The organism is Pseudobdellovibrionaceae bacterium, from assembly GCA_023954155.1.
Classification (GTDB): domain Bacteria; phylum Bdellovibrionota; class Bdellovibrionia; order Bdellovibrionales; family UBA1609; genus JAMLIO01.
Window position 1 is genome coordinate 1 of sequence record JAMLIO010000012.1, and the last position, 40599, is coordinate 40599.

General features: G+C 42.0%; 40 protein-coding genes and 2 pseudogenes. 21 read left to right on the forward strand and 21 right to left on the reverse strand.

Translation table 11 applies throughout. The features are described from left to right. Nucleotides 1–59: 59 nt before the first annotated feature. From M9899_10855 to pheS, 5 genes are all read right to left on the reverse strand, one after another. The gene (locus M9899_10855; GenBank protein ID MCO5114656.1) at nt 60–884 is read right to left on the reverse strand and encodes a mechanosensitive ion channel; all 825 of its coding nucleotides are present in this window, start codon (nt 882–884) and stop codon (nt 60–62) included. A 101-nt stretch (nt 885–985) separates the two neighbouring features. Next, the gene (locus M9899_10860) at nt 986–1489 is read right to left on the reverse strand and encodes a MerR family transcriptional regulator (protein MCO5114657.1); all 504 of its coding nucleotides are present in this window, start codon (nt 1487–1489) and stop codon (nt 986–988) included. A gap of 33 nt (nt 1490–1522) precedes the next feature. Further along, on the reverse strand, nt 1523–1849 hold the full coding sequence (locus M9899_10865; protein ID MCO5114658.1) for an integration host factor subunit alpha: 327 nt from the start codon (nt 1847–1849) through the stop codon (nt 1523–1525). Nucleotides 1850–1870: 21 nt separating this feature from the next. After that, entirely contained in the window at nt 1871–4426 is a 2556-nt protein-coding gene (gene pheT, locus M9899_10870; GenBank protein ID MCO5114659.1) for a phenylalanine--tRNA ligase subunit beta, read from the reverse strand. Beyond that, entirely contained in the window at nt 4426–5490 is a 1065-nt protein-coding gene (pheS, locus tag M9899_10875; protein MCO5114660.1) for a phenylalanine--tRNA ligase subunit alpha, read from the reverse strand. Before pheS ends, pheT begins: the two co-directional genes overlap by 1 nt. Nucleotides 5491–5648: 158 nt before the next feature. On the opposite strand from pheS, the gene rsmG reads away from it, so the two are divergent. The 3 genes from rsmG (at nt 5649) to M9899_10890 (ending at nt 7812) form a co-directional block, all read left to right on the forward strand. After that, the gene (rsmG, locus tag M9899_10880; GenBank protein ID MCO5114661.1) at nt 5649–6362 is read left to right on the forward strand and encodes a 16S rRNA (guanine(527)-N(7))-methyltransferase RsmG; all 714 of its coding nucleotides are present in this window, start codon (nt 5649–5651) and stop codon (nt 6360–6362) included. Beyond that, the gene (locus tag M9899_10885; GenBank protein ID MCO5114662.1) at nt 6349–7122 is read left to right on the forward strand and encodes a TrmH family RNA methyltransferase; all 774 of its coding nucleotides are present in this window, start codon (nt 6349–6351) and stop codon (nt 7120–7122) included. Before rsmG ends, M9899_10885 begins: the two co-directional genes overlap by 14 nt. Before the next feature lie 108 nt (nt 7123–7230). Further along, complete coding sequence (locus M9899_10890; GenBank protein ID MCO5114663.1) at nt 7231–7812, forward strand: hypothetical protein; 582 nt, start codon at nt 7231–7233, stop codon at nt 7810–7812. A 120-nt stretch (nt 7813–7932) separates the two neighbouring features. On the opposite strand, the gene M9899_10895 is transcribed toward M9899_10890, so the two are convergent. From M9899_10895 to rpmI, 7 genes are all read right to left on the reverse strand, one after another. Further along, nucleotides 7933–8823: a hypothetical protein gene (locus M9899_10895; GenBank protein MCO5114664.1), complete on the reverse strand. Its 891-nt coding sequence runs from the start codon at nt 8821–8823 to the stop codon at nt 7933–7935. A 16-nt stretch (nt 8824–8839) separates the two neighbouring features. After that, the gene (locus M9899_10900) at nt 8840–9787 is read right to left on the reverse strand and encodes a diphosphomevalonate decarboxylase (GenBank protein MCO5114665.1); all 948 of its coding nucleotides are present in this window, start codon (nt 9785–9787) and stop codon (nt 8840–8842) included. A 148-nt stretch (nt 9788–9935) separates the two neighbouring features. Beyond that, nucleotides 9936–10874 carry a hypothetical protein gene (locus M9899_10905; GenBank protein MCO5114666.1) on the reverse strand — a complete coding sequence of 313 codons (939 nt, stop codon included), beginning with the start codon at nt 10872–10874 and terminating at the stop codon, nt 9936–9938. Then, nucleotides 10852–12162 (reverse strand): hydroxymethylglutaryl-CoA reductase, degradative, encoded by a 1311-nt coding sequence (locus M9899_10910; protein MCO5114667.1) that lies wholly within the window; start codon nt 12160–12162, stop codon nt 10852–10854. The genes M9899_10905 and M9899_10910 overlap by 23 nt, the downstream gene beginning before the upstream one ends. Next, nucleotides 12150–13193 carry a type 2 isopentenyl-diphosphate Delta-isomerase gene (gene fni, locus M9899_10915; GenBank protein MCO5114668.1) on the reverse strand — a complete coding sequence of 348 codons (1044 nt, stop codon included), beginning with the start codon at nt 13191–13193 and terminating at the stop codon, nt 12150–12152. Before fni ends, M9899_10910 begins: the two co-directional genes overlap by 13 nt. Before the next feature lie 98 nt (nt 13194–13291). Continuing rightward, on the reverse strand, nt 13292–13639 hold the full coding sequence (gene rplT / locus M9899_10920; GenBank protein MCO5114669.1) for a 50S ribosomal protein L20: 348 nt from the start codon (nt 13637–13639) through the stop codon (nt 13292–13294). Between the two features lie 10 nt (nt 13640–13649). Beyond that, a complete protein-coding gene (rpmI, locus tag M9899_10925) occupies nt 13650–13847 on the reverse strand; it encodes a 50S ribosomal protein L35 (protein ID MCO5114670.1) in 198 nt (65 codons plus the stop codon). Between the two features lie 174 nt (nt 13848–14021). Between rpmI and M9899_10930 the strand changes: the two genes are divergently transcribed. From M9899_10930 to M9899_10955, 6 genes are all read left to right on the forward strand, one after another. Then, entirely contained in the window at nt 14022–14285 is a 264-nt protein-coding gene (locus tag M9899_10930) for a hypothetical protein (protein ID MCO5114671.1), read from the forward strand. A gap of 107 nt (nt 14286–14392) precedes the next feature. Next, the gene (locus M9899_10935) at nt 14393–15238 is read left to right on the forward strand and encodes a TIGR02147 family protein (protein ID MCO5114672.1); all 846 of its coding nucleotides are present in this window, start codon (nt 14393–14395) and stop codon (nt 15236–15238) included. Then, complete coding sequence (locus M9899_10940; protein MCO5114673.1) at nt 15213–16442, forward strand: hypothetical protein; 1230 nt, start codon at nt 15213–15215, stop codon at nt 16440–16442. Before M9899_10935 ends, M9899_10940 begins: the two co-directional genes overlap by 26 nt. After that, nucleotides 16432–17664, forward strand: coding sequence for a hypothetical protein (locus M9899_10945; protein ID MCO5114674.1), 1233 nt, complete (start codon nt 16432–16434; stop codon nt 17662–17664). Before M9899_10940 ends, M9899_10945 begins: the two co-directional genes overlap by 11 nt. Before the next feature lie 148 nt (nt 17665–17812). Further along, complete coding sequence (locus M9899_10950) at nt 17813–18673, forward strand: hypothetical protein (GenBank protein MCO5114675.1); 861 nt, start codon at nt 17813–17815, stop codon at nt 18671–18673. A gap of 44 nt (nt 18674–18717) precedes the next feature. Further along, on the forward strand, nt 18718–19971 hold the full coding sequence (locus tag M9899_10955) for a hypothetical protein (protein ID MCO5114676.1): 1254 nt from the start codon (nt 18718–18720) through the stop codon (nt 19969–19971). Nucleotides 19972–20038: 67 nt separating this feature from the next. Here the strand turns inward: M9899_10955 and M9899_10960 are convergent, their stop codons facing one another. Then, the gene (locus tag M9899_10960) at nt 20039–21334 is read right to left on the reverse strand and encodes a dicarboxylate/amino acid:cation symporter (GenBank protein MCO5114677.1); all 1296 of its coding nucleotides are present in this window, start codon (nt 21332–21334) and stop codon (nt 20039–20041) included. Between the two features lie 70 nt (nt 21335–21404). Beyond that, complete coding sequence (locus M9899_10965; protein MCO5114678.1) at nt 21405–22187, reverse strand: Crp/Fnr family transcriptional regulator; 783 nt, start codon at nt 22185–22187, stop codon at nt 21405–21407. A 47-nt stretch (nt 22188–22234) separates the two neighbouring features. Between M9899_10965 and M9899_10970 the strand changes: the two genes are divergently transcribed. The 6 genes from M9899_10970 to ccoG all read left to right on the forward strand — a co-directional run bounded on the left by M9899_10970 (nt 22235) and on the right by ccoG (nt 29021). Further along, nucleotides 22235–24376 carry a heavy metal translocating P-type ATPase gene (locus M9899_10970; GenBank protein MCO5114679.1) on the forward strand — a complete coding sequence of 714 codons (2142 nt, stop codon included), beginning with the start codon at nt 22235–22237 and terminating at the stop codon, nt 24374–24376. Then, nucleotides 24373–24582 (forward strand): cbb3-type cytochrome oxidase assembly protein CcoS, encoded by a 210-nt coding sequence (gene ccoS / locus M9899_10975; protein ID MCO5114680.1) that lies wholly within the window; start codon nt 24373–24375, stop codon nt 24580–24582. Before M9899_10970 ends, ccoS begins: the two co-directional genes overlap by 4 nt. A 147-nt stretch (nt 24583–24729) precedes the next feature. Next, nucleotides 24730–26880, forward strand: coding sequence for a cytochrome-c oxidase, cbb3-type subunit I (gene ccoN / locus M9899_10980; protein MCO5114681.1), 2151 nt, complete (start codon nt 24730–24732; stop codon nt 26878–26880). Further along, nucleotides 26877–27065 carry a hypothetical protein gene (locus tag M9899_10985; GenBank protein ID MCO5114682.1) on the forward strand — a complete coding sequence of 63 codons (189 nt, stop codon included), beginning with the start codon at nt 26877–26879 and terminating at the stop codon, nt 27063–27065. The genes ccoN and M9899_10985 overlap by 4 nt, the downstream gene beginning before the upstream one ends. Then, the gene (locus M9899_10990) at nt 27058–27639 is read left to right on the forward strand and encodes a c-type cytochrome (protein MCO5114683.1); all 582 of its coding nucleotides are present in this window, start codon (nt 27058–27060) and stop codon (nt 27637–27639) included. The genes M9899_10985 and M9899_10990 overlap by 8 nt, the downstream gene beginning before the upstream one ends. Next, on the forward strand, nt 27636–29021 hold the full coding sequence (gene ccoG / locus M9899_10995) for a cytochrome c oxidase accessory protein CcoG (protein ID MCO5114684.1): 1386 nt from the start codon (nt 27636–27638) through the stop codon (nt 29019–29021). The genes M9899_10990 and ccoG overlap by 4 nt, the downstream gene beginning before the upstream one ends. A gap of 185 nt (nt 29022–29206) precedes the next feature. On the opposite strand, the gene M9899_11000 is transcribed toward ccoG, so the two are convergent. Beyond that, nucleotides 29207–29962, reverse strand: a complete 756-nt coding sequence (locus M9899_11000; protein ID MCO5114685.1) for a hypothetical protein — start codon at nt 29960–29962, stop codon at nt 29207–29209. A 382-nt stretch (nt 29963–30344) separates the two neighbouring features. On the opposite strand from M9899_11000, the gene M9899_11005 reads away from it, so the two are divergent. The 3 genes and pseudogenes from M9899_11005 (at nt 30345) to M9899_11015 (ending at nt 32155) form a co-directional block, all read left to right on the forward strand. Next, entirely contained in the window at nt 30345–31649 is a 1305-nt protein-coding gene (locus M9899_11005; protein ID MCO5114686.1) for an ATP-binding protein, read from the forward strand. After that, nucleotides 31646–31918, forward strand: a pseudogene (locus tag M9899_11010) (response regulator). Before M9899_11005 ends, M9899_11010 begins: the two are co-directional and overlap by 4 nt. 141 nt (nt 31919–32059) lie before the next feature. Beyond that, nucleotides 32060–32155: pseudogene (locus tag M9899_11015) on the forward strand (transcriptional regulator). Between the two features lie 5 nt (nt 32156–32160). Here the strand turns inward: M9899_11015 and M9899_11020 are convergent. Then, nucleotides 32161–32997, reverse strand: a complete 837-nt coding sequence (locus tag M9899_11020) for a methyltransferase domain-containing protein (GenBank protein ID MCO5114687.1) — start codon at nt 32995–32997, stop codon at nt 32161–32163. Between the two features lie 250 nt (nt 32998–33247). On the opposite strand from M9899_11020, the gene M9899_11025 reads away from it, so the two are divergent. Both M9899_11025 and pssA read left to right on the forward strand, forming a co-directional pair. Next, complete coding sequence (locus tag M9899_11025; GenBank protein MCO5114688.1) at nt 33248–33922, forward strand: phosphatidylserine decarboxylase; 675 nt, start codon at nt 33248–33250, stop codon at nt 33920–33922. A 12-nt stretch (nt 33923–33934) separates the two neighbouring features. Continuing rightward, nucleotides 33935–34738 (forward strand): CDP-diacylglycerol--serine O-phosphatidyltransferase, encoded by an 804-nt coding sequence (pssA, locus tag M9899_11030; protein ID MCO5114689.1) that lies wholly within the window; start codon nt 33935–33937, stop codon nt 34736–34738. 135 nt (nt 34739–34873) lie between these two features. Here pssA and M9899_11035 read toward each other — a convergent pair whose 3' ends face one another. Then, nucleotides 34874–37042: a sulfatase-like hydrolase/transferase gene (locus M9899_11035; GenBank protein MCO5114690.1), complete on the reverse strand. Its 2169-nt coding sequence runs from the start codon at nt 37040–37042 to the stop codon at nt 34874–34876. Between the two features lie 117 nt (nt 37043–37159). Beyond that, entirely contained in the window at nt 37160–37336 is a 177-nt protein-coding gene (locus M9899_11040) for a hypothetical protein (GenBank protein MCO5114691.1), read from the reverse strand. A 244-nt stretch (nt 37337–37580) separates the two neighbouring features. On the opposite strand from M9899_11040, the gene M9899_11045 reads away from it, so the two are divergent. Further along, nucleotides 37581–38435, forward strand: a complete 855-nt coding sequence (locus M9899_11045) for a hypothetical protein (protein ID MCO5114692.1) — start codon at nt 37581–37583, stop codon at nt 38433–38435. Nucleotides 38436–38690: 255 nt separating this feature from the next. On the opposite strand, the gene M9899_11050 is transcribed toward M9899_11045, so the two are convergent. From M9899_11050 to M9899_11060, 3 genes are read right to left on the reverse strand one after another with little or no spacing between them, the layout of a single operon-like run. Continuing rightward, the gene (locus tag M9899_11050; protein MCO5114693.1) at nt 38691–39143 is read right to left on the reverse strand and encodes a transcriptional repressor; all 453 of its coding nucleotides are present in this window, start codon (nt 39141–39143) and stop codon (nt 38691–38693) included. Then, nucleotides 39124–39708 carry a hypothetical protein gene (locus M9899_11055; protein MCO5114694.1) on the reverse strand — a complete coding sequence of 195 codons (585 nt, stop codon included), beginning with the start codon at nt 39706–39708 and terminating at the stop codon, nt 39124–39126. Before M9899_11055 ends, M9899_11050 begins: the two co-directional genes overlap by 20 nt. Before the next feature lie 16 nt (nt 39709–39724). After that, nucleotides 39725–40342, reverse strand: coding sequence for a TonB family protein (locus tag M9899_11060; GenBank protein MCO5114695.1), 618 nt, complete (start codon nt 40340–40342; stop codon nt 39725–39727). Nucleotides 40343–40599: the final 257 nt, after the last annotated feature.

Below are 40599 nucleotides of genomic sequence, written 5' to 3' on the forward strand. Positions count from 1 at the left end.
CGAACTCGCATTTCGACCATACACAATGAAAAAATAAATTCCCAAACTAAATCTGTAAATTACGGACGAGCTTGGTGGACGACGCGTTGAGGGTATGGGATGTCTATGCCCTCTTTCTCAAAAGCAATCTTAATTTGTTCCATCATGGAGTAATAAGTAGACCAATAATCCACAGCACCGACCCATATACGGAAAACTAAGTCTACTGAGTTATCACCAAAGTTTTGGATACCTACAAATGGAGGAGCTGGCTTTAAAAGAACTCTTTGGTCAGCCAAGGCCAGATCTAACATGATTTTTTTTACTTTTTCGATGTCGCTGCCGTAGCCTACGCCGACTTTGATTTCGATGCGTCTGGCGTTTTCGGCAGTGACGTTGACGATCACCCCACCAGCAAGAGGACCATTGGGGATGACGACTCGTCGATTGTCAGCGGTGATCAGTACAGTGTTAAAAACGTTAATGTCTTTCACCTCACCTTCCTGACCTTGGGCAACGATGCTGTCCCCAACTTTATAAGGTTTAAACACCATCAAAAGCACACTGCCTGCAAAGTTGCTTAAGCTTCCTTGCAGAGCCAAACCAATTGCTAAACCTGCTGCACCAATCATGGCAACAAAAGAAGTCGTAGCAATACCAACCGTAGACGCCACTGTGATGATCAGAAGAATTTTTAATAGAATAGAAGCAATAGAGGTCAGAAAATTAGCCAGAGTGACTTCCACTCCTCTTCGGATCAACGCAAACTTAAAGGTCTTTAAGATAATGCGAATGACAAAAAGACCGACGGCAAATAAAATGATGGCAATCGGAATACGCGGTAAAAACAGAACTAGATCATGAATTAACTTTTCTATGTATTCAGGTTTGATATAACTGTCCATATTTTCACTCTAATATTTACATTCATTTTTCATATTGATCATTTTCTACAACTCTTAGCACACGTATCTATTCCGCTACAGTTCAAGTTGAAAATTTTTGTCTACAATCCCAATTGAAAAAACTTATGTACCAACTTGCCTTTTGTACTTCTGATTTTTGACAGCAGCATTTCCATTCGTATTTCTAACGCTTTTATGTCTTTTTCTGATGGGCCCTTAGCCACATCCATTACACCACTGGCCATCTTTTTGCGCGCTAACTTTATGGCTCGTCTCGCACCTGGAATGGAAAACTTATCAATATGTAAAAACTTTTTCACCATCAACACATTTTCCACATCTCGTCTGGAGTACATTCTTTGATTGTTCGTAGCTTTTTTAGGTTTTAAAATGTCAAACTCTTGCTCCCAGTACCTGAGCACATAGGGTTTCACATCGGCAAGCTCAGCCACATCACCAATCTTAAAAGCCATCTGATCTGGAATACGAGCAAACATCTTTTCTAAAAGTCGGCTTCCTTCTACATCAAAGACTACCGCTTGAACCAACTCGTTGGTCTCCATGCTTCCCGCTTCATCAACGGTCTGGTCGATTTCGATGTCCATCTTTCACCTCGTCTATTAGGTTAGAAATAAAACTTACGCTTCTGTCTCTTCAGAGATCGAACCCATCGGCATTTCACCGTTGATCATGTCCTTTAGAACTTGACTGGGTTTAAAACTTAAAACACGGCGGGCATCAATGATGATCTGATCTCCTGTTTGCGGATTACGCCCTACACGAGACTCTTTTTCTCTGACTTCAAAATTTCCAAAACCAGAAATTTTAACCTTTTGACCATCGTTAAGACTGTCCTTTAAAGTTCCAAAAACCAGTTCGACAAGTTCGGAAGCTTCTTTCTTGGAAAACCCAATCTTGCTGTACACTCTTTCTACGATATCTGCTTTGGTTAATGTTTTAGACATAAATCCCCCTGTCTAGTTTGGTTATTTTTTAAATTTTGTTTCTACCGCTTTAAAGACACTACTTTGAATCTTATCAAGTTCTGCATCTTCAATGCTTTTGTTCTCGTCTTGCAAGCTGAGACTCACAGTAATGGCGTGACGTCCCTGCCCTAAACGCTCACCCTTATAGATGTCTTTAAGTTCTGTGCGAATCAGTTTTTTGCCCACCGCTTTGGATAGAGTTTGTACCAAGTCGTCATAAGACACGACTTCTTCCAACTCAAAAGTCATATCCCGTTTAACAATGGGAAAGTAAACTAAGGGTTTTACTTTGCTGTATCGAGGATAACCTCTGAATAACAATTTAGGATCAATTTCAAAATACGCCATAGGCACACGCACCTTGTGCTCTTCTAAAAGCGCAGGATGGACACTGCCGATAATCCCCACGGTCTTTCCTTCTACAATCACTCGAGCCCACTGTTTGGGATGAAAGAAAGGTGTCGAACCGTGAGCTTGTTCAATATTTTGAAACTTGTAAGACGTAATGCCTAATTTTTTAAAGACAGATTCCAAAGTAGTGCGTAGTCCAAATACCGTTAAAGATGAAGTCGCTTGCTGGGGAGGTTTGCTCCAGTATTGCTCTTGATGACCCCAAGCAATGGCTGCCACTCGTCCCTCTTCTGTGTACTGACCTTCTGTGGTTTTATAGAAAATAGACCCCACTTCAAAAAGCTGTCCATACTCACGCCCATACTTCCAGTTATGAAGAGCATTGGCAAAAAGTTGCGGAGCCAAAGCACTTCTCATCGCATCTAAGTTCTCATTCAATGGATTTTTGACTTTGATCTTTGAGTTTAATTGAAGCAGTCGGCTAGACTCAAAATCATGCAGCCCGTCTAGATTAAAATTGGCCAAAGGATTTGCAGAAACTGCGGTTCCGTCTTCTTGCAGTTTCACAACCACGCTCTTAATCGGTGAAGCTTGCATATCAGGATTTAACCAGGCATCAATACTCCCCACCAACTTAGCTTCTTCGATACTGGAAGAGAAATTATAATTGTAAGCTTGGTTTAAACCCAGTTCGACTAAAATATCTGACATCACTTTGTTTTGAATGTACTGAGGGTCTTGGGCTGTAGGAAACACATCTAACTGTGGCAAGATCTCTGGAATCTGATCGTACCCTTCAAGACGTCCGTACTCTTCGACTAAATCTTCTTTACAGAAAAAATCATATCTAAAACTAGGTGGAGTCACAGTATAAGTGTCTCCTTGTTTTTTGAACTTACAAAACAGACGCTTTAACCAAGTCTCAAATTTCTGTGGCTCCGCTTCAAACCCTAAACGTTCCGTAATGTCAGACACCTTCACATCAATGTCTTTGACAGTGACAGGACGTGGGTAAACGTCACTGAGTTCTGACACCACCTCAGCTCCAGCAATCTCAACGAAAAGTTCTGTGGCACGAAGGGAAGCCATGTGCACCATGTCCACATCTGTGCCTCTAGAAAATCTGTAACCCGCATCAGTTTCAATACCAAAACGTCTAGAGGTCTTTCTAACTGAAGAAGGCATAAAATAAGCGCACTCTAAAAACACTTCTGTAGTGGTATCTTGAATTCCAGAGTCTTTTGAACCCACTACACCCGCAAGACCAATCACTTTTTTAGCATCACGAATACAAAGCTCTTCGCCTGTTAAAACATACTCAGACCCATCAAAGGAGGTGAACACTTCACCTGCATGAGAGTTTTCGACTAAAATCTTTTGGCCTTCAATAAAACGCGCATCGTAGGCGTGCATAGGTTGCCCAAGTTCGAGCATCACATAGTTGGTGATGTCCACCACATTGTTAATGGAGTTCATTCCACAGCTGCTCAATCTTTGTTTTAACCACGCAGGGCTTTCTGCAACTTTGACTTTTTTAAGCATACGCCCTGTAAAACGTGGGCAGGCTTCAGTGTTTTTAACTTCCGTTTCGATGACAATAGATGTTTTATTATCTGCCACCTTGGGAGACAATTCTTTAAGTGGACGTCCCAATAGGGCTGACACTTCTCTTGCAAGTCCCCAATGACTTAAACAGTCGGCACGGTTAGGAGTCACACTGATTTCTAAAATGCTGTCTCGTAAACCTAAATACGACGAAACATCCTCACCTAAAGGCGCATTCGCAGGCAAAATTTTAATACCTTCAGACGTGTCGGCTAAACCGAGTTCGGATTCAGAACACAGCATCCCACCACTTTCTTGCCCACGAATTTTAGATTTTTTGATTTTAAAATCCCCTGGCAAAATACAACCAGGTAACGCCGCACACACCACATCACCTTGCTTGTGATTGGTAGCCCCGCACACGATCTGTCGAATCTCACCATCACCCACATCCACCTGACATACGGTCAGCTTGTCGGCATCGGGATGTTTTTTAAGCTCAAGAATCTTTCCCACCTTCAGGTGATCAAAGTGTCCTCGTTTTTCTACCCCTTCTACTTCTAAACCTGCTGCGGTCAATTTATCCGCCAGCTTTTCGGGGGCATCCATATAATCTGTCACATCAATAAAATCATTTAACCAATTTAGCGAGATCTTCATTAGAACTGCTCCAAAAATCTTAGATCATTTTCATTAAATAAACGAATGTCAGAAATTCCATATCTGATCATGGCCATTCTCTCTACACCAAACCCAAAGGCAAAACCTTGCCACTGATCAGGATCAAGACCCGACAGTCGAAAGACATTGGGATTCACTAGCCCGCATCCGCCAATTTCAATCCAACCTGTGTCTTTACAAATTCGACATCCACTTCCAGAGCAGATGGGACAAGTACAATCCACTTCTGCCGAAGGTTCAGTGAATGGAAAAAAGCTAGGACGGAATCTCACTTGGGTTTTAGACCCAAAAAAAGATTTAGCAAAAAACGAAATCACTCCTTTTAAGTGAGCCATGGACACCACTTTATCTACCCACAGCCCTTCAACTTGATAAAAGTTGGGAGAATGGGTCACATCACTGTCACAACGAAACACCGAACCAGGGGCCAAGATTCTTAATGGTAGACTTTCCGTCTTTTTGATATCCCCCGCATGAGCACTTTGACTTTGTGATGTGGCCTCTAAGGTGCGAATCTGAATAGGACTAGTATGAGTTCTTAAAACATGATCTTCATCAATGTAAAAAGTGTCCTGCATGTCACGCGCAGGGTGATCTTTAGGAAAGTTCAAAGCTTCAAAATTGTAATGATCACTCTCCACCATAGGACCTGTTCTTACGCTAAATCCAAGGCGAGACAAAATTTCAATCATCTCTGTGATGGTCAAATAAATAGGATGTTTGTGACCTATAGCCTGACTTGGACCAGGTAAAGAAAGATCCAAACGCTCTGAAGCAATCTTTGCCGCCAGCTCGTGAGTGGCCAGAGCTTGGTCTTTGGTTTCATACAAAGCCTCAAGTCCTTGTTTTTTTTGGTTGATCAACTGGCCAAACGCGGGACGGTCTTCTTTAGGAAGCTCGACCAACTTTTTCATGAGTCCCGTAAGCTCGCCTTGTTTACCCATGTATTTGACTTTTTGATCATAAAGCTCGGCACGGGTTTTTGCTTCTTCAAAAGCTTTTACTGCATTATCATAGATTTCTTTGAGTTTTTCCTGTAACATACTAAAAATACTCGATGAAAAAGGATTTTCAGGCAAGGTATGAGGTGGCATCCCAGATATTTGCGCATAGCATAATTCAAAAGGGCTACCCGATAAAATTGCCATTTTTTTCATCAACTAGACTTTGATATTTAGAACACAGAACCATAAAAGAGATCATGAAAGACAAAAACAGAGAGCAAAGAACTAAAAAAGCTGCAGCAAAAGACAACAATAAGGACTTCAGCCTGCACGAAATTGATGAGCGCATCTACGATGTGTTTTGCAATCATGGCTTTGAGGACTTCCCCCATAACCAGCGCCAAGAGCTGTCCCGATTTTGTGAGCTGTTACTGAAGGCACAAAAAAGACTCAACCTCACCCGCCTTCTCAAACTTCACGAGGTGGCCTTAAAGCATTTTATTGATTGTCTGATTGTAGACCAACTGTGGGATTTGAAGTTTCCTTTAGCTGACCTTGGCACAGGACCTGGGTTCCCAGGCATTCCGCTTAAGGTGTTGTATCCCGATGAAAAGATCATTTTGGTTGAGAGCGTGCAAAAACGAGTCAGCTACTTGAAGGACATTCGTGAGCAGATGGGCTTTAAGAATCTAGACATTCTAGGCCGCAAGTTTGACCCAGATTATCTTTACCCTTGCGCAAGCTTCATCACCCGCGCCTTACAAATGCCTATCGAAGAGATTTTACTTTACGCCAAGCCTTCTCTTCCCTCAGGTGGCGAAGTGGTACTTATGAAAGGTCCAGCTGTGGACAATGAAAATCTTGAGGACATCGCCAGTGCCATTCATGATTTTCGTTTAAAAAAAGTCATCCCTTACACTTTACCCCAATCTAACCATCACAGACGTTTGGTGATTTATGAAAAAATTTGAAAGCATTGAAAGCCCACAAAATGCCAAATTTAAAACCTGGTGCAGCCTAAAGACCACCAAAGGGATTAAAAAGACAGGCAAAGCCCTTGTGGCGGGAAAAACTTTGGTCAGTGAAATGCACAAACACTTTTACGATCACCCCTTAGAAATCCTCTTTACTGAAAAAATGGGAATTCCTGTCAACCTTGGCCCTCACACCAAGGCTTACCAACTCAGTGAAACTCTGTTTAATGAACTAGACCCTTTGGGACTTCACTTTCCTTTATTGGTCGTCCCTACACCTGAGATCCCAACGCTTCCACTAAATCCCACTCCTCAAGGTCTTCAAGTTCTGCTTCCTTTAGGCGATCCTAAAAATTTAGGTGCTGCGATCAGAAACTGTTTAGCCTTTGGCGTAACAGACATCGTGCTCCTCAAAGAAGCCGCTCACCCTTACCACTTTGCCAGCATCAAAGCCTCTTCAGGCGCTGTGTTCAAAGTCCGTCTGCAAGCTGGACCTTCCATTCAAGAACTCACAAAATCAAATTCTCTATTTTGTTTGGATGGCCACGGTCAAAGCTTAGTGGACTTTGAGTGGCCTGGGAATCTTTACTTACTTGTCGGCGAAGAAGGACCAGGTGTTCCCGACAGTCTTAAGGATCATAAACAAACTTTAAGTATCCCGATTGATGAAAATATCGAATCACTCAATGCTCACCAAGCATTGGGAATTGCTCTGTATGATATGTGTAGCAAAAAACACAACTCCAAGACAAACTAGGTCTTAGTCGATTTAAAAATAAGCACTGGATTTTTAAAGGACAGATGGTAACCTGTTTATATGTGGGGACGTCTGTTAAAAGTTTTTTTATTACTGCAATTGACTTTTTTGTTTAAAGGTCCCTCTCTGGTTTCTTATGCTAAAAATACAAAGTCTCTGTCTTCAAGTCTTAGCACTTATGCTTCAGAGTTTTCGCTTCCTCCCTACAAAGCCCGCGTGCTTGTGTATGAAGGATCACGCGCCAGTAAAAATCCTTGTTATGCTAAAATAGAAACTTATGGCAAAGCCAACATCAAAGACTGGTACTTTTCTACAGGTGACGATCAGCTTAAATTAGGCTTTGAACCCGAGTACCGCGAGATCAAACCCAAGACTGTGAAAATTTCTGGTTCATTTCAAAGCTTTCGTATGGGCAGTATTTATCAAATCCCAAATATGTTAGCCTCAAGCCAAATCCGTTCTACCTACGCCATCAATTCTGAACTGGCCTTAGAAGAAGATGGTTCACCCAGAGCCTTCAGTCTTGTGGTTAAAAACAAAAACTTTATGCGAGAGTTTCCCGACAAAGACTTCATCTGTCATGATTTAAGACTGATGAAATACTGGCCCTGCTATCAAGCCACCGACGGTTTTGAACTTCGCAATGGCTGGTGCACAAGAACCGACCTCGAAGGCGACATCAATTTTTAGAGCCCCACTTCACCCACCTGACATTCACATCTTTTAACCTTTGCTTATGGGCCCAAGCTCAGGTTTGGGTTTGCGCACTCGAACCACGGAAATCGAAAAGCAAGATTTTTTATGATGGAATTAAAGACTTAAAGGTAAAAGCTGCTTTTGCAATTGCGGAGCGGGAGCCTCTTTCCATAACCCGATGAGATAGCCTCCTCCACCAGAGCCTGTCAGTTTGCATTGCTGGGCCCCACCTTCTGTCAAAAGTACTATGGCTTTGTCTACTTCTGGAGTCACTAGATCCCACTCCTCATAACACTGCTGTCCCAATCTTAGGCCCGCCTTTAAAACATCAAAGCCCTCTTGGGCGTCCATACAAAGCGCTCGTTCACACATGTCCACAGACTCTTTCATCTGAAAGTCCATGCGGGCAAAAAGATCAGGCTTTGTGGTTTGTAAGGCCTTCACCTTATTCACACACTCCAAAGTCACGCCTTTTTGGCCAGTGTAGTATAAATACAGTTGAGGACTCCACTTAGGAGTGAAAACCTCGACAGGTTTATGGCGGATGTATTTGATCGCACTTTCATAAAACGCAATGGCAATATCAGCCCCACTGCTCTCGCCATGGAACTGATCTTCTAAAGATCGGCAAAATTCAAAAAGCTGATCATCAGCAATCAAACCAAAATTGCGCAACAAACGCCCGACTCCTACAGAAATAGCTGCCGAAGCCCCTAGTCCTCCACCAAAAGGAAGATAGTTCACAAGCTCTAAGCGTCCCGTAAGGTCTCGTCTTGATTTCCCCAATTTTTGTAAAGCCACTTCTAACAGACCCCAAAATAAAAACTTAAGAGGTTCGCCATGAGGGCCAGACATGACCGCATCAAAATACTCTTCAGAGGGTTTAAAGTGCATGTCTATAGAATAAGATTTAATAGGAAATACTAAGGCAGGGGCTCCACGAAGCACCGCATGTTCGCCTGATAAAATACATTTTGCATAAAGTGATTTTTTAAATTCAACCAAACAGGAAGCCCTTATCTTAATATCTTAGGATTTGAATCTCTTTAGACCATTTTTCGCAAATGTTTTCCATCATTTCTTTTTGATTAGATCGAAATAAGAAATGAATATTAGGGCCCGCATCCATGGTCACAATAGGACCATCCCCAATCATCTTCCAGTAGTCGCGAATCCAATTTAAAACTTTAATCGTCTCAGGCACCATATATCCAAAACTAGGAACACTGGTTTCAAACAGAACGTGCATATCCCAAAACTCAGCCCAACAGATTTCATAAGCCTTTTGCCAGTCTTTATTTTGAAAGGCCTCTATCAAATGCAACATTCTGGTTTTAGCCCGATCAATGCGACCATCAAACAAAGAACTGCTCACCACTCGTTTATGGGCTTCACTGGAACTGACTTTTTTAACAGAACTGTTCACAACAAGCACCATGTGATGAAGGTCTTTGTAAGGCAGTTCAATCTCTTGAATGGCATCATGACTCCAAAAAGACCAAGGAGAAAAAAAGGAGCGGCAAGAAGAACCTGATCCCAAACGGCTGAGAGCTGCGATGTCTTTTTGTGGAGGTAAAGAGCGTTCTGTCAGCTCACAAATGGCTTTCACAGTCACTTTAGTCAGTGCCGCAAAGCTACTGGCAGAACTGGCCAAACCACAATCGTGAGGAAAATTATTGCCAGACTTTACAATAAAGTGTCCGTCATATTGAAAAGAATCTTTGATTTTTTTTAAGAAATTTAAAAAACGTGCCTCTTGTTGTCCAGACAAATTGATATTAGCACCAGGCAAAGGCTCAAAGTGATCTTGCCCATCAGGGCTAGGTGCTAACTGCACCTCCGTGGTCAAGTGATTAAGAGTGTAAGATAAAGTGGGATTGATAGTCTGATTGATGTCCCCTTCCACCTTGCCCATATACTTGATCAGAGCAATATTTGAAGGTGCTTTATCTATCCATACTTTATCCATACTTTGCCTCTTTGAGCCTCGAAAAGCTTCTGGAAACCTCGGCCTATTTAAAAAACCCAGCCTTAATTTCTTAAAACGGACCTCTTGCCAAAATCCTTTCTTAAAAGTCTCTTGCTCAGGGTCTTAGTTGTGGGTTCCTTTTAAAAAACTAATTTTTAAAAACTACGCCATCTTCATCTGTCACAAAACGCAGATCGTCCGCATACAATGTACCTATCTCGTTTAAGACCTGATTTTTATACTGCTTTTTACAAAAAACAGCAACAACGTCTGCGCCTAAAGCTCCGCATCCCTTAGCAAAACTGATATTCGGCACATCATAAAGACGTTTCACAATGTCGAGAGTTTCAGCACAAATAAGGTCAGATTCTTCTAATAAACCTCTAAACGTTGTCATCGCTTGAATAAAACCCTCTTGATCTTCTTGGGTGTATTGGAAGGACACCTTTTCACTTGCAGACAAAAGAGGTTTTAAAACATCTGAAGATAAACCAGAGACATGCTGATGAGTAAATACTTTTTTCTTGGTCTTAAATAACAGAAAACTAAGACGCGTAAAGGGCCACGGTTTCACCATAAGACGTAACTGACCTGATAAAACATGGATTACATTGAAGTTGGATTTAAGCTGAGTCACCAGATCGTAACCACTAGGAGGCAGAGCTTGCGTACCTGCGTGAGGAACAATCTCACGGTAAAGCTCCCATAATGTCTGTATGTCCATATCTAAACGCGACTTCAGCTTGTAGGCCACATACACAAATTCTGCTGTGGACCTGCCAAACCCTCCTGCTCCATGATGAGGGTCAAACATCTGACATGAGGACAGGGCCTTGACCTCCTCGGCTGGCAAATTCAACTTTGCACGCGTATGATCAATGAATTTTCCCGCAGGGCTTTCTGGATGGAAAGTAAAATCTTGGGACACTTCTTGCTGATCTAAAAGAATTTTTGCGTCAGAAAAAGCAAAGCAAGGTTCAGTGGCAACAAGGCCCGCACTGCCACCTTCAAGAGCGGCATACTCGCCCCATAAAAAGGTTTTGCTGGGAACATAAAAGATGTCGCTACTTGATTTTAGGCTCTTCATGCAAGTCTCTATTTCTTAAATCATTAAGAGCATCAATCGCCTGACTTAAAGAAATTCTTTTTGTTGCACGCAGGATCTCTTCTAATTTTTTTTGCACAAACGGGGTTTCTGACTCTTTAGCACCTGCACTTAAAGCCAAATTTTTAATATGTAACTTCATGTGCCCTTCAATAATCCCCACCGTAGATAAGGCTTTGATCGCACCTAAGTTTTGTACCAGCCCCACAGCCGCACAGATTCTTGAAAGGTCATCCGCAGATTCAATGTTCATCATCTTAAGGGCCATCGTTGCAAAAGGATGAAGTTTTGTAACTCCACCCACAACACCCACAGAAATCGGAGCAATCAATTGTCCAGTTAAAGTTTTGGCACTGGGGTTCGCCCACCACTTGGTCACAGAACGGTATTGGCCATCTTCTAGAGTGGCATAAGCGTGCATCCCCGCTTCCACCGCGCGCCAGTCGTTTCCTGTAGCCATCAAAATAGGATCAATCCCATTAAGTACACCTTTATTATTTGTAGCTGCGCGATAAGGGTCAAGTTGGGCAAAAAGCGAGGTCTCTTGGATCTTTATGGCTAAGTCAGGATCAATGTTGTTCATCACAACTTCGGCCTTCACCAAACGAGTGTCCGTGAGGTTACTTAAAATCTTCACATTCACTGTCTCGTCAGTAAGGTCTTCAATGGGACCAGCTAAAAACTCACACACTTGATTGATGATATTCGCACCCATGGCATCGCAGGTCGCAATCTCAGCATGAATGACCGCCATCGTGTAAGAGTCGGGACGAGTGATATAACGAAGTTTTAAATCTCTGACTCCACCACCTCGGTCCACTAAACCTTTGGCAGGAATTTGGTTCGCCAGTTCTATGAGATGTTTTTTAATATTCGCAAATCTGGTTTTAAATTCCTCAGGATTTTTAAGGATGGCAATTTGAATTTGTCCAATCCCTACATGGCCTAACATTTGGGTTTTAATATGCCCATTGCTTTTGACCCACTTAGCGGTTTTGCTTGCGGCTGCAATAATAGAAGTCTCTTCCACAGCCATAGGGATCAAAACAGGTTTGTCATCAATCACAAAATGCGTGGCCACACCTAAAGGCATTGGGAAATATCCCAAAGAGTTTTCAATAAATTTTTCTGCTAGGTCAGGCTCTAAAAAGTTACTCAACCTAAGCAGTCGCACGTCTTCTTTTGTCAGGTAGCCTAGATCTTGAAGGATCTTAAAGCGGTCTTTACGTTCTAACTTTGAGAATCCCTCAAAAGGATTTAGTTTTTCCATTCCCAAACTCCATTTTTCTGACACGAAACAGGGTCTCGATGTCCTGTGCAAAATAACCCGACTCTAGTTTCATACTCTAGGATCGCCATTAACTCTAGGACTTTTTCTGTTCCCTCAAGGGCAGCTCGCAAGAAGGGCTGCGCCACTCCCACCATTTCAGCACCCATGGTCAAACACGTCACAACGTCTAAGCCTGTCCTGATGCCTCCTGAAGCCCAACATCTTTTGTCCTGCATCTGTTCACGGTTGGCAAAAAAAGCGTTCAAACTTTCTGCGGTGGTGTGCCCCCAATAAGAATAGGTCTCAGATGCGCGTACATACATAGGGTTTTGACTTCGTCCCCCCTCTATACGTCCCCAATGCGTTCCACCCATACCCGCCACATCAATGGCATAAAGATTAGGAATCTTACAAAGTTCAATTAAAGACAGTAAAGAAAATCCACAACCCGTCTCTTTAACCAGAATCGGCACAGGAGAAGACTCTGCAAGGTTTCTAAGAGCCTCGACTCCTCCCTTAAAATTCGGAGTTCCTTCTTCTTGCATCACCTCTTGTAAAGCATTGAGATGAACCACAAAAGCTTGGGGCTCTAAATGATCAATGAGTTTTAAAACTTCTGTCGCCCCACTTTCAATCAGTTGGGGTAGACCAATATTTCCAAACACTTTCAGTGTGGGGTACTGCTGCTTACGGCTCTTCCATTCTTCTTTGGCTTTAGAGTCAAAAAGTTCACGACGTTGTGAGCCTACACCCATCAGCCAATTTTTTTCTACACAGGCTTCAAACAAAGCATGATTGATTTTAGGACTGTCGGAGTGACCCGCCGTCATAGAGCTGACAAAGATAGGGGCATTCACTTCGAGTTGACCAAAAACTTTAGTCTTTAAATTGACTTCTGAAAAGTTAAATTCAGGCAAAGCCTGATGAAAAAGTCGAACTTGGCTGGAGGGACTGAGCCCCACTTGATGTCTCACATCTAAAGACTGAACAATATGATCCTTTTTACGAGATTCAAATGTGGCATCATTCATAGTCGTCGACTTCCTAAAATAAAAAAGAGCATGAGGCTGCCCATGCTCTTTGAAGTTTTAATTAAAATCTCTTGTTCACCTTTAGCGGGCAACCACGTTTAGGCAGACTTCACTTGATCCGCTATAGCTTTAAATGCAGCCGCATCAAATACCGCTAAATCAGCTAAAGCTTTACGGTTAAGTTCAATGCCTGCTTTCTTAAGGCCACCGATAAATTGGCTGTAAGATAGACCGTTGATTCGTGCAGCAGCGTTGATTCTTTGAATCCAAAGACCTCTAAAATCACGCTTCTTCACTTTACGATCACGGTAAGCATAAACTAAGGCACGGTCGTTTCTTTCCTTAGCAATAGTAAATAAACGACTTCCTGCTGAGTAGTATCCACTAGCACGCTCTAAAACTTTTTTTCTACGTCTTCTGGCGACGATTCCTCTTTTTACTCTCATCTCTGACCTCTTAACCTAACAATAGTTCTCTCATGGTTTTTTCTTCACAAGGACCCACATGAGTCATGATTCCTAGGTGTCTTTTACGCTTTGACGATTTCTTAGAAAGAATATGTCTTAGACCTTGTTTTTTTCTTTTGATTTTGCCGCCTGGCTTTAGACGGAAACGCTTTTTCGCACCACTGTGCGACTTCAGCTTGTAGCTCATTTTTTCTCCATTCCCATAAAGGCGAAGCTTCTTAAATGAAGCTCACTTTGAGGCCCTTACTAGATATCAGGTCTAAATCTATAAACATAAATCCCTGAACTGACAAGCATAAAGGCCTTTTTTCTGAGTTTTTCGCTATTTACGGGCTTTTAAAAAGAACCTATGATGGTGGGCATGAAAAGTGACGATCCACAAAATCCCCAACAGCCCCCAGAAGTGAAACCGCTTCCTCCACCTGTGAAGCTTAGCATGTTGGACTTTATAATTACTCTTCTAAGTCCTTTAATTATTGGAAAAAGCTTGGTTTTTTATTTTGGCACCATGTACTCAAGCCATCCAGGACAAGGTTATGGATATGCCATGATTGCCGCCATATGCTTCACGCTAGGAACCTTAGGGCGGTTCCTTTGGAAGTATCGACATTACAACGACGAGTAAGAACGAGTCATTTCAAGGACTTAATGCACATCTTAATTTTTACAATGTAAATTACAAAATCATATATCTTCTTGATTTTGCTTATATTTACGCGGTAACTATAGTTCATGGAAAACGTTACTTTACGCCCCATCATCAGCACTTACCAAGACCCCGTCGACTTTATCAAAAGTATGCTGGAGTACCGACGCAAAAGTGAGCCTCACTTTTCGGTCCTTAAAGAGACTCAGTCTTTAAGAAAGGTTTCCCCTGCGTTGATCTCTCTGATTCTTAAAGGTAAGCGACGAATCAATCCTGATCGTGCGGATGAGCTGGCCAAACTTCTAAATTTGAGTGCTTCAGAAAAATTTTATTTTAAAAATTGGCTGCAAAGTTTAGATGCCGGTTTTACTGAAGAACTCACAACACCAAGCGCACCTATTCGCTCGCGCAAAGACACTGGGATTCATCTTTTGAATGATTGGCTCAATATTTATGTCAAAGACTTATTTATGATTGCTGAGATTCAAAAAAATCCACAGTTAGTTTACGAAAAACTGTCTGGCATCGCCCCTCCGCCTAGAATCAAAAAGTCGATGGATTTTTTACTTAAGTACGGCTACCTCAAAAGAACCCCACAAGGTCATATTGTTGTAGACACCAATCTAGATGTAGCCGAGTCCCCCATCCCTCATCGCAAGATCAGGCAGTTTCACAAAAAGGCTCTAAGTATTGCCAGCCATAATCTTGAAGTTTATTCGGTGGCAGAACGAATTGCCAACACCTTCACTCTAGTTCTGGATCAAAAGCAACACGAAGAACTGCGCGAACTGATTACAGAATTTGTTGAAAAACTTAAACTATTTGCAGAGAAAGCCCCAGAAAATAACAGTCACATTCAGCTCTACCAACTGATTATCAACTTAAGCCCTACAGGAGGACAACCCAATGACAAAGTCACGGATGAAAACTAACACCTACAAAATGGCCTTGTCATTTTTAGCACTACTGTGCTTCACCGCCCTAGCAGAATTTGCTTCGGCAAATACGTTTGTAGGCAACGGCGGCACATCAGGGGACGTGGAGCTTAAGATCACCCTAGAACAGATTGAGAAGACCTTTACAAAAATTGCCAGAACTCAAAAAGTAAAGGATCTTGAGCTTTGTGAATGCCCACCTATGTGGACTCAAAACTCCATTTGTCGACCTCTCAATCAACTGCAAGAGTCGCAAAAGAAGTTCTGCCAAAAAGGACTTGTGAGTGTCACACCCCAAGTCTTAGACATCCTAAAAAATAATAAAGCTTATTTTAAGTGGACCCACTCCTCTATCAATGTTCTTTCACATGAGGACCACGAAGTTGCAGCTGATGCTGTAGCCAATATTAACGACCACACCGTCACCATAAATAAAGATAACTTTTTAAAAGCGTCTCAAGCACAAAGAGTCTTTCTGCTCACTCATGAGCTGATGCACTTGATCTCTTTTGAAGATGGGAGGTTGGCAGATCAAGGCCCTGTGGGTCCTTTCACCAGCGCTCAAGGACAGCGCGAATTTATCAATGCCATGGCTTCTTCTATTGCTACCGAAGCGAATTCTCTTATGCTCTACCACAACTATCAAAGAGCCTTACACAGATCGCAAAGCCACGTAAAAAACTGGGTAGACTTGGGATTTGTAGGTTTATTTTCTGTCAACCCCAGCAGCAACACCTATGATCAAGATTATTATGGAAGTTTTAAACTGAATTATCGCCGTTACTGGAATCTGAACTGGGGATTCAATGCGGGACTGCGCGGAGAACGCGCCACCGAAGATGTTATGAGTGACACCACCATCGAAGAACAGCTTCAGGTGTACCACTTAGGAGTCAGCTATAGGTTCTTTAATAATGCTGATCCACTCACTGCTTGGGGACAATCTTTTATCAACGTCGACCTAAACTTTGAATACACGTTAGCAGATTTAAAAGCCAAGGACAGCTTCACGTCAGCTAAAGACGATGATTCAGGCATGGGTTTAGGTTTATATGCTCAATACTATTACCCTTTAAGCAATTCGTTTTGGATTCATCTTGGGGTGGGAGTGAACCAAACTTTTTACAAATATAATGTTTTTAATTTAGAAAAAAATGATACAAAGGTGTCTGGAACTTTAGGAGTCAGCTATGGATTTTAATTTCAAAAAATATCTTCTTAGTCTTATTGCACTTATTTTGATAACTGGATGCGATGTTTTACCTGATGTTGAAGGCGAATACCTGATTGGGAACAGTCTTGACTCTATCTCTTCACAGAGCGATCAAGGTAACTCGCAGATTGTCAGTTTTTTTGATAGCAAAATAAAAAAGATTCATATTTTTGATCTGCAAAACCTGCAAACCCAACAGAGTTTTAACGTCAAAAATCCTAAAGACGATCATTACCTTGTGGCCAATAATGACATGTCTTATGTGATTGACCTCAGCCCCAGCCAAATGTCCATTTATCGTTCGACAGGCACAGCCATTCACAACCCCATACGTTTTAATGGACGCCCTATCTCTGCGGCCTTTGCCAAGGCAGCAGGTCGATTAGTGGTCTACGATGATCTGGCCTCTGTAGGTTTTTTACAACTTGACCCAAGTGGTGAAGTCACAGACTCTTGGGTGGGTGGCCCTGTCATCAGTCAAAATCATAGCATTGTGTCTGGAGATCTGTCCCCTGATGGGCAAACTCTTTTATTAGGACTGAGCAGTGGAGACCTCGCCATTATTGATGTGACTCAAAGCATGGCCAACCAGAGTTGGGTCTATGAAATCGCTCCTTTAGGAATTAACGATATCAAATGGATCGCACCTCTGTCTAACACTCAGGCCCTACTGCAAGATCAATCCTCTTTGATCCTCTATGATTATCAAAACAAACAAGTTGTAGATACAATGGCGATGAGTTCTTTAAGAGTGACTCTGTATTCCAAACAGAATGACCCTCACGTCTTATACAAAAATGATTTAGGGCACACTATTTTAGTTTACGTACAAGGTGGCAGTCTGCAAAGCCGACAGATGATCCATCTGCAATCCAGTAAAAGAATTCCAATTCAATCTGTTTTAAATCAAAGTAGTAACGTCTGGAACTTGATCACTCATACTCCTACGTATAACTTAAATATTTTTGATCCTAAAGGAGCCTATATCAATATCACTTCAAAGAAGCGTTCGGCAGAGTCCTATCGTTTTAATGATATGCTCAATCTTTCAAATAGAGAACTGCCCGATCAGGCGCAGTTAAAGCAGGCTTCACACTTTATCTTTGCCCTGTTTCCTTCAGAACTAGGTTATATTGAAAAGATTCCTCTTCTATCAGAGGAGCCTGCAGAAAAGATGAAAAACTTTAACTTACACTATATTAAGAAGTAAATTATTCCCACGTAATATTAGAAACAATATTATGTGGGATGTAAGTTAAAGTAAAAAGAGGACTATTGTCGACGATAGTCCTCTAGTATTTAAAAAGGAATACATTTTGCAAAAATATTTCTTGATAACGTAATATGGATGGAGTCCCTTGCTACTGAGTTCAAAGTCCCTTTATTTGGTTTTAACACTATTTGTGCTTCTAGGTGTCGTCCCTTTACGTCACCTGCAAGCGGCAGAGGATGTCACCTTCACTCAGTCAGAAGTGGTCTCTGTAGACACATTCTTAACATCACAAAAAGCAGTCGTTCCCTTAGCTCAGAAAGAGGTGGCTGCGGTGTTTGGACAAGAGTCGACCATCACTGAGGCCCTTCGCATTACAGAACGCATTCTTAAAATTTACCCGCCAGAAAAATATCATTATGTATTTGTGGGACGAAGTCTGGCTTTGATCAAAGCCCTTATGGACAACAAAGGGATTGCCAACACAGGGCTGCCCTTTCGTGGAAAAAGTTTTGACCTAAGCTTTTCTGCTGCCAACGCGCAGGAGGTGGCAGCGTGGATTCAAACTCATTTAAATCAACATTTACCCAGGCCCTCAGAACGACAAGGTAAAGAGTTGGTGCTGCTAGATTTCACTCTTTCAGGCGCAGGTCTTTATACTGCACAAAAAGTGCTGGATTGGTACTACAGCCACAATGAACGCCTAAACCTTCTTCGCGTCACCACAAATCCTTTCAGTTTAAGCAGTGTGACCCCTGCTTTTTTAAATACATACCACAACAAAAGCATTCGCATTTCTGCTGACACTATGTTTGCCAAACATCTTTTAAACTCAAATTTTGATTCTTATGCTGGGTATGGGACGTTTAATATTTTAACGGGGCAATACTTAGAATATGACAGATCCACCTCTGATCGATATGAAAACTTAAAAGATTGGGTCTCTACAGAAATTTTAGGCCAAACTCCTCGTCGTCGCCTTCGCTGCGTCAGCTATTTAAAGGTTTAAAAAAACTAGAAAATGCCTTAAAATCATAAGAATGGGATGGCCCTATGATTTGTAAATCTTTATCTTTACCCCAACTGCGATCCTATTTACGCCGTCAACCCGTGATCACGGCTTTGGGTGTATCTCTACTTATACATATAGGATTAGGGGGCTTACATCTTACTTCCTCCATTTTCACATCCACTGAGCCTTTAAAACCTCTAGATGCACCTCCCATTGAGATCACAGTAATAAACGACAATACAGACCCTCATCGCGCTGATGGGGAACGGGCGCACAATCTGGCTCCTGTCTCTTCACCCTCTCAGGAACAAAATGTAAACACCGTGGCGACAACATCATCACAGAAAACAAAAAATCCTTCACAAACACAGGCAAAGAAACCCAAAGGCTCGCCCCTATTTCAAGCAGGGCCCACCTATGTGGATGTGGTCGAAAATAAATTGAGCGATCCTTCGGGTTCTGTGTTTGAAGGGCATGAGGACGCCCCCATTACTACAGCGGCCACTTATGACAATTACTCACCCACAGGAGCTTTTGGGTATGTCAATCAAGGGGGAATTGTTAAAAGTTTTGAGAACAATAGTTTTTATAAAAGTCTTTGGTCACGAGTTCGATTTCATTCGGGGTTTCCTGACGACTTTGTAAAATACCGCTTAAATGGAAAGGCTAGAATCCATGTTCTTGTCAATCGCAAGGGACAGATCATTGGTGACTTTTTAAAAGCTCATTCCAGCGATCCTTTTTTAGAACTTTACTCTATGGCCATTTTAGCCAAAGCCTTACAAGAGCCCTTGCCGTCCCAACAATGGGCCGAAGACAAACAGATTCCCGTAGTTTTTGAATTTGAGTACGCCTTTGTTTCTGACCTCATTACATGGGAAAGCCTTAAGACCGATAAAGGCACTTACCAGGAAAATAAATTTGTAATCAGAAACTACCGTTACTCTCCTTCAGACCTTGAACAGATCATGGCGGACCTTTACCGCGATTACTATCCACCCGTACTTATCTTTCCTGGTGGGGCGTTTGTGGACATCATCGCTCTCTATGAGAAATACGATCGGTACTTTAGAAAAAAAGACTTTCGCTCCTCAGCCCAACAACGAGAAGACCTTTTTAAATCCTTTAACCTAAGAGAATTACTACAGGTGGCGATCAATAATCCCAACTTAGACTTAGTAGACACCTTAAACAAAGGAAGTTTAATGGGATCACCCAAAACATTTTCTGACCCTACAATGAGTCAAAAGTTTATGATCCCTAGCACAGACAACTCTCAGGATATTAAAAAGTAGTTCACTACTTTCAGCAAGATTGGGATTGAATTTAATCTCACATGTCCGTTATTGGTTGGCACCCGCTTTAAATCACAGGTTCTTCGGTGGGAGCTTTGCGTCCGTAAAAGATGTCTTCGTCGAGCTGCTTTTCGCTTTTACCAATGACACACGCCACCATACTGTCCCCTGCCACATTGACCATCGTGCGAGTCATATCTAATAGACGGTCCACAGCCATAATGATTCCAATGCCTTCGACAGGAAGACCCACTTGGTTAAACACCATAGACAACATAATCAGACCCACAGCGGGTACACCCGCAGTGCCGATTGTGGCTAACGTGGCAGTAAAGATCACCATCAGGTATTGGCTTAAGGACAAATCAATGCCATAGGCTTGCGCTACAAATACTGTCGCCACCCCTTGCATGATTGAAGTTCCATCCATGTTTAAGGTTGCACCTAGAGGAACGACAAACGAAGTCACTGAGTTTGAAACTCCCAATTTATTTTCTGTGGTGTCCATGGTCACAGGAATCGTGGCATTACTGCTCGATGTGCTAAAAGCAAAAATAAGTAGGTCATAAATATTTCGCAAATACTGAACGGGACTTAATCCAGTAAATGTTTTTAATATTATACAGTAAACCACAAACAGATGAACCAAAAGTAAGGCTAAAACCGTAAAGAAATATTTGGCCAAAGGCATAACGGCCACAAGTCCTTGCTCTGAGAACACCTTAGCGATCAAGCAAAACACACCCACTGGCGAAAACATAATCACAATGCCTACGATCTTCATCACCACAACATTTAAGTCTTCAACAATACTTAAAATTCTTTTCCCAGCAGCACCCGTCAAAGTCAGAGCCATTCCTATTAAGATCGACAAGAAGATCACTTGTAACATGTTACCACTAGCCAGAGCATCGATGGGGTTTTTGGGCACAAGATTCACAAGCAAGGTAGATAGGGGTGGTGCCTCAGCGCCTTCAAATTTGATCGCATCCGCACTCAGCTCAAAGCCCCGACCTGGGCCAATAAGAATGGCCACAGTAATAGCAATGGCTAAAGCTAAAATGGTAGTCAAAATATAGATCAAAAGCGTTCGGCTTCCAATACGACCCAATTGCGCAATATCACCCAAACCCGCCGTTCCACTGATTAAGGAGACCAGCACCACAGGCACAACTACAAGCTGCAACAGACGCATAAAAATCTGTCCACCAACATCAAACGCTCCAAAGATCACAAAGTCTTTAACAAATGCAATGTCCCTAGTGCCTGTAAGATTGATGATGAGACCCAATAAGGCCCCTACAATTAAGGCAAAAATCACTTGGAATGTAAGGCTCTGCCATTTAAAGACTTTTTTCATCATAAGCTTACCCTCTTATCTTATGGATTATTGATAGAATTTAAGGGCTTATAACGTTTTTGGGAGCTTGAGTCTACCTTTGGGCGGCCTCTTGTAAGCGTGACAGGTCTTGAATGTAAATTCTTTTTTTATTTTCGGAAAGAATGACATCTCTTTTCAACTCTGCAAAACAGCGTATGACGTTTTCTACGGCGACACCCACTAAAGAGGCATACTCTTCTCGCGTGAGCTGCACATCTAAAAAAGAACCTATCTCATCTGCACCATGGAAGTCTTGATAGAGATTCAGAAGAATGAAGGCTAAACGCCCCTTGCTGTTCTTGTGAGCTAGAGCATGGGCCACTTCTTGCGCCTCTTTCATCTCTTCATCCCAGCGGCGAACCATATTCAGAGCCAAAACACGATCTTTAAGTAAAAGATCTTGGAAGAGATCATCACTGATCAGGCAGATCACTGCATCTTCGATCACAACAGCCGTAGTCGCATAACCCGTCTTATTTAAGAAACCCACCCCACCGATCACATCCCCAGGTTTAGCAATACGCATGATAGTTTCGCGCCCATCCACAGTGCCTTTGATCAATTTGACTTTACCTGAATTTATACAGAATAGACCATGATGAGGATGACCCTCAATAAAAATGGTCTGCCCTTTTTTATACTGACGAGAGTGCTTCTCATCATTCATACTCTTAAAGGACTCGTCGTTAAGGCCCTTAAAGACGCTTTTAGCAACTGCAGAACAGCCTGCAGGCGTATTGCATGAACCACATAAAAGAGAGGGTTTTTGACCGTAAGACATTGTCTGATAAATATCATGTTTTAAACTGCAAAACAACATAACTTCAGTCGTCATAAACCATTAAAATGTCTGCAAACCCTCCCTCCCCTTTGCGAGTAAATATGGATCCGACACATGCGCCTACAGCCATTCAAAATTACATTTATCGCGTGGATGGGGTCAGCTGCACTAAGTGCATTGCTAAAATTCGCGAGCTGTCCAAATCTGATTTTAAAATTGAAAATCTAAAATTTAACTTAGCCAATAAAACCCTCACTCTTGATGCGCCTGAAACTTTTGCTGGTGAGACGTATGTTCTGGCTTTAAAAAAATTAGGTTATGTTGCCAAGGACATCACCACTTCCGAACTGCATGAAACTTCAGACTATCACAAAGAAAATAAACTATTTTTGATTCGTTTAGGTGTAGCTGGGGCATGTGCGGGAAATATTATGCTCTTAAGTTTTGCACTATACCTAGGAGCTGAAGAGACCGTGTACGCAGGACCACTGTCGTGGTTGTCTTTTGTGTTTTATATTCCTGCACTTCTCTTTAGTGGATACCCGATCCTACACAGAAGCTTTTCCGCACTTAAAAATCTTACTCCTTCCGTGGACCTTCCCATTGCTTTGGCTCTACTTGTCGGTGGAGCATTAAGTTTTAAAAATCTGGTGCAAGGTAACCCCAATATTTATTTTGATTCCTTAGCGGGGTTGATCTTTTTTCTACTGTGCACTCGTTACCTTGTGTTTCAAATTAAAAATAAGTTTTTAACACCACTTTCGATGGCAGAGATCCTCCCCTCAAAAACCACACGTCTTAAAAAGGCAGGGCAAACTGAATTTATCAGCGCCGACATCACAAGTATTGAGCCTAAGGATCACATTGATCTACAGGCCCAATGTATTTTACCTGTAGATGGAATTTTACTCAGTGATAAGGCCGAGTTTGACACTTCACTTCTGACTGGTGAGTCTTTTCCCGTCACATTGCAAAAATTTGATCGAGTCTATTCAGGTTCTAAGCTTCTTTCTTCTTCAGCGTTGATCGAAGCTCAGTCCACATCTAAGACCTCACGCATTCATGAAATTTTTGAACGGCTCAATGCCGCTCTTACACAAAAGACAGAGCTTGTGACCTTTACAGATAAGGCTGCACAAATTTTAACGTATGTACTTCTTGGAACCTCCGCATTATTTTTAACTTTTTACTCTGGTGTCGGTTTTGATGAAAAACTTCACCGCGTTCTAGCTCTACTTGTGGTGGCCTGTCCTTGTGCTTTAGCCATTGCCACTCCTCTGGCTTTATCTTTAGGGGTGAAAAGGCTGTTTCACAAAGACATTTTGATCAAAAATCCTGACACCTTTGAAAAGATCAATCACACAAGACATGTGATCTTTGATAAGACAGGAACCCTGACTCAGTCTTCTTTGGAAGTCACCCAGTGGCATCCCCGTAGACCTACACAAGAGGAACAAGACATTATTTTTGCTCTTGAACGTCATAGCGAACATCCCGTGGCCAAAGCCTTACTGCGAAGTGTGAATCCACAAAATATAGAACTGACTCTGAATGTGGCCGAGCGAATTGGAGAAGGAGTCAAGGCCCAAGTAAAAGACGACATTTACTCACTAGAAAAGAGTCATGAGCAACAAGGGCAAGTTGTGTTCACTAAGAACCGCGTTCCTGTACTTCACATTAGTTTTTCTTCTACGTTGCAAGAAGATGCCAAGTTGGCTTTAGACTTCTTACAATCTAAGAACATCCAAAGTTATTTGCTGTCTGGAGACAATCAAAAATTTTCTGCACAGATTGGCGGGCAACTGGGATTTGAACCCCAAAACATTATCTATGACCAGACGCCAGAATCCAAAGCGGACTTTGTCGAAGGGTTTAAATCTCGACATGTGCTTTATGTGGGCGATGGTCTTAATGATAGCATTGCCATGGCCAAGTCTAATTTAAGTATTTCTGTGAATAACAGTGTTGAGGCCACCTTTAAGGCGTCTGATGTTCATTTTAATAAATCTGGGATCGCTAAGATCATTCCACTTTTTGAAGTTTCAAGGGACGTACTTCAAACCATCAAAAGAAACCTTATGCTTTCTACATTATACAACCTCACCTTTGGCACACTGGCTTTATCTGGAGTCATTACCCCTCTTCTGACGGCTATCATTATGCCCACAAGTTCTTTTACTGTAATTGGTCTGACCTTTTATTTTTTATATTTAAAACACCCACAAACAAGTGAGTTAAAATGAATATCTTAATTATGACTATTCCTATCTCTATTTTGTTAGCCACTCTGTTTATCTTGTTTTTCATCAAAGCCGTAAGATCAGAACAGTTTGATGACTTAGAAACTCCAGCACATATTGTTTTACTCGATGAGATCGAGAAAGAAAATGAACAACGCTACAAAAAAGAACTGGAACGCATAACAGAAGACAAAGAAGCCAAGATATAAAAAAAGCGTTTAGAGTTTAGGTTTTGGGGATTGAGGTTTGAAGTTTGGGGCTTTAAATTTTTGGGAGTTACGTTTTTTAAAATTTTGAATGAGTATTAAAAGTTAGAATTAGATAGCAACGTCAAACAGAAAAAGAGGCAATAAACAATGACTGAAAACGACAAGAATTATTACGATAATAAAATCGTGAGAGACTTCGCATTTGCGACCCTATTTTGGGGAATCATCGCATTTACAGTGGGACTGCTAGCGGCTTTGCAACTCAGCTACTGGAAGTTTAACTTTGATCTCGAATGGCTGACCTTTGGTAGGATTAGACCCCTACACACCAACGCGGCTATTTTTGCCTTCGCAGGTAATGCCATCTTTGCAGGGATTTACCACTCCACGCAAAGACTCTGTCGAGTACGTATGTTCTCTGATGTCTTAAGTCGTATTCACTTTTGGGGTTGGCAGGCTATCATCGTTGGAGCAGCAATCACTCTTCCTCTAGGTTTTACTCAAAGTAAAGAGTATGCCGAACTGGAATGGCCTCTGGACATCTCTATCGCTTTGATCTGGGTGATCTTTGGACTTAACTTCTTTATGACCTTAAAAAATCGTAAGGAAAAACATATCTATGTGGCCCTCTGGTTTTATATTGCCACTATCATCACTGTAGCGGTTTTACATATCTTTAACTCCATCGAAATTCCAGTGAGTATGCTTAACAGCTATCCCGTGTATGCGGGAATTCAAGATGCGATGGTGCAATGGTGGTATGGACACAACGCCGTGGCCTTCTTCTTGACCACACCATTTTTAGGACTCATGTACTACTATATTCCTAAAGCCGCAGAACGCCCTGTGTACTCATATAAACTATCTATCATTCACTTTTGGGCTTTAATTTTTATTTACATCTGGGCAGGTCCTCACCATCTGTTAAACACATCTTTGCCTGATTGGGCACAGACCTTGGGTATGGTTTTCAGTGTGATGTTATGGGCTCCAAGTTGGGGTGGAATGATCAACGGTCTTCTAACTTTAAGAGGTGCGTGGCATCTTTTAAGAACCAGTCCTGTGATTAAGTTCTTGGTGACTGCTGTGACTTTCTACGGGATGGCCACATTTGAAGGCCCACTGCTTTCTATTAAATCTGTCAGTTCGTTAGCTCACTACACCGACTGGATTGTGGCTCACGTTCATGGTGGGGCTTTGGGATGGAACGGGTTTCTGACTTTTGGGATGCTTTATTATATGATTCCAAAACTTTATAACACCAAACTTTACAGTGAAAAGTTAGCTAACATTCACTTTTGGGTGGGGCTATTAGGGATTTTACTTTACTACATCTCCATGACTGTAGCGGGGATCACTCAAGGACTCATGTGGAGAGCCATCAATGATCAAGGAAAATTAGTTTACCCTGACTTTGTGGAAACCGTGACTCGTATTGTGCCTCTGTATTATGTGCGCGCAGCAGGCGGTGTTTTATTTATTATTGGAACTGTGCTGATGATCTACAACATGGTGTGCACCATCAGAAACTCTAAAGGTCTTGCAGATGATCCAGTGGCTGAACCTTTGGAAAAACGTGAAAGCACTGGTGAACACAAGTCCTCTGGGCACAGACGGCTTGAAGGTGCGGTTTTAACTTTTAGTGTGTTGTCATTTGTGGCTATTGCCGTTGGGTCTGTCATTGAAATTGTACCGACCTTGTCTTTACATAAATACGTGGATGAAAAAGTCCAAGCCGAACCTTACACTCCTCTGGAACTAGCTGGGCGGGACATTTATGTGCGTGAAGGCTGTTACACCTGTCACTCTCAACAGATCAGAACTCTACCGTTTGACGTTCTACGTTTTGGTCCTGCCTCTAGTGTGGCAGAGTCCATGTACGACAGACCTTTTCAATGGGGTTCAAAACGCATTGGGCCAGACTTGGCTCGCGTAGGGAAAAAATATCCTCACATCTGGCACTACAGACACATGCGTGACCCACGCGAAGTCATTTCTGATTCTTTGATGCCTAGTTATCCTTGGCTGTTAAATAAGAAGACCGACTTTTACTCTTTAAGAAGAAAGCTTTCTGTCATGAAGTACTTAGGTGTGCCTTATGATCAAGACACCGTGGCCAATGCGGATATTGTGGCAGAAAAGCAAGCGCGTGAGCTTTCTTATGAACTGCGCGAACAAGGAATCACAGCTTCAGCTCTAGAACAAAAAGAGATCGTGGCTTTGATTGCTTACCTACAAGCCTTAGGTCAAAAAGTAACACCGATTGATTCTGTGGCATCAGAAGGAGAGCAAAAATGAAAAAGGAGATTTTAAATCATTTTGTAAATCCCGATTGGATTTTACTGAGCTTTCTTTTATTTTTTGCTGTCTTTTTATTTATGCTTTATCGCGTGTTCTTTTTAACATCAAAAAAAGAGCACCAAAGACATTCCTTAATCCCACTATACGACAAACCCATGAGAAAGGCAGAACACCATGAGTGAGAACGACAAAAACGTTGAAGGACAAATCATCGAAGGACACGTGTACGATGGCATTAAAGAGCTTGATAATCCACTACCTAAATGGTGGCTATTCACCTTTTACATCACTATTGTGTTTAGTATTTTTTATTACGGATACTATGAACTTTTTGGTGGCCCTACCAGTCATGAAATTTTAGCAGCAGATATGGCAAAGGTGGAGGCTCTACAGCAACAAAACGCGCAAGACGCACCTGAAGAGCAACCCATAGACATGAACGATGTGAATAGCATTTTAGCTGATGCCAGTGTGATGGCTGAAGCTAAAAGACAGTACGATGGAAAATGTGCCGCTTGTCATGGAATGAATGGAGAAGGCACTGTTGGGCCTAACTTGACCGATAAGTACTGGATTCACTCTAAGGGTGAACTCGATGCCATTGTTGTGGCTCTTAAAAAAGGATTTCCCGATAAAGGGATGCCCCCTTGGGAAGACATGATTCCTAAAGAGTATCACCTTGCTGTGGCCGTTTATATTAAACAGATGCCCCCAGCCTCTGGACGACCTCCCCAAGGAGACTTAGTCGAAGAATGAGCTACAACCCCAGAGACCTCCCTACAGAACGCCCCTCAACCCTAGATAAAAAAGGGTTCCGTGTTTATATTCATCCCGCCGAGGTCTTAGGGTATTTTCGTACTCGCAGAAATCTTGTCTATGGTTTTTTAGTTTTTATTTTTTTAGTTTTGCCTTGGACTCAATTTCAGGGCAAGCAGACCATCTTACTGGACTTAGCACAAAGAGAGTTCACGTTTTTTGGCAGCACCTTTTATGCTCATGATGCGCCACTGTTCTTTTTTCCAGTTTTTATCTTTGCCATGCTGTTAGTTTTTATAACTTCTGTCTTTGGTAGAGCCTGGTGTGGATGGGCTTGTCCTCAAACTGTATTCATTGATTTTATTTATCGAAAAATTGAAAAATGGATTGAAGGCAATCACGTAGAAAGAAAAAAATTAGATGAAGCTCCTATGAGTGTTAGCAAATTCAGCAAAAGAGCTTTGAAGTGGATTTTGTTTTTTCTGGTCTCGGCCCACATCGCCCATAGCTTCACCGCCTATTTTGTAGGGGCAAAACCCTTGCTGCTCATCACGTTGGGGAATCCGCTTAACAATATTAACTTATTTATTTTTGTTCACTCTCTTACTCTTTTATTCCTGTTTGATTTTGGCTGGTTTAGAGAGCAGTTCTGCATCATCATGTGCCCCTATGGACGCTTTCAATCCGTGTTAATGGACAAAGACTCTTTGACTGTCGCCTACAATGAAAAACGCGGAGAACCCAGAGGCAAAAAAGGGCCTGGAGATTGTGTCGACTGTTATAAATGCGTGATCGTCTGTCCTACGGGAATTGATATCCGTAACGGCTCGCAACTAGAATGTATTGCATGCACGGCCTGCATTGACGCCTGTGATGATGTGATGACTCGTCTAAAGCTGCCCACTGGACTTATTGGGTACTCTTCAGAGGCTGAGCTTGAGGGCAAGAAACGCAAACTCATCAACTGGCGCAGTGGCAGCTATTTAGCAATCATCCTAGGGCTTAGCATCGCCTTTTCTATCATTCTGTTCTTTAGACAACCTGTAGAGTTTAAGGTCTTACGTGCCAGTAAAGCCCCGTTTTCTATCACAGAAGAGCAAGGGCAAAGACTGGTTCTTAACCATTTTAAACTGCATCTCACCAATCAAACTCAAACTCTGATCCAGATCGACATTGTGAACCAGCATCAAGACTCTCAACTTCTGTCACCAGAATTTCCTCTGTCACTTTCTCCGAGTAAAGACAGATGGTCCCACATCTTCTTTAAGACACCTATAGATAAATTCAAAAACAAAGATAAAATCCAAACTCAAATCCAACTTAAGTATAAAGATCGCACTGAAACTTTAAAAATCAATCTTCTTGGGCCGCAACAACACTAACGGCCGCAGAGATTTTGGGGTCTCCATTTTTATATATATACTCAAAATACTCAAACAGTGACGTTTGGCATACCTTTGCGTTCGCAAAGCTACGCCAAGCCGAACTCGCATTTCGACCATATATATAAAAATAGAGACCCCAAAATCTCTGCTCTCTTACTGTAGACTGGGAGATTCACCATATTTTAAATAATTTGGCCGTCTTCGATTTTGTGTTTGGGTAAAACTACGGAGTGAGGCTTTATGGTGACTCGATTTCCGATTTTAGCTCCGCCCATAATGCTGGCTTTGAGGCCGATGTTGGTGTGATCACCAATAGTGACAGGCTCAATGATTAAGAAACCTTTTTGACCAGAATGAGCAAAGATAGTCGCGCTTCCACCGATGGTGACATAATCCCCAAGAGTGATCATACAAGGGTCAGAGATATTTGACGTGTTAATCACGACACCTTTGCCGATTTTCATTCCCATCATTTTAAAAAATAAAACATTTAAAGGACTGGGTGTGATGAACTCTAAAAACGTAAAGCGCACCATATAAGTCAAAGCATTATGAATAAACCAAGGAATGGTAGGAAGTGAAAACCAAGGTCCACGAAAGGCTTTAACCTTAAAAGGGATTAAAAAATTCACTAATGGAACAACAAAAACTAAGCTTATGCCATAAATAAAATAACCTGCCGCAAGGCCTATACCCATAGCCATATATTTTAAAATAGGTGCCCAATGGGCTGTAAACTCTTGCACAGTAAAAAACACATAAAGCCCAGGCCCCGCAGCCACACCCACACAAAAGACACAAATAAAAATGACAGGTAATAATAACAAACTAAAAGATAGGGTACGAAACCTACGCAAAACCTTCTCTAAAACTCCACCCACACCTTTGCGCTTGGAATCAATAGATAAGACATCTTCTTTAATCTTTTCTGCCCCCATAAATAACCTAAACAGATCTACTAGACCTGTGCCTCTCTCTACACATTATCGGTATTTAAGCGGCAAGATTCAAGACTATGTATTTATGACACATAAACAACCCCCTTCATAGGTCTAGATCGTGGAGGCATTTGGGTTTGGGCTTTTTAGTTATATATACTCAAAATGCTCAGACAGTGACGTTTGGCATGATTTTGCGAACGCAAAATCATGCCAAGCCGAACTCGCATTTTGACCATATATAACTAAAAAGCCCAAACCCAAATGCCGTTCTCTATATTAAGACTGTGGATACAAATCGTTTAGTGTTTTTTTGTGCAACATATTGTTGCATTGGTCTTCACAACTTGGCGCAGCTCTGTCTTTGATGTAAAAAGAGGGCATGAAAAAGCTTTTGAAATCTCCGCTTCGTTTTCCGTCTCATATCGTTAATAACGAGGTGGCCAAGCTGATCTGGGTGACGCGTTTGCGGTGGTTTGCCCTCGGCCTATTTATAGTGCTGGTTCTTCCTGCTTTTAAATTTGGGTTTTTACAGAGTGGACATATTTTATTTTACCTATTTGGCATCTGCTTGCTGTTTGCTTTTAATTTAGTGTCTTTATTTCTGTTTACAGAAAAATTTTTTCTTGAATCTCAAAGCAATAAACGCATTAACTCTTTTATCTTTTGTTTACAGTTTGCCTTTGATCTGTTTATCCTCACCTATCTGCTCTGGTTTTCTGGAGGGATTAAAAATCCTTTTATCGTTCTGTTCCTTTTAAATACAGCCCTCGGAGGACTTTTGATTCCTGGGCGCGTGGCCTTTCCTTTGCTGCTCCTCACCCACTCTTTACTCGCCGTACTGCAAATGCAGTTTATGGCCCAAGCCCCTCTGACTGCTCCTATTGCTATTTACTTTTTTATTTCTCATTTTTTAGTCCTTACATTTTGGCTAGTGATGAGAAATTTGGGTTCTTATTTAGAAAAACGCAACCAAGCAGAGACCTTAGCCACTCTGACTTTAGAACGACAAGATCGTTTACGTTCTTTAGGGGCACTTGCAGCGGGTTTTTCCCATGAGTTTGCCAGTCCCTTGAATACAGCCAAAATACGTTTACAAAGAATCATGCGTGCGGCGGGGCAGATTGAAAATACACCTCAAGAGCTCAAAGAAGAAATTTATGAAGCTCTGGAAGCTATCGAAGATTGCGAGGGCATCTTACACCAGATGAACTCTTCACAACTTGATTCTAGGGATTATCAATTCAAAAGAATTCGTGTGGCGGATCTTTTAAACGACGTCATTGATTCGTGGAAAGAGGAACACCCTGAAGCCCAAGTTCAAACTCAAATTACAAATGCTCAATATGATTCTTTACCTGCTGTGAATTTTGCCCAAGTGGTTTTGAATCTCTTGGATAATGCCCACGAGGCCGAACCTCACAAACCTATTGGTGTGCAATTTGATTATGTGGATGGACAATTCACTCTAAGTATTCGAGATCAAGGCCCTGGCTTTTCACATCTGGTTTTAGAAAAACAACTTGAACCCTTTATCACCACAAAAACTCATGGTACGGGTTTAGGCCTATATGTGTCGCAACTGTTTGCCAACTCTTTAGGTGGGCAACTCAAAATTAAAAACTTAACGGCTCCCACAGGAGCTTTGGTTAAAATCATTTGGCCTCAACAAAAGGAATCCTCATGAATAAAAAAACACTGATTCTAGAAGATGACCTGAATCTTGCACAAAGCTTGGCACAAGAGTTCACAGAACACGGATACGATGTGATTAAAGCCTCTCAGTTCTCTGAAGTTCCTGAAGACGTGCAATTTGACTTTGCTGTGATCGACTTAAGACTTAAAGGTGAGTTTGGTTTAAATGTTTTAGAAAAACTTAAAACGCGCTCCCCACTTTGTCGAACTGTTGTGCTGACAGGCTACGGCAGTATTACTACTGCTGTGGAGGCCGTCAAATTAGGTGCCGTTGATTACCTGACTAAACCCGCAAGCTTTGAAATGATTGAGCAGGCTTTACTAGGTCAAAAACTAGAAAGCACAGACAAAACAGGAGACTCTCCGTCACTTTCACAGATTGAACATGAGTATATCAATTATGTTCTAACAAAGAACAAAGGCAATATCTCTAAGTCTGCCAGAGAGTTGGGGCTTCATCGTCAAAGCCTCCAAAGAAAATTAAAAAAATACACTTGATGATCTTACTTGCTGACCTTTTTAAACTTTAAAGTCATGCGGTCACTCTCACCAATGGCAAGATACTTTTCTCTATCTTTATCCCCTAATCTTAAACTAGGAGGTAAGGTCCAAACACCTTTCGGATGATTGGTGGTGTCTTTGGCGTTCGCATTGATTTCTGAAGCTTCAATGAACTGAAATCCTGCTTGCTCGGCTAGGCGAATGACATCGGCTTGTTTGACATAACCACTGCCTTTTAAATCTTTAGTGTGAGCTTGTGCACGATGGTCCACAACACCTAAAATTCCACCAGGTTTTAAAGCCTCATAGAAGCCTTTAAATATCTTTTCTTTATCATCCCAGTTGTGCACATTTCTAAAGGTCAGCACGCGGTCTACGCTTTCTTTGGGGGCAAACTCTTTGCCTGCTTGAAACTCAGTGAATACCACTTTGCCATAAGTCCCCGCATTGTTAGCGATCTTTTCTTTTAAGGCGACATTGGCTTTTTGAAAATACTCCACTTTATTATCCGCAGGAAAAATAGCTAAGTACAAAGTGCCTTTCTCTTTTAAGTAAGGGCCTAAGATTTCTGTGTACCATCCTTGCCCAGGAGTGATTTCTAAAACACTCATGTCTGGCTTCACCTCAAAAAAGCTTAAGGTCTCGTAAGGGTGACGAAAGACATCGCGAGCTGCATTTTTGGCTTCTCTGTTGGGACTGGCAACGGCCTTTTTTAGGGGGTCGCTCTCCACAGCATTTCCTACGTTGGCAGTCCTACTGCTGTCTGTCGTGCAGGCTGTACACATTAAAAATACAGCACCCATCCCCAATAATGAAACTTTTGATATTATGTTTCTCATCGCTCACCTCGACTATTTTTTATTTTGTATGGCTTTGGCTCTCTCTTTTCTTACAACTGCAAGAAAATACACACATAGAAACACAAAACCAAAACATAAAACGGCAAATACGATATCTTCTGCTGTCATCACAGAACCTCCAGTGAGACTATTTTGTAGTCCTTTATATTATATGGATATAGACCTTATATCAGCATGTTTTATGCTATGGAGCATGACATAAAAAGCACTTTCAAGGAGACCTATGCCTATGAGTTTATATAAGAGCATCACCAATTCCTTTGTCCCTATTCACCCTGCTGGGTACCCCTTTATCCTGATCTTTGCCCTTGTGAGCCTTGTTCTTGGGTTTTTCTCGACAAGCTTGCTGTGGATTGGCGGATTTTTAACCCTATGGTGCGCTTACTTTTTTAGAGATCCTGAGCGTGTCACCCCTAATGAGCCTGATTTTGTGTTCAGCCCTGCCGATGGTAAGGTCTCTTTTATAGGACAAGTAACACCCCCACCTGAGTTAGGTTTTGACAGGCCTTCTATGGTTAAAATTTCTGTTTTTATGAATGTCTTTAACTGCCATGTGAATCGCTCCCCTATTGAGGGAAGCATTAAACGGATTGCCTATATCAGAGGCAAATTTATCAACGCCGAACTGGACAAATCCAGTTTTCACAACGAAAGAAACGCGCTGGTGATCTCTAACCCTAAGCTCACCATTGGTGTGGTGCAGATTGCGGGTCTTGTTGCCCGCAGAATCTTGTGCTGGAGCGAAGAGGGCGATGAAATCATGGCAGGAGAGCGTTTTGGCCTCATTCGTTTTGGTTCGCGCCTAGATGTGTATCTGAATCCTGAAGATGTAGATCAAATCTTTGTCGAAAAAGGACAGACCACTGTAGCGGGCGAAACACGTTTAGTGAAAATCAGAAACTAATTGGACTTCAAAATGAAAAACGGTCAAAAAAGCAGAAATAACGTTCCCATTCGTTTTCTTATTCCTAACGCCATCACCTTACTCGCCCTCAGTGCGGGCTTGACCTCTATCCGTATGGCTTACGAACAAAGATTTGAGGTGACCATCATCTCTGTCTTATTTGCAGCTATTCTGGATGGGATTGATGGACGAGCCGCACGACTGCTCAATGCTTCTAGTAAATTTGGAGCCGAGTTGGATTCTTTGGCTGACTTTGTAAACTTTGGTGTCGCCCCAGGGCTGATCGTGTACTTTTGGGCCTTACAAGACGCTAAGTCTTTAGGTTGGGTGGTGTCTCTGATCTTTACCATCTGTATTTGTCTTAGACTGGCTCGCTTTAACGTAGAAAGCCAAGAAGAAGCGACCTATAAATGGAAAAAGAAATTCTTTACAGGCGTTCCTGCCCCTGCAGGTGCCTTCTTAGTTCTCACCCCTTTTTACTGTCGTTTTATTAACATAGAAATTCCAAGTTATTTAATTCTGCTTAACACAGTGGCGATCTCAATTCTCACTGTAAGCCAAATGCCGACATTTTCATTTAAAAATATGGGTTCTATGCCCCGAACGTCTGTTCGTGTGCTTTTGGTACTGATCATTCTACTGGCTTCCGTGCTGGCCATTCACACATGGCAAACTCTGCTTACAGCAGCAGTGCTTTATGTTGCCACCTTCCCATTTAGTATTTTAAGCCACAGAAAGTACATGCAGCTTGAAGCCTTAAAAAATCCACCCCAACTCGAATTTGATTCTGACGAGCTAGACAGCGACGAGGACTGATCGCTTTATCTGTCCTCGCACTCGCTCAGCACTAAAAAGTGAAGCCCTTTACCGCTTCACAGCCTTGAACTCCACACAAAATGATGTCTTCATGACTTTTTAACGGCTATAGGTAAGCCTTAAATCTGTCGCCTACTACAAAGACGTAGGCGTTTCGCCTTCGGTGTAAGTGACGTTTTGCTCTTTTAACTTTTTGGATTCCTCCACCAAAAGCGTTTTGTACTTCTCTTCCACTTTAGCTTTTTGATTGTGTCTTAATTTATATTTAATGGCATTGTAATAGGCACGACCTAACTGGGCTTTGCGTTCTATGTTTTGACGAGCCTCTTCATCCAAAGCAGAAACATCCACAAGCTGATCGACATAGGTTTTTGCGTCTTCAGTGTGATACAGTTGTTTTAGAAAATCCTGAGTGTGAAAGACTTTGATGTCTTTCGCATCAGTGATCGAAGAATAGATGATATTCTCTCCATCAAAGAACTTCGCGGGGTAAGAGCCCTCACCCGCAAGAAACACTCCTGATCTTTTTTGAGCACCTTCCGATAACAAGTCCATTCCAAAAGTAGAGTTCGGTCCCTCATGTCCCATCATAGACATCAATGTAGGCAAGATGTCAGGTTGATACCCCAATGTGGAATTGACCTGTCCTTTTAAAGTTTCATCAAATAAAGGAGAGTAAAACACCAATGGGATATGATGCACTGGAAACTTATGGGCATTATAAAAAGCACTCAAAGTCTTGGCATCATAGGATCTTAATCCGTGGTCCGCATAAATCACAAAAATCGTATTTTTAAAATACTCTGCATCTTTGGCAATATTAAAATAGTGGCCTAAAGCATGATCGGAAAAACGCAAAGAGTTGTATTCGTCATTGCTAAAAAATCCATACTTAGCCATCTCTTCATCTGTTAAGTTTTTAAGTTCAAAACCCTCAGTGCGTTTCGGAATAGTGTAGGGCTTATGATAGCCCGCCGTCTGAATGAAAGCAAAGAAGGGTTTGGTCTCTTGGCTTAATATCTTATGACTCTCTTCAAAAAGCTCTAGGTCAGAAATTCCCCAGATGTCATTCAAAGAAGACTTTTTAAACATTCCCTCTTCATAAAGTTTAAGATCATAAATGTTGTTTTGAATGATGCCTCGAATATTCCCCCAATTGGCACTTCCCCCAATAAAATAATATTTGGAGTGCTCACTCAAATTATTGATCATCGTATGTTGGTCGACAACAAGAGGGTTTCTTGAGGCGGTCTCTTCTTCATTGAGATCAGGAATGCCCGTCAAAAAACAAAAGATCGAAGCAGCTGTGCCCGTCTTGATGACATGAAAGTTATCAAAGAGCAGTCCTTCACGGATGACCTTATCTAAATGGGGTGTGGTATCGAAAGGGTTGCCAAAATGTCCCAGTTTAAAGGACGCCAGAGACTCCATCATGATCACAACCACATTGACGTCTTGAGGTAGATTTCCAATGGTGGGCTGCTTACGCACAAACAGAAGATTCTCTGGGTCGTCTGTCATAGCCACTTCAGGCTGCAACAGACTCAGCTCCTTTTTCATGGTCTCGGCACCGACAGTCTGTTTATTGAACTTGTAGGTGTCATACACATTTTGAATCGGGCTTAAAGCAAATTGATTGATAAAAGTATTTCTAGAAAAATAAGCTTCACTCCAACGCAGTGGATACTGCGACAGTTTGGAATGAACCGTAAGAGCAAGAAGCAAAAAGATCACTACATACTTTCCGATAGAAATATACAGTGGCGTGATAGGGCGAGAGTAAAAAAACATCTCTTCTTTAAAGACAAAACCCACTTTGGAAATTAAAAGATAAATGGCGACAGCCAAACATAAAAATCCCAACACCAAAGCTGCAATGGGGTAACTCTGCATCACCATACCTAAAGCAATCATGGGGTTGGATAACAAAGCCAAAATTTTAGAGGACAGACGTTCTTCAAGATAGGAGTAGTTTCCAAAATCCACCCAAGTGCAGATCAACATAAATCCTAAACCTAAAGAAAACCAAATTTTTTGAAAAAGATAAAAGTACTGTTTAAGTCTAAAGAAAATAAAAAGCGGATTTAAAATCAGAAAGATCCCAAAGCTGACTAAAAAAAATAAAGAGACCATGCGCAAGTCAAATCTGAGACCCAACCACCACGCTTTCGTGATCTCAGAAAAGGGCAAATCACCTGAAGAGAACACAAACCAAAACACGACTCTATGGACTAGAAGTGTGAGGAAAAATATCGCATATAAACGAATATAGCTTTGAAAAGAAAACTTTTTTGCAAATCCCATAGTCAAGGTAATAATAGCCCTTATCTAGATTTACAACATTAAAAAAACAAAAAACCTGCTGAGTGAAATCACACCAGCAGGTCATATACCTTACTAATAAAGGCTTTAACTTTAAGACTACTCTGCCATTTCGTCAGTAGCGTCTTCAATCTCATCGCCAGCGTCTTCCATAGAATCCCCAGCATCCTCAACTGCATCTACTGTGGCTTCTGGTGCTTTTTTGTTACATCCAGTAAAAGAAACGGCAGTAACAGCGAATGACAACGCGATTAAAAGAATTTGAATAGCTTTCATGTTTATCTCCTTTAGGAGGCTAGGCCCCAATTTATTTAACTATACTAGTCAAAGCTGCCACAATCTGCTTTTAAAATCAACATGAGATCGAATTACAAATTTGTGAAATATCCTACACAATTCTTTGCTTGACTTGATAAATGTTGATAACTTTTTTTTGCCAGAAGCATAGACTTGATGATACTCCTGATCACTGGCGATACCATAGAACCCCCTCCAGCTTTGCAAAGGATGAGCACTGAATATGACTCACTACGCTCTATATACACTTCTGACCACGGCTTCGATTGCCCTTGCTACTGCGCTTTTGGGCATTGCTGTGGCACGTACCATGGACCGTTCTCATAAATTTTTAAGCTTTTTTATTGCCCTTGGTGCAGGACTTTTGGTGGGAGTCGCACTGACAGAGTTCCTGCCACAAGTCTTTCACTCTCACCCTACACCCTTACATGATGCTCAAATTCATAGCAATGAGCACTCTCACGATCCTTTTGGTTTTGGAATTCTGCCCGCACTCTTGATTCTTCTTGGGGTCTTTTTTGTGATCATTTTAGAGAAAAAAGTGGCACAAACCCTAGAGTTAAGCACCCTAGGTTCTACTACGACTGAGAGCCACGGTCACGAGTTCTGCGTGCACAGTCACTCTCACACCCATGAACCCCACATCACTCTCAAAACAGCATGTTTATCCGTGGGGTGTGTGACAGTCTGCTCATTTTTTGATGGCTTAGAAATCTCCACAGCCTTTCACATGGGATCACAAGTGGGCTGGCTCACAAGCCTTGGATTTTTGCTTCATTCTATCTCCAACGGCGCACTTGCCGCGAGTTTGGGCCTTGCTGGTGGACTCTCTAAGTCTAGAGCCATCCAGGTGTCTATAGTCATAGGAGCTTTACTCTTCATCGGTTCTGTCGTGGGTGTCGTGGGCATCAGCCTATTTGACTTTAAATCTTATGTTTTACCCTTTAGCACAGGCGTGATGCTTTACATCTCCTTCACCCATCTGATTCCCCTAGCTCTCAAAGACAGATTGGGCTGGGTCGGCTTTATCCTTGGAACCCTCATCACCTTTATCATTCACAGCCTGCACACCCACTAAGCTCCCCCCTAGTTACACTGAATTTAGAATTGGAATTTGATTTGAGATTCCTTTAGAAATTAGGTTATACCTTCGATTTCAACCTCAGAAGTGAGCAATGCGTATCCGACATGCGTTGGCCTGTGGGGCCATAGGTCCCACAGGGTAACGCGTGCCGAAGACGCTTTGCACCCGTCTCTGCTGCGTTGGAATCGAAGGTATAACCTAATTTCTAAAGGAATCTCAAATCAAATTCCAATTCTAAATTCAGTGTAACTAGGGGGTGCGGCAGGTTTTGCAGAGGTAGTTCACGCGGACGTGGGAGATTTGGTTGCGCTTGAAACCTAGGATTTTTTGTAGAGATTCTAGGTCTTGGTTTTTGATTGTGGGCTCATCGGCGTTGCCGCATTGGTCACAAAGCCAGCTCATGTGGAGATGCTTAGAGCCACATGTCGAGTGCTGGCAAAGGCTCACTTGGCCTTGGTTTAATTCATGGACCACCTTGATATCTTTAAGAACTTTGATGCTGCGGTAGACTGAGGCCTCATCGACTTGCACGTCTCGGCTGAGCAGCTCTTGGAAGATTTGTGGTACCGTCATGGCCTTGTCGGTCTCAAGTAAAAGCTCAAGCAAAGCGCGGCGCTGTTCCGTAATTCTCAGTCCTTCATCTTTCATCAGACGAAGAAGCTGTTCTAAATTTTCAGAAGTTTTAGGAGTGGCACAGTTCATTGGTTTTATCCCATAGGTAAGTAGAGATGTCCTTCACCCCATACTTCCATTGTTTTTGATCTTCGATCCATAAAGACGGTGTGGCTTCTATTAAGAAAACTTTACTTCTGCTGTGATCATAAATTTGAGTTTGGATTCCTTTAAGAGAGACCAGTTTAGCTCTGATTTTTTGCCTGTCCCCAAAAGCCAGCACGGCGACATTTTTATTTAATTGCTCTTTATTCTTACACTCTTTGCCCATCTTTTTAACCAAACGAACGCACGACTTGCATTCCTCATCAAACACCAGAATCAAAGGGCGCTTTAAATATTTCGACACCGCACCCATGACTTCATGTTGAGACATCTGCACTTTGGTGGTGACGGGAGGTTCCTTTGTGTCTGGTGTGAGATGGACTGCTGTAGGGGCGCTTCTTTCAGGATTAAGGACGACGTGAGAATCGGATGCGAGACGAGCCGAAGCCATAGAAGGTGTGACGGACAGCTCTGCTGTAGGGACTGGTTTCATAGCTTGAGCAGCCATAAACGAAGTCACAACAAAATACAGAATGAACTTTATAAGCACGAAGGCTCCTCCAAAGCTAATTGATCTTATACACAATGGGGACTTCCACTCGGTACTGACTGACAGAGCTTGGAAGTTCTTTAAAAGGCGATAGCGAACGCACGTGATTGATGGCCGCCACATCTAAAGTTTTATAATTTGAAGACTGCTTGATTTTAAGTTCTTTGATTAAACCTTTGGCATCAATCTCAAGGACTAAAACCACCATGCCCTCTTGTCTGAGCTTCTCTGCCATGCGGGGATATTGTTTGGAATTATTGAGATAATTGGACAAGTAATCTTTGTAAGACATTAAGATTCTTTTGGTTTCGCCATCTAAAGCGCCTGCACCTTCTCGGTCTTCATGATCCGTTCCGAGTGGGTCCCCGCCATCCTGAGGAGCCACCTTCAGAGTATTCGTTGACAGATTTGAGGTGGCTTTTGCTGAAATTGTGTTCTTTTCAGCCGTAGCCTCTTCAGCCCTTTTGATCTTTTTTCGGACCACTTTGGCCTTTTCAAAATCCTTCGGGTTAAATCTGACATTGTCCATGGTGACATCCACAAGCTCGACATTAAAACCCTCTATGATGGGGTTGGCCTTATAAGTAGAAAGATCAGCGTCCCAGAGTAAAGGGACAAAAAGAAGTGCTAACATTACCCCATGCAAGGCTAGGCTTAGGAGGAAAAAACCACCTCCACCATTTTTTGAATCTGAACCTTTTAAATACGATGTCTTCACGTCTTGGTTTTTACACCATCTGGGGCTCTGTGGCAATATTGCAAGTGACTTGCATTAAGTTTTCAGCCCCCTGACGGATCGTGCTGCTGTTTAAAACTAAAAAGCTCACCTGAGGTGAGCTTTTTAGTGTTTTTGCCCCTATTCACCGTCAATACCGGCTTGCGTGGCGCGTA

Bases quoted from the DNA above. Each gene is read 5' to 3' on its own strand.
- M9899_10940 (MCO5114673.1), top strand. From the start codon at position 15,213: ATGACAAAGTCACGGATGAAAACTAACACCTACAAAATGGCCTTGTCA.
- ccoG (MCO5114684.1), top strand. From the start codon at position 27,636: ATGAGCTACAACCCCAGAGACCTCCCTACAGAACGCCCCTCAACCCTA.
- pssA (MCO5114689.1), top strand. From the start codon at position 33,935: ATGAAAAACGGTCAAAAAAGCAGAAATAACGTTCCCATTCGTTTTCTT.
- M9899_10965 (MCO5114678.1), bottom strand. From the start codon at position 22,187: ATGACGACTGAAGTTATGTTGTTTTGCAGTTTAAAACATGATATTTAT.
- M9899_10855 (MCO5114656.1), bottom strand. From the start codon at position 884: ATGGACAGTTATATCAAACCTGAATACATAGAAAAGTTAATTCATGAT.
- M9899_11050 (MCO5114693.1), bottom strand. From the start codon at position 39,143: ATGAACTGTGCCACTCCTAAAACTTCTGAAAATTTAGAACAGCTTCTT.
- M9899_10930 (MCO5114671.1), top strand. From the start codon at position 14,022: ATGAAAAGTGACGATCCACAAAATCCCCAACAGCCCCCAGAAGTGAAA.
- M9899_10945 (MCO5114674.1), top strand. From the start codon at position 16,432: ATGGATTTTAATTTCAAAAAATATCTTCTTAGTCTTATTGCACTTATT.
- fni (MCO5114668.1), bottom strand. From the start codon at position 13,193: ATGAATGATGCCACATTTGAATCTCGTAAAAAGGATCATATTGTTCAG.
- rplT (MCO5114669.1), bottom strand. From the start codon at position 13,639: ATGAGAGTAAAAAGAGGAATCGTCGCCAGAAGACGTAGAAAAAAAGTT.
- M9899_11040 (MCO5114691.1), bottom strand. From the start codon at position 37,336: ATGAAAGCTATTCAAATTCTTTTAATCGCGTTGTCATTCGCTGTTACT.
- M9899_11060 (MCO5114695.1), bottom strand. From the start codon at position 40,342: ATGTTAGCACTTCTTTTTGTCCCTTTACTCTGGGACGCTGATCTTTCT.
- M9899_11020 (MCO5114687.1), bottom strand. From the start codon at position 32,997: ATGAGAAACATAATATCAAAAGTTTCATTATTGGGGATGGGTGCTGTA.
- rsmG (MCO5114661.1), top strand. From the start codon at position 5,649: ATGAAAGACAAAAACAGAGAGCAAAGAACTAAAAAAGCTGCAGCAAAA.
- ccoN (MCO5114681.1), top strand. From the start codon at position 24,730: ATGACTGAAAACGACAAGAATTATTACGATAATAAAATCGTGAGAGAC.
- M9899_11045 (MCO5114692.1), top strand. From the start codon at position 37,581: ATGACTCACTACGCTCTATATACACTTCTGACCACGGCTTCGATTGCC.
- M9899_10955 (MCO5114676.1), top strand. From the start codon at position 18,718: ATGATTTGTAAATCTTTATCTTTACCCCAACTGCGATCCTATTTACGC.
- M9899_10885 (MCO5114662.1), top strand. From the start codon at position 6,349: ATGAAAAAATTTGAAAGCATTGAAAGCCCACAAAATGCCAAATTTAAA.
- M9899_10860 (MCO5114657.1), bottom strand. From the start codon at position 1,489: ATGGACATCGAAATCGACCAGACCGTTGATGAAGCGGGAAGCATGGAG.
- M9899_11000 (MCO5114685.1), bottom strand. From the start codon at position 29,962: ATGGGGGCAGAAAAGATTAAAGAAGATGTCTTATCTATTGATTCCAAG.
- M9899_11005 (MCO5114686.1), top strand. From the start codon at position 30,345: ATGAAAAAGCTTTTGAAATCTCCGCTTCGTTTTCCGTCTCATATCGTT.
- M9899_10910 (MCO5114667.1), bottom strand. From the start codon at position 12,162: ATGGAAAAACTAAATCCTTTTGAGGGATTCTCAAAGTTAGAACGTAAA.
- M9899_11025 (MCO5114688.1), top strand. From the start codon at position 33,248: ATGAGTTTATATAAGAGCATCACCAATTCCTTTGTCCCTATTCACCCT.
- M9899_10970 (MCO5114679.1), top strand. From the start codon at position 22,235: ATGGATCCGACACATGCGCCTACAGCCATTCAAAATTACATTTATCGC.
- pheS (MCO5114660.1), bottom strand. From the start codon at position 5,490: ATGTTACAGGAAAAACTCAAAGAAATCTATGATAATGCAGTAAAAGCT.
- pheT (MCO5114659.1), bottom strand. From the start codon at position 4,426: ATGAAGATCTCGCTAAATTGGTTAAATGATTTTATTGATGTGACAGAT.
- M9899_11035 (MCO5114690.1), bottom strand. From the start codon at position 37,042: ATGGGATTTGCAAAAAAGTTTTCTTTTCAAAGCTATATTCGTTTATAT.
- M9899_10990 (MCO5114683.1), top strand. From the start codon at position 27,058: ATGAGTGAGAACGACAAAAACGTTGAAGGACAAATCATCGAAGGACAC.
- rpmI (MCO5114670.1), bottom strand. From the start codon at position 13,847: ATGAGCTACAAGCTGAAGTCGCACAGTGGTGCGAAAAAGCGTTTCCGT.
- M9899_10865 (MCO5114658.1), bottom strand. From the start codon at position 1,849: ATGTCTAAAACATTAACCAAAGCAGATATCGTAGAAAGAGTGTACAGC.
- M9899_10900 (MCO5114665.1), bottom strand. From the start codon at position 9,787: ATGGATAAAGTATGGATAGATAAAGCACCTTCAAATATTGCTCTGATC.
- M9899_10985 (MCO5114682.1), top strand. From the start codon at position 26,877: ATGAAAAAGGAGATTTTAAATCATTTTGTAAATCCCGATTGGATTTTA.
- M9899_10935 (MCO5114672.1), top strand. From the start codon at position 14,393: ATGGAAAACGTTACTTTACGCCCCATCATCAGCACTTACCAAGACCCC.
- ccoS (MCO5114680.1), top strand. From the start codon at position 24,373: ATGAATATCTTAATTATGACTATTCCTATCTCTATTTTGTTAGCCACT.
- M9899_10960 (MCO5114677.1), bottom strand. From the start codon at position 21,334: ATGATGAAAAAAGTCTTTAAATGGCAGAGCCTTACATTCCAAGTGATT.
- M9899_10905 (MCO5114666.1), bottom strand. From the start codon at position 10,874: ATGAAGAGCCTAAAATCAAGTAGCGACATCTTTTATGTTCCCAGCAAA.